The following is a 57,671-nucleotide window of genomic DNA, read 5'->3' on the forward strand; positions in this document are numbered from 1 at the left end:
CCCCGCACAGTCAAACGAAGACCACAGCGATATGCTAGAAATAAAAAATGCCAGCAAGCTTAACTTACTGGCATTACCCGAAAGGGGCTTTTTTGGACTTAAATTTTATATCCTCAATTGATTGAATAATATATTAGTGAATTTAACTTTTAAATCAGAAGCTTAATTTTTTTGGCAAGTTTGTGCCTATGCATTCATGTGGAGGGTAAAAGATAATTGAGAGCACTTCTTCGTTAGAATTGGAGTTGAGAAACCTAAATATATGCGTTTAACTTGTATTGGTTACTGTTGTTTTATACAGTGCTATTATTAGGCGATGATTTGATTAATCGTGTTGATTTAATAATGGAGATGACATGTGCGGGTCTAGTAATATTAAGGGGAAATGGGTTAATCATGGTGAATATTATGAAGAGGTTTTTGAGGGGGTAATCATAAGCCAACAGCATTTTTCAGGCATTCAGTTTGAGGGTTGTACGTTTAATGATTGTGATTTCAATGAGGCAGCGTTTAAAAACTGCAAATTTATTCATTGCCAATTCAACCGTTGTAATATGAGTGTCGTAAGGTGGCTATATACAGAGCTATTTGATATGAATTTTATTGAATGCAAGCTAATAGGTGTGGATTGGACCCAAGCGGATTGGCCGACATTTAGAAGGGATCCTGAGTTGACCTTTAAGCACTCTATGTTAAACGGTGCTTCTTTTTTTGGGCTTGTTTTACAGGGAGTGGTCTTTGATTCATGTCAGCTTCGAGATGTGGATTTTCGTGAAGGGGACTTTTCGAATGCTAAAATAACACATTGTGATTTATTTCAGAGTCTTTTCATGGGAACGCAATTAAGATCTGTTGATTTCACTGATTCCGTGCATTTTGATATCAATATTTTGAATAATACACTCACTCATGCCAAGTTTTCACGGTTTGAGGCGCTGAACCTGTTACAGAGCTTAGGTATTATATTAGTGGATTGATGTTTGGTAGTTGTATTGTTTGTGTTAGTGGTGTTAGTGGTGTTAGTGGTGTTAGTGGTGTTAGTGGTGTTAGTGGTGTTAGTGGTGTTAGTGGTGTTTTGTTGTTGGTATAATTTCGTGTCCTATTGGGCTTTTATATATTATAAGCTTAAGTGTTTTAATCGTTAAAGAAGTAGCGGGAATAAAAAGTAGCATGGAAATATCAATTGAGAAAGCAGTCGAAATAAAAATGGATAAACAAAATGGAGTAGCTGCCTCTATCGGGCTTGCTATTTGGGCTGTTCCATATTTATTATTGTGGATATTGGCTTTTTATAAATTACCTTATCTGGCTGCTATCATGATCCCCTTAACAGGAGCATGGACCGGACTTTTACTGCGATTTCATGGGCGTGGATTAGAGGGGAAATTCAATTATATTGCTTATACAAGTTTTATTCTAATAATGCTATTTGCAGCCTCTTTAGGGATCCTCATAGAAGGGCCTGTATTAATTATTGTGGTATTAGTATTGATGGTGGCAGGCCTTCTTTGTATTTCATATGTCAGCCAAATTAGTTTACCAAAAGAAGAGTATAAGATTTTTTCTAGAATGATGTATTCTGAAAATAGCTCGATGAAGAAACGATATCGAAATCATTTCTTTATTGTGTTACCGACAGTCATATTAAGCCACTTTGTATCCTTTGCGCTTGTACTGGTTTGTATTGGATTCTTGAATGAATATTTAAATATTGCGCTATTAGGGCTATGAGTTTTGATTGAGAATGATACTTAGGAATTAACAATTGTGAGTTTACCAGAAGAATTGGTGCACTCACATTTTAAATGTTTTGTTTACCTAAACACTACCTAACCTGAACTCGGGATAATGAGTGTCAAAAATGTGAGGTAACCCACTTAATATCAAAAAATTGAATGAAATTGGGTCATTCTTTATTTTCGAACTTGGCTTAATACTTTAATTTTTGTCGATATCAAGGCGTGATTTCGTATCTAATAGCAGGCTATTAGTAGAAAGCACAACATAGATAGCGGCAGAAATAGTGCTATTAAGCGGCGCTGCTTATCCCGAATTCAGGTTAACTATCAATATGCCCCATGTTCCTTTCAGGATCGAGTTGATCTCTGACTCGGCGTTTTAATATTTTTGCTTCAGGAAAGCCGCCATCTTGCTCTCGACACCAGATTAGCGTGTCGTTATAGTAAATTTTAAAGGTACCTTTGCTTGCTGGTGCTAATGAGACTGCTTTTAATTCGTCGCTAAAGGTGGATAGCAGTTCTTGTGCGAGCCAGCCACTTCTTAATAGCCATTGACAGAGAACACAGTAGTGAATGGTAATTTTAGGTTTCATGGGTGCTCCTTTGTGGATCCTTATGTTTGTTCTTAATGATGACGATATTATACGATTTTTTTGCTTGTTATTTCTGAACTTATTAGCGTTTGTGACTTGAATTATGGGCAATGAATAGCCATGTCTTTTATTTCTTGGTTAAATAGTGAGTAGATTTTGGGTAATCATCATAAAGCAATGAGTGGACGAGACGCGGAGACAGCTGAATCTAAAAAAAGTCACGCCAATCAAGCTCAAAATAGCCAAAACGTTAAGGTGAAAACCAATGCTTTTAGGAGTTTATTGCCGATATTGGCATTCCTCCGTCCTTATAAAATGATGGCATTTTTTGCCTTATTTGCCTTAATAATCACAGCGGTAGTGAGTCTCTCTTTAGGGCAAGGAGTGAAACTTATCCTTGATAATGGGTTTATTGCAGGTTCTATCGCGCAATTAAATCAGGCTATTTATGTCTTAGTGGGAATGATTAGTTTATTGGCTGTGGGCACCTTTACACGTTTCTATTTAATGTCTTGGTTGGGAGAGCGGATCAGTGCCGATATTCGAAAGGCGGTTTTTAATCGCGTCGTGACCTTACATCCTAGTTATTTTGAAGAAAATCGCAGCGGGGAAATTATGTCACGCCTCACGACCGATACTGTATTACTGCAATCGATTATTGGCTCGTCTTTTTCCATGGCTTTACGCAGTTTTTTTATCCTTGTAGGCGGGTTGGCCATGCTTCTTGTCACCAGTTTAAAACTGACTTTATTTGTCATTGTGTGTATTCCTCTTATCCTGTTTCCTATGATGGTTTTTGGCCGTAAAGTCAGGGCATTGTCGAGCAGTAGTCAGAATGCCATTGCCGATGTCGGGACTTATGCAGGTGAGATTATTCAAAATATCAAAGTGGTGCAAGGTTATACTTTTGAGCGCCTTGAACAATCGGCTTTTGGCTTGGAAGTTGAAAAAGCATTTGATGTCGCTAAACGCCGCGTGAAACAGCGCGCTTTTCTGATTGCTGTGGTGATTTTTGTGACTTTTACTGCCATCAGTATGATGCTTTGGGTGGGGGGAATGGATGTCTTATCTGGGCAGATGACGGGAGGGGAGCTAGGCGCCTTCATTTTTTATGCCATTATGGTGGCCATGTCAGTTGCCACGATTAGTGAAGTCTATGGGGAATTACAACGAGCAGCGGGCGCTGCAACACGGTTACTTGAGCTATTAAAAGTCAGTAGCAATATTCAAGAATCAAACACTCCTACATTGATTAAAGCGCCGCAAGAGACGGTGCTTGAGTTTAAAAATGGGGATTTTTATTATCCCTCACAGCCTGAGATAGCAGCGCTTAAGAATATTAATTTGCAAATACCACAAGGTAAAGTTGTGGCGTTTGTGGGCCCCTCTGGCGCGGGGAAAACGACCTTGTTTGAACTTTTTCAGCGTTTTTATGATCCCCAAAAGGGTCAAGTACTGTTTAATGGGGTTGACGTGACTCAGCTTAAATTGGAGACATTAAGGCAAGCCATGGGCATGGTGCCACAACAGCCTGTACTCTTTAGTACCGATGTTTGGCATAACATACGTTATGGTAAGCCTGATGCCACTGATGAGGAAGTGATGATGGCGGCTAAAAAGGCCCATGCTCATGAGTTTATTGAGCGATTACCTCAAGGCTATCAAAGTTTTTTAGGTGAGCAAGGTGTGCGACTATCGGGTGGGCAAAAACAGCGAATTGCCCTTGCGAGGGCCATTTTAAAAGATCCTCAAGTATTATTGCTTGATGAAGCAACTAGCGCATTAGATGCAGACAGTGAATTTCATGTTCAAGCTGCATTAAAAACCTTGATGCAGCACCGAACCACACTCATCATAGCTCATCGTTTATCGACCGTGATCCACGCCGATATTATCGTGGTGATGGATAAAGGAGAAATTTTGGCTACTGGGACGCATCAAATGTTATTGAAAAGCTCAGCGTTATATAAGCGTTTATGTGAATTACAGTTTGATAGCATAAAAGAACCTCACCACTGAGTATCTATGCTGTATGAATAAATTTAGTGCTTTTGGGGGCTGCATTATGTCAATGATCCTCGGTATGGTTGATTTGAAATGACTGCACAGCTTTCAGGCTGAATAATGATTCAACGATAGAGGATGGCTAATGACATTGAACAAGGGAATGATATTCGTTTTATTTTGTCTATCCAGTATGGCCGCACATGGCAAGATTAACGCTATAGAAGATAAATTGGAGCAAAAATTTGATTTATCTGGCCAATATGAATGCATCAGTACAAATAATAAAGACACCAAAGAAATTCATACCAATAAACAATTGACGATATCCTTAACCTTCGGAGACAGTCGTCGATACCAAACCTACGATATTAAATGGGTTTATAGTTTAAATGGTCAAGAGGTTAATGCTCAAGCTGTGGCCATTTTGCAGCATGAAACCTTGTCTTTATCTTACAATTTACATTTTCCCAATGCAAAAACGATTAATGGTGTGGAAGTGATCCGTTATCAACGGCTGGATAATCGTTGGTTTTTATACGGCAAATGGTTAAGAAATGACACGGTTCATAATACGGGATCGATTAGCTGCGTGATGTTGAGTTAGCTGTATTGAGTAAACAAGAATGCTGTTATTTGCTGATAAAACGATACAGTTGATGGCCATGGGGCGGTAGCACCAATAGCAAGATTATTCATCTAAGCACAAGGAGTCATTATGTTTATTATTAAGCTAGCCTTTTCTCATGAACAGAATTTAGATCATAGTGAAACGGAAAGCAAAGCGAAGCGTTTTATGCCGGCGCATCTCGATTGGTTACAGCAAGGCTATGATAATGGTGTGTTTTTGGTGTCCGGCAGTCTGCATTCTGAATTAGGTGGTGGGATTATCGCGCATGGCATTACGCGAGAGGCGTTAAATAAATTGCTTCAGGACGATCCTTTTGTCACCGAACAGATTGTTACACCTGAGATCATAGAAATCGTGCCCTCCAAAGCGGATGAAAGATTGGCTTTTTTGTTGTATTAAGTTCCCTATGAGAATAGCTAATATTTTTCATGTCATAAACTTTTACCGATATTGGCATTGAGTCTTGCTTCGTTGTATTAGGCATTGGCTCAACAACCCACTTTTGACATTGCCCTTCAATCAATGTCGTCGAAGGTAGTTATCGAAGGAAAGTGGGTCATTAGAATATGACTGAGTGGATTATGCTGTTAAAGTGCTCTATATCGCTACCTACATTCTAATCTGCGGTTTATTATAAATAAAAAAGCAGGATTAAATCGAAAGGTACACTTGAGGATAATGAGAGTTAAACATTACTGGGTCGCTCGACAATAAATAGTCTAGGGAAGTAGGTTTTATGTGAACTTAAGGTTTTTTTTTGTAAAAAAAAGTCAGATTTGATAGTTAAAACAACACTTGTTAATGAATATCAGCATAAGGTGAAAATCTCCCTTTGAGACGCGTCTGGACAATGTTATAACGTGTCTAGAAACTTAGGCCCTTTTTAATTATTCATTTGAGGAACATTGATATGATATTCTCCCTGGTTGAACACGCTGCTGCCGATCCGATTTTAGGCTTAACCGACGCCTTTAAAGCTGATGAGCGCGCAAACAAGGTCAACCTTGGGGTGGGGATCTACAAGGATGAGTCAGGTCAGACGCCCATTTTGAAATCGGTAAAAGCGGCTGAAGCAAAACTTCTTGCAGAAGAGAGCAGTAAAAGCTATTTAGGCATGGAAGGTGTGCAGACTTATAATAAGGCAGTTCAAGGCTTATTATTTGGTGACGATCACAGTGTTATCGCGAATAATCGTGTGTTTACCGCTCAAGCACCCGGTGGAACAGGCTCTTTACGGGTTGCTGCTGAGTTTGTGATGCGTCATACGTCTTCACGCACTATTTGGGTGAGTAATCCAACGTGGGCAAATCATCAAAACATTTTTGGTTCTGCTGGACTGGAAGTGAAACAATATCGTTATTATCAAGCCAATAGCCACGGTTTAGACTTTGAGGCAATGCTCGCGGATTTAGCGCTAGCGAGTGCAGGAGATTTGGTGTTATTGCATGGTTGTTGTCATAACCCAACGGGGATTGATTTAAACCTTGCCCAATGGCAACAAGTGGCTGATCTTTGTTTGAAGAAATCATTGGTGCCCTTATTTGATTTTGCCTATCAAGGCTTTGGTGAAGGTGTAGATGAAGACGCACAAGGCTTAAGACTGGTTGCCAATACAGTACCGGAATTAATGGTTGCTAATTCTTTTTCTAAAAACTTTGGTTTGTACAATGAACGCATTGGGGCGATGACTGTCGTTGGTAATGATGAAACCCAAGCCGCTAACAGTTTTAGTCAGATAAAAAGCACCATTCGTGCGCTATATTCCAATCCTCCGGCTCATGGCGGATTAATTGTGAGCACTATTCTTGCTGATAGCGAATTAAAAGCCTTATGGTTATCTGAGCTTAAGGAAATGCGTGAGCGTATTGCGCAGATGCGAGCATTGTTTGTTCAATCGTTAAAAGACTGTGGTGTTAGCCAAGATTTTGACTTTATTGCGAAGCAAAATGGAATGTTCAGCTTTTCTGGTTTGAATAAAACACAAGTGGCACGTTTAAAAGATGAATTTGGTATTTATATTGTGGGATCGGGCCGAATAAGCGTTGCGGGTATGACAAAGACGAATATGCCTGTTATTTGCAAGGCCATTGCCGCTGTTTTATAAAGGGTATTAGCGATTAAAAAAACCAGTCCTAAAGGACTGGTTTTTTATTGTTCGTAGTCGCTTCAAGTCAATATGCACCCTCGCAAAATGAAAGCTATGGATGCATTAGCGATTAAACACGCTTTTTGAATTCACCAGTGCGGCTATCGATCTCAATTTTATCGCCAGTCTTAACAAAGTCAGCCACACTCAAAGTATACTCAGTCCCCAATAATGTCGCAGGTTTCATGACTTTACCTGAAGTATCGCCACGGGCTGATGGTTCAGTGTAACCCACTTCACGAATAATGGTTGTGGGGAGTTCAACAGAAATGGCTTTACCTTCATAGAAGGTGACTTGGCAGATATCTTCCATGCCATCGACGATATAATGAATCACATCCCCTAAATTTTCAGCTTCTACGTCATATTGATTGAACTCTTCATCCATGAATACATACATAGGATCGGCAAAATAAGAATAGGTGCAATCTAAACGGTCCAGTTGAATGGCTTCTAATTTATCATCAGCTTTAAAGACTGTCTCTGTTCCAGAGCCAGAGAGTAAGTTTTTCAGTTTCATTTTGACGACAGCAGAACTACGTCCCGATTTGCTGAATTCCGATTTAAGCACAACCATAGGATCGTTTCCGACCATGATGACATTACCGACACGGGTTTCCTGAGCTGTTTTCATTATGTTTATTCCTATATTTACGAATATCTTCTTTAGGTAGAGATATTAGCTTTTTTTAACAAAGTTCACTAGTCTTGTGGCGAGATCGCCTGCATTTAATGCCTGTTTAGGCCATTTTTCAGCGTGTTTTTTGAGCGTTTGATTGTGTTGAACAAATGCTAGCCAAGCATCAACGCATGTTTGACTTTTGTCTTCATTAAAAGCCAAACAAAGCGCCTGCCAACACTGAGTTGCTTCAGAGTCTAATGATGCGCAATACTGTGTCATGAAAGCGGTTAACTTATCGATATGGACATTATCTTCTTGAGGATAGATATGCCAGATAAATGGCTTTTGTGCCCATTGCGCTCGCAGAAAAGAGTCTTCTCCTCGTACAATATTGAGATCACAATACCAGAGTAGCTTATCGAACTCTTCCTGTGATGTCATGGGAAGTACATGTACATGAAGATTACCCGCATGATAACTATTACCTGTTATGAAATGCGTTTCATGACTGCTCAGCATCCATTGAAGACTGTCTAAACTCTTTCCATGAGGTACCAATAAATGTATCGGTTTTGAGTCTTGTTGCCAGTGCTGACTGAGTGCCGTTAAGGCGGGCGTGGCATAGCTAAATACACTGATGTAAGTAGCATCGGCATTTTTTGTCGCTAAATGTGTAAAACCTAATTGCGTTAGCCAATCATGTTGGGCATGAGGGTTATTGAGCCAAGAGGTTTGTCGCTCAAATAAACCTTTTTCACATAAGAGTCCACCACTTTTGGGGCTAAAACCGGGAAAGAAAAAAAAGCGTTGCTGACCATCACTGAGTAATGAGGGGAGTCCATGGCAGTCATCAATCCAAGCTTCTGCCGTTAAATAGTCTAGATTAATCCAAAGAGGAGGATGAGCGAGCGTTTTTCGTTCATGTATGACACTATCAGGCAGCTCACAAGCAAAGGCTTCAATGAGCACTCGTCCGGGCTTCCACGTTTGCTTTAATGGCGTTTGCCAGTGTTCAATCGTGATCCCTTGATGTTCTTGTGTTGTCAGTTGAGCGTCGAGACTGGGTAAAATACATTGAAAGCTGTCAAGGCAATCGACCCAGAGAGTCACTTGAATACCAAAATCCGTAGAAAGTTGTTTTGCAAGGCGCCATGTAACACCAATATCGCCAAAATTGTCAATGACGGTACAAAAAATATCCCAGTGAGGTGATAACGAAGTGGAAGAGGGTGTCATGATATGATATTTCGTTAGCAAGCAATGCCAATATAATGGCTTAAAACATGAATGCACTCAATCACTGGAGGGCATTCATGTTTGAGTGAGAATTAATCTTCTAATTCGGCTAAGCACATCTCTTCATAAATTTGCTTAACCCACTGATCAACACGTTCTTCAGTCAATTCGGGCTGACGATCTTCATCTATGCCTAAACCAACAAAATGTTTGTCATCAGCCATGCCTTTTGATGCTTCGAAATCATAGCTGTCAGAGGGCCAGTGACCGATCACTATGCCACCACGACTTTCAACGATTTCATTGACCATACCCATGGCATCTAAGAAATACTCTGCATAATCTTCTTGATCGCCACAACCAAAGATGGCAATCAATTTATCTTGGAAATCAATTTGTTCAAGTTCAGGGAAGAAGTCATCCCAATCACACTGGGCTTCGCCATAATACCAAGTTGGGATCCCAAATATTAACAGATCATATTCAGCGATCTGCTCTTTAGTGCTTTTGGCAATATCTTTCACTTCCACCATTTTTTTACCCAGTTTTTTCTGGATCATCTTAGCGATGGCTTCGGTATTACCTGTATCAGATCCGAAAAAAAGACCTACTGTTGCCATTGTTGTTCCTTTCATTTTCTGTGCATGTTTATCAATGCGTCATTCAAGAGGGATTAATCGTTCAAATGTTTAAGCAGTATCGATTCGATTAATTGGCTGCGGCTCATATTACTGGTCATAGCTTGTTCATTCAAGGCATTATATACATCTTGTGAGACCTTAAGTTCAATGCGCTTCAAGCCTTTTTCTTTATCACGCAGCATTTGATTACGCTTATTCATTTTAAGTTGTTGATCTCGCGGCAAAGGATTGCTGCGAGGTCGGCCACGACGTTTTTCTGTTGCAAATAAGTCTATCGTGGTTCTATCAAAGGTTTCTTTAGCCATTGGATGAGCCTTTAACCTATTCCAGTGGTTTCCCAAGTCATTTGTATGATGCCTTTTGCAATGAAGCCTGAGCAGCCAAGAAACAAGACTAACCACACGATATATTGACCAAATTTCGGTACTTTACCTTGCTTGAGCACATCATGTATTGCCATGCCGATAAAGAAGAAAATTGAAGCAAAAAACAAATTCAACCCAAGTGCTTCAATTTGTTCCATATACTGCATTAGCATGTGATAGTCCTCATAAGGCAAAAAAAGAGCGCGAAATATAGCATATAAAAATAGGTGCTGCTAGGTTGTTTATCGAGACTTGTGAGTTAAATCAGTTTGGTTGCTTATCGAGGAAGTCTTTGACCAATCGATTAAAAAGGCTTGGCTTTTGTGCATGTAACCAATGTCCGGCGTCCAAGATGGTTCTGGCTTCTATTGCAGGAAACTGGCGAATAATATCTTGAGTGTATGCTTTTTTAACATAATCTGATTTTTCTCCGCGAATGCATAAACTGGGGCCTAAGTATTGTTTATCCTGATAGGGCCAGTCAATGATATCGCTATAAGAGCGTCTGAGCTGTTGAATATCCATTTTCCACATAAAATGATTGTTTTGCCGAATTAAACTCTTTAATAAAAATAAAGCGGTATGTTCATCGACGCCATTGTCCACCAGATAAGTTTGTGCCGTACGCCTATCAGTGATCTGCTCGAGCGGTAAGGATAATAGGGTATCTAATACATGCTGAGTATGTGAACTGGCATAAGCGACTGGCGCAATATCAGCAATAACTAGGCTTTTTACACGAGAGGGGTTATCTAATGCCATGGCCATGGCGATTTTTCCGCCCATAGAGTGCCCAACCAGGTGAACCTGACTGATTGCTTCATTATCCAATAAGTTGATGACCTTTTTGGCAAGAAGAGGGTAGCTCATGGCAAAGCCGTGTTCACTCTTACCATGATTGGGTACATCAATACGAATGACACGATAACGGGACTCTAAGCTTTTACCCAATGCTTTTAGATTATCGAGATCGCCAAATAAACCATGAATAAGCACCACAACTGGGCCTTGTGAGCTGGAAATAAAATGCATTATATTAAATCTTATTTAGCCAATGAGTGCTTAATTTTGCCTGTCGGCCAGTCTGTTGACAAGGTCAAGTTCACGATTGATACGATTTTCTGTCTTTTTTTTGGGCGTTTATTTGTGATTAATGTGTTTGATTGGTGATAATGAATACAAAATTGATTTATTGATGCTTTATCAAGAGTCTAAACCCCGTTACACTGGAGGCATATTTGATCTGATCTAGATCCGAAAGAGTGTATCTGATCACGTCATAATTTAGCTTAAGGAAGATTAAGATAATGAAATATATCGAGATTGATGAAGAACTTTACCGCTATATCGCTGGTAAAACGGAGAGGATCGGTGAGAGTGCTTCAGAGATCCTACGTCGATTACTTGGATTAAGTCTTGATAATACTAAGGTGGCAACACAATCATTGGCACCTAAGGCGATCAGTCAACCTAGTAATGAAAGCACCGACACCCTTACTCCAGTTCCTAAAGTTATTAAGCCTTTAAAGCCCGTTCCTTCCATTGAACATTTTGCTAAGCACATCGATAAGCGTGTATTAGCAGAGCAAAAAGGAGCCGTTGGGCGCTTTTTATTCTTATTAGAAACCTTATATGAACTGTCTCATGAGCAATTTGAGCAAGTTCTTCAGGTTCAAGGTCGAGGGCGCTTGTATTTTGCGACGTCAAAAGAAGCGTTATTGAAATCCAGTAAAACGGCTAACCCCAAAGAAATAGGCCAAAGTGGATACTGGGTGACAAGTAATAACAATACCGCTAAAAAAAGAACCATATTAACGGAAGTGTTAGAACAGTTTAATATTGATGATGCCGAAATAGAGCAAGTGATTGATACTATTTAATTATTAGGGATTGTTAAGCCGTGGAAAGGTGTTATTCACGTTTCTACGGAAATACGAAGAAAAACAGGGCATTGAGCCCGTTTATTTCATGTATTTTAAATAGTGCAAGATTTTAATATTAAACAATATTAAACAATATTAAACAATATTAAACAATATTAAGCTATTAGCTATATTTCAGCCGTAGTTAATTGAGACATACCCACGTTTTCACGGAAATACGGAGAAAAACAGGGCATTGAACCCGTCATTTTATTATTTTAAAATAGTATAAATTGTTGATGTTAAATGATATTGTTCTACTATTAAACGGTAGGTAAGTGCGACATATTCACTTTTTTACGGAAACAAACAGGGTATTGGACCCTTTATTTTATGGTTTAAAGGAGCAAACTTTGCCAATACATCCTCGTGCAGGAACCCTTGCGACACAAGCAGATTTAATTAATATTCCTAAGCTCATTAGCTTTTATTACCGTTGTAAGCCTAATATTGATGATGTTGCTCAAGGTGTTTCCTTTGGTACGTCAGGCCACAGAGGGACAGCACTTCATGGCAGTTTCAATGAAACCCATATTTTAGCTATTGCACAAGCTGTGGCGGATTATCGTCAGCATGCCGGAATAACAGGGCCTTTATATGTGGGAATAGACACACATGCATTATCGCAACCCGCGAGCATGAGTGTGATAGAAGTGATGACGGCGAATCAAGTTCAAGTGATTATTCAGCAAGAAGAAGGTTTTACACCGACTCCGGTTATCTCTCACGCCATTATTACCCATAATCATTCCAGTGATTTTAAAGCTAACGATCTGGCTGATGGCTTGATTATTACCCCTTCTCATAATCCGCCCCAAGATGGCGGTATTAAATATAATCCTCCTCATGGTGGACCTGCTGAAGGTGAAGTGACGGCATGGATTGAAGCTCGTGCCAATGCCTATTTGGCCGCACAATTGGAAGGAGTCAAACGTCTTAATTATTCCCTTGCAATGAAAACCTCTCTGGTGGCTGAAAAAGATCTTGTGACACCTTATGTCAGGGATCTTGGCAGTATCATAGATCTGCAAGCGATAAGTGATGCAAAAATCCGCATTGGAGTGGATCCTTTAGGGGGCGCGGGCATTCATTATTGGACGCCGATTGCTAAGCATTTTAATCTGGATATTCAAATTGTTAATGAGAGTATCGATCCTAGTTTTCGTTTTATGCCTTTAGATAAAGACGGTAAAATTCGAATGGATTGTTCTTCGCCTTTTGCCATGGCCGGTTTGTTGAAGCATCAAGATGAATTTGATGTGTGTGTGGGCAATGATGCGGATTACGATCGCCATGGCATTGTCTGTCCTGGTACTGGACTGATGGATCCAAATCATTTCTTAGTGGTAGCGATTGATTATTTATTGTCTCACCGCCCTGATTGGAGCAAAGACTTATCGATTGGTAAGACCTTAGTGTCCAGTGCAATGATAGATAAAGTGTGTGCTAAACATCACCGAGTTGTTAAAGAAGTGCCGGTAGGCTTTAAATGGTTTGTTGAAGGCTTGGCGAATGCCAGCTTAGCTTTTGGTGGTGAAGAAAGTGCAGGGGCGGCTTTTTTGAGGCGTGATGGTTCGACTTGGTGTACGGATAAAGATGGCTTTATTTTAGCGTTATTGGCTGCCGAAATTAGAGCGGTAACAGGAAAAACACCACAAGCCCTCTATGATGCATTGGAAGCAGAGTTTGGTCAAAGCTATTATCAGCGTCTAGATAGCCCTATTTCATTGAAGAAAAAAGCGAAGTTTGCCAATCTAACACCTGAATCGCTAAATGTGACCACATTGGCTGGTGAAGTGATTATTCAGGTGCTAACCCATGCTCCAGGTAACCAAGCGGCTATTGGTGGTGTGAAAGTGATAACCGAAAATGCTTGGTTTGCAGCTAGACCTTCAGGTACAGAAGCCTTATTTAAAATTTATGCAGAAAGTTTTGTCAGCCAAACGCATCTTGAACAAGTGTTAAGTGAAGCCAGTATGTTGATCAATAATGCATTAAAAGACTGATGTTCATTTTGTTTTATTATTAATTGACACCTTGTTGTTAACGCCATTGGGAGTCTCAATGGCGTTTGTATTTTTTGTTAAGGCAAGTTAAAGATGTCACATAGTAAAATTGAGTCTCTACTTCAAATAATCGGTTACATTTTTACAGAATAACTAGCGAACTAATATGTGCTAAATTTATTATATAATTTAGGGTTTGGAGGGTAGGTATAAGAAATGACTTCCGCACCTCTTTCAATAGATAAATTTAAAGAGCTAATAACTCTTGCTATGGAAGCACAAAATGAATATGAAAAATCTGCCATTTTTGCAGCAACAAAAGCCTTGTCGGATAATATTTTAAATAATAAAGACATACTAACGGGCTTGAATTTCAACTATTCCTCAGAATTTTTTGTCATTAAAATTCAATTAATTAGATATCATTTGGCTGCCTATCTAGAATATGAAGATAGTCATGGCTATAACTTACTACACCACTCGAAAATAGCGTTAGAAACTTTAAATGAACTAGAAAATTATATTGGATAAATATTCAGCCGCAAGATTGAATATAACTGGTTAATGACAGCCATTTTTTGCTCTAAGCGTCTGGAAGACCAAAGCCGAAAGGTATGACTGGTTTCATATTTTTTTATGTCCTGTCTTGCTTTTCGTGAATTGACTCTCTTGAATTAATTTATTGGTAATATTGTAAGTAGGCGGCTAAGGTTAAAATATGGGCATGATGATCCATACCCAAACCTTTCCTGTGATTTTGCCATTATCCGTGTTTAAATCCACCCGCTTCGGCTTCAGTGAGCGATGCGTTTAATGGATGTTTGTTTAAGTGGGCTAAAGCATCTTTATAATCTTGAATAAGCAATTCAGCTAAATCTTGACTAAAGCCTCTTTTGACTAAGATCCGCTGGATCACCAAATCTTGACGGTGCTTTGGCATAGCATAAGCGGGGACCAGCCAACCTTTTGTTCTGAGTCTATCGGCTAAATCAAATAAGTTAAAATCATGGGGCTTGTCATTGAGTTTCCAGCTGAGTGCTGGAATACCGTCAGTGCCATCGTAGATAATGTCAAAATGGCCTAGCTTAGCGATTTCTTTTGCGAGATAGATGGCAATTTGTTGGCAATGTTGATGTATTTGAGTGTAGCCTTCACGTCCTAGGCGGATGAAATGATAGTATTGTGCGATCACTTGTCCACTGGGTCTAGAAAAGTTCAGTGCGAAATCAGGCATATCACCACCTAGATAATTAACGTGAAAAACAAGATCGGGATGTAAATCTTCTTGCTCGTGCCAAATGATCCAACCTACACCTAATGGAGATAAACCAAACTTATGTCCGGATGCGTTAATAGAGCGGACTCTCGGTTGCCTAAAGTCCCATTTTAAATCTGTGTGTAAAAAAGGTGCTACAAAGCCGCCACTTGCGGCATCAACATGGACAGGAATATTCAAACCGCTTTGTCTTTCCAGTTCATCGAGTGCGAGACAGATACTTTCTACGGGCTCATATTGTCCCGTAAAGGTGACACCTAATGTGGCTACAACGCCAATGGTATTTTCATCACAGCGCTTGATCACTTCATCGCTATTCATGAGGTAACGATCGCCTTCCATGGGAATTTCTCTTAATTCAACTCCCCAGTAACGGGCAAATTTATGCCAACAAACTTGTACTGGTCCAGTGATGAGATTGGGTGATTGATCATTTTTTCCTTGTGCTTTTTGTCGGTCTCGCCATTTCCACAATAAGGCCATTCCACCTAACATTGCAGCTTCACTTGAGCCAGTGGTGGATGTGCCTATACTCTGTTTGGCTTGGGGAGCATTCCAGAGATCCGCAAGCATGTGAACACAGCGGCGCTCTATTTCTGCCGTTTGTGGGTATTCATCTTTGTCGACCATATTTTTATCGATGGCTAACGCCATAAGCTCAATCACTTCTGGTTCAAACCAGGTTTGACAGAAAGTGGCTAAATTTTGTCTTGAGTTACCATCCAGTAGTAATTCATCATGGATCAATTGCTTGATAACATCGCCTCTATGAGTGGTATCGGGCATGGCATATTTAGGCAAACTTTTTAGCGTATCATTCGATGTAAAAATACTTTTATCGGTACACTCTATTTCCGTCTTTTTAACATGTAACATAATGCTTCCTTGTTTATTCTTTATCTTATTTTGGCCTATAGAGTATAGTGTGCAACAAGAGTCATGGGAGATAAAAGTTTACGGTTTTACAGCGAGTGTTTCTGTGTAAAAAAGTCAAACAATGGGAAACTGAGACTGTTTAACTGTATTGATCATGCTCTCGAGTATAAAGGTGCTCATCTTATGGTTATACTTGTCGCCATAATAATATTTTTATCCATGCATATGGCTTTTTTAGTGATTGAGTACTTTGATGACTAGCCCCCTTAAAATAATACTATTAACCCATGAAAGAGAAGTTGATCGCCCATCCAATACCGGCGCCATTGCCTTAGAATATTATCCTGAGTACTGCCAACGCATTATTTGGTCTAGAGTTGCTCCCGATCCTCAAGTCGTTGATTTGTTAAATCAGGGACAAGGGGCGCTACTGTTTCCTGATGATCAGGAAACAATGCAACTAGACCTGAATGTGGGTAAGCAATTTGAGTCGCTTAATCATCAGCCTAGGGGCGGGGTGATTGAAGGGGATGAAATGAGTCAGTTTAATGTGCCTAATGTGGTTGTGATTTTGGATGCCACTTGGCAAGAAGCGAGAAAAATGTGCCGGCGCAGTGATTATTTAAAACAAGCGATGAAATATACATTACCTGAAACATTGATTGCTAAGCAGCGATCACAATTTAGATTACGACGTAACCAAGTCGAAGGGGGGTTCTGTACTATTGAATGTATTCAGTTTTTGTTTCACCTCAAAGGCATGCATACAGAAGCGGCTGTGTTAGAAAGTGCGTTTAAAAATTTTAATCAAAATGACGGTAAAATAACCTGACACACGTTTTACAAGGCCGATAAAGAAAATAACACTTGCTCAGAGGCGCGTAAATAGGTAATTTCTATGGCTTCATGTTTTGAGAATTTTATATGTCAAATCCTCTTTATTGGAAGAAGGTGCAAAATTAAGCAAGGTTGAAGGAGATACCCGTTTTTTCTCATAACGTTACCTTATTAGAGTGGGCTAAGTAGGCCGTTTCTGAACCATTAATGAACGATTTCATTTTATTGATGATTATCCCATGCCTATGGCTGACTCAAGTTTAATGATTAAAGGAGATAGACCTTGCTGAAAAAGCTAGGTGGAATACCGATCCAACCAGAAGCATTAAGCTGGTTATTAACACCCTGTGCTTTAAAAGAAAGTTTATTAGAGCGTATTGCTAATGCAGTACATTCAATTTACATTGCTGCACTTTATTTAGAAGATGATGAAGCGGGAGGAGAGATCCTGTCGGCATTAATGGCAGCAAAGGCACGTAACCCTCAACTTGACATTAAAGTTTTAGTTGATTTCCATCGTGCCCGTCGTGGTCTTATCGGCCAAAAGGGTGATAGCGGTAATTATTTGATGTATCGCAAAGTGATGCAAGAAGCTGAGCATGGCATCGACATTTTAGGGGTACCTGTTAAATCCCGAGAGTTCATGGGCGTATTACATCTCAAAGGATTCATTATTGATGATACTGTCATATTCAGTGGTGCAAGTATTAATAATATTTATTTGCATCAACATGATAAGTATCGATTTGACCGTTATCATCAAATTGAGTCACAAGCACTAGCTGACAGTATGCGGAACATGATCCAAGTGTATTTGGTTAATGATGAAGCGGTCAATTCGCTTTCTGATTGCAAAGATACAGAACGCTTACCGATAAAAAGTGAGATCACAAGCTTAAAACAAAGGTTGAGTAAAGCCAGTTACCAATTTGATAAAGTGACAAGCGGTAACCGAGTGACACCCATTGTAGGCTTAGGCCGCAAGAAAAATCAGCTAAATAAGACAGTGATCGCCTTAATTGAAGAATCGGAGGAGACGCTGTTTATTTGCACGCCGTATTTTAACCCTCCCTATATTCTATCGCGAGCCTTGTCGAAGCATTTACGTAAAGGCAAAAAAATTGATATTGTGGTGGGTGATAAAACCGCAAATGATTTTTATATTCCACCAGAAGAAACGTTTTCGACCATTGGTGCCTTACCTTATATGTATGAGCAGTCCCTTCGTAAATTTGCTAAGAGACAGCAATGGGCTATTGAAAAGGGCTTACTGAACATTCATTTATGGCGGCATGATAGAAACAGTTTTCATTTGAAGGGGATCAGTGCCGATGGAAAACGGCATTTAATTACAGGGAGTAATTTAAACCCAAGAGCTTTTGCGTTGGATCTTGAAAATGGCTTGTTATTGCAAGATGAAATAGGGGCGTGGACTGCACAGTTTGAACAAGAGCAAAAGCATATTTTGGAGCATACTGAGCGGCTTTATCATTACAGTCAGATCCAAACATTACAGCATTATCCACCTTCGGTGAAAAAAATAATGAAGAGAATAAAACGACTAAAAGCAGACTTTTTATTGAGACGCATTTTATAGTATTGTTTATATTCTGATGTCTGTTTGACTGAGTAGTCATAAAGCCGACTTTATTGAGTCGGCTTTTAATTTTTAAATTAAAATATTTTCAATAAGTTGGTGCCAAAACATCAAAATGTTGGAGATCATTTGCATAAGCGATAAAGATGTTTCAACCATTACATGCTGTACATCGGCTTTATCAATATCGAAAAGCCATCTCAACAAAAGCGTATAACGCAAGAGGCAAGAATGTTGTGCGTTGTCCGCAATGCTTACTTGCCGAGAGTCTGTGTACTTGCGCTGTGAGAAAACCTTTAGCGACGCAGACACAATTTTTATTGATCATGTATGATGATGAAGTGTTGAAACCCAGTAACAGTGGTCGGCTCATTGCTGATTTGATCCCTAACACTCATGCCTATATTTGGTCAAGAATACAAGCCAATCGAGCCATGCTTGCCTTGTTAAAGGATCCTAATTATCAGGCTTATGTTATTTTTCCAAGTCAATATGCGATGAAAAATCAGCCTGTTATTAATTCGTTATCAGACTCGGTGTCTTTACTGGAAAATAAAACGGGATTGCAAAAACAAAAAAAAACCTTATTTGTTATGCTTGACGGTAGCTGGCGAGAAGCCATTAAAATGTTTCGAAATAGTCCATATTTGCATCATTTGCCGTTATTATCATTTAGTGCAGAGCATACGGCTCACTATGCTTTGCGTAAAGGCAGTCGTGATTTTCAATTAGGGACAGCTGAGGTCGCTGCACTGGCTCTAGCGGTGAATGGAGAGCATGACAATGCCAATGCGTTGACAGCTTGGTTTGATTTATTTGTGAGTTCATCCCTTTATGGACGAAGTCAACAGTCTTCGCAAACATTAGTGCCTTTGTCCATTAAACGTGATGCTTTTGAACAGGCTTATCAACTTGCGGTAAAGTCAAAATAGCGGTTTTGATTTTATATGAAATTTCAAAAGCGTTTCATGCCAGACAAACCCTGTATTTTTACGTATTCTTGTATCTTTAAGTATCGCGGGGATACGAACAATATTTTGCTTTTATCGGTTATTTTGCGTTTCTTTTACGAATAAATCGATAAAGATATCAATGACAGTCTACACTTTATTCAAGTCAATACACAATCCATGATTAGGAAACGAGAGGAAGTGTGTAGCGCACCTTTTTATCAGTAACGAATTTCTGCCGTTAAAAAATTCAAGCCGTATTACTCGATGTGTCGTTTTAATATTTGTTCATTGATATTGGCAGGAAGCGTTAAATGGCATTTATTTTACCCAAGATAGCGATCCATCCTTCTTTTTTTATACAAAAAAGGAGCCTGCAACTTATTGCGTTCTTTTTCTTGATGATTATTCTGACAGCTTGTCATAAAAAAGAGCCTGCTTTTCAAGCCAAAGAAGTGGTGGTGGCCAATGTGGTTGAATCAACCGTGCCAATTTATGGTTACTATGTGGGGGTCACTGAAGCCTCCTTGAATGTAGAAGTCCGTGCTCGTATTGATGGATTTGTGGAAAAAAGAGCATTTGTAGAGGGCAGCGCAGTCAAAAAAGGGGATCTATTATATCAGATAGATAGCAAACCTTATACCGCGAAAGTCAATCAAGCGAAGGCGCAAGTTTCGTCACAACAAGCGGTTGTTGACAAAGCACGGCGAGATGTAGAGCGACTTCAACCTTTATACGATCAAGATGCGGCCAGTCAGTTAGATTTAGATACCGCCGTATCGAGTCTTTCTCAAGCTCAATCGAAACTTGCGGCCAGTCAGGCTGCATTGGAGTCCGCTGAGCTTGAATTGAGTTATACAAAAATTACCGCGACCATCGACGGACTCGTGAGTCAGACTCAAGTGGATGTGGGGGCATTGGTAGGCAGTAAAGGGCAATCCTTATTGACTAAAGTGCAGAAAGTGAATCCGATTTATGTCATGTTTAATATGTCTGCGTTGGATTATTTAAATGCGCGTAGGCGAATGGTAAGTCGATCCGAAGAAAAAGCCGCTGAAAATGAAGGAAAAGTATTTACTGGTTTTGTTCGAGTCACTTTACCCGATTACAGCGAATATGCCTACCCTGGAAAAGTGAGTTTTACCGAGCCATCCGTTAATCCTGAAACGGGAACCTTTGAGGTGAGAGCCGTATTACCTAATCCAGATAAAGAACTTTTACCTGGTCAGTATACTAATGTGCGGATTAAGTTAAGTGAACTTAACAATGCCATTGTTATTCCTCAAAAAGCTACTCAGGTGGATCAAGGAGGGGTTTATGTGATGGTGGTCTTACCTAATAACCGTGTTGAGCGTCGCTTTATCGTGATTGAACATCAGGGCAAAGAAGGCATGATACTGAAGAGCGGGTTAAAAGCGGGAGAGAGGGTGATCGTGGAAGGAATACATAGAGTTAATCATGGTGATTTAACCAAGCCTATAACAGAAGAAGAATATTTGAAGCTCGAAAGTACTAAACAAAAGCCTATTCAGCCTGAACCTGCTGTTTCGGGGCATTAATTATGGCGCAGTTTTTTGTTAATCGCCCTGTTTTTGCCAGTGTTATTTCCATCGTCATTGTATTGCTTGGCGTGGTCGCCATGTTTTTATTGCCCATAGATCAATATCCTTATATTACTCCTCCTCAGGTACAAATTTCAGCTTCTTATCCAGGCGCAACGTCAAATACCGCGGCGGATTCTGTGGCAACACCGATAGAAGAAGAAATCAATGGTGTGCCAAATATGATTTATATGGAGTCTAAGAGTACAAACTCGGGTAATGTGGTGATCAGTATTACCTTTGATGTGGGAACCAATCCTGACTTAGCGGCGGTAGATGTACAAAATGCGACGCAGCAAGCGATGATGAATTTGCCTATCGAAGTTCAAAACGAAGGCATCTCTGTTTCTAAAGAAGCGCCCATTCAATTATTAAAATTGGCATTAACGTCAAAAGATCCACGTTATGACGAAATTTATTTGAGTAATTATACCAGTATTAATATTGAATCGGCACTTAGACGTATTCCGGGAGTAGGAGGTACACGTAATACAGGATCTCGCAGTTATTCTATGCGTATTTGGTTGCGGCCAGATCAAATGGCAGGATATAAGTTAACCACTAATGACGTGATTAATGCTATTGAAGCGCAAAATAAAGAGTCGCCTGCAGGGACAATTGGCACTCAACCTAACTCTGATGCTGTTAGTGTGACTTTGCCTATAACGGCACCAGGAAGGCTTAGCAGTGTATATGAATTTAATGAAATTGTGGTACGTGCAGCAGCGGATGGTTCTCTTATTCGATTAAGGGATATTGCGCGAGTTGAATTAGGATCAGCGGCATATACGTTACAATCTGCGTTAAATGGTAATAGTGCAACGATTTTGCAAGTGTATATGTTACCGGGTGCTAATGCCCTTAACGTGACGAAATTAATTAAGCAAGAGATGATTGATTTATCCTCAAAGTTTCCACAAGGTGTGGATTGGGAAATATTTTATGATATGTCTATTTTTGTTGAGGAGTCGATAAAAGAAGTTGTATTGACGCTCATTGAATCATTAATTTTAGTCGTTTTTGTGGTGTTTATTTTTTTACAAAACTTTCGAGCGACAGTGATCCCAGCTATTGCGGTACCTGTATCCTTAATTGGCACATTGGCTGCATTATTGGCATTTGGTTTTACGTTAAATACCGTGAGCTTATTGGCATTAGTATTAGCGATAGGTATTGTGGTAGATGATGCGATTGTGGTGGTTGAAAATGTAGAACGTTTGATTAATGAAGAAGGGATGAAGCCTATTCCTGCTACACGTCGAGCGATGAAAGAGCTTTCGGGGGCGCTGGTTGCGACGAGTCTAGTATTGTGTGCTGTGTTTGTTCCAGTGTCTTTTTTACCGGGGATCACTGGGATCATGTATCGTGAATTTGCGATTTCCATTACCGTGTCTGTGTTGATTTCAACATTAGTTGCCTTAACCTTAAGTCCTGCTTTATGTGCAATGTTGTTAACCCCCACTCCAGTTGCTCATAAGGGATTCTTTCATTGGATGAATAAGAAGCTCGACTTGTATTCTAGGCGTTATGTATTAGGTGTTATTCTGGCAAAGCAGCATGCAAAGCGAAGCTATATTCTGTTTGGGATGATCATTGTTTTGGTTTACTTACTGATGACACATATTCCGAGTAGTTTCATGCCTGATGAAGATCAGGGGCAATTTTTTATCGATATTACCTTACCCAATGGTTCAACGGTGAATCGCACTCAAGCTGTACTTGAAAAAGCGGAAAAATACATTTTAGCCCATAAGGCAGTTGCTTATTGTTTTTCGCTGGCAGGAGAGAGTCAAAGTTTGGGATACAATCAAGCCAATGGTGAATTGGAAGTGATTTTAAAGCCTTGGGATCAACGTAAGCAAGATGGCGATACCGTTCAAAAAGTCATGAAGGAGTTAAGAGGAGAATTAGAGCATATATTAGAGGCAGAGTTTAACGCTTACCTTCCGCCAGCTGTGCCCGGTCTTGGTAATGGTGCTGGCGTTGAATTTGAATTGCAAGACAGCTCAGGAGCAAATTTCGATGGCTTATTAGTATCGGCAAATGAGTTTGTACAGAGGTTGAATGCGCGGCCAGAGGTAGCCAATGCGACCTTGGCATTGCAAGATGCCATTCCTCAATTAGCCTTGACTGTAGATAAAACCAAAGCCTTAGCATTGGGTGTAGAGCTTGCCGACATTAATAGTACCATTAAGACATTTACTGACTCGACCACAGTAAATGATTTTAATTTATTTGGTCGAGTTTACCGTGTGAGGTTGCAAGCTGAAGGTCAATATAGACGCTATCCAAATCAAATTGAAAATTACTATGTTCGTTCAAATACGGGGGCTATGGTGCCCATTAGTGTATTAGCGAAATATGATTATGCAGTTGGACCTGCTGCGGTATCACATTATAACTTATTTTCCAGTGCAGCCATTAGTGTGAGCCCAGCGGCGGGTTATGCAACGGGTGATGTTATTGCCGTGATTGAAGATTTGGCAGAAACAATATTACCCAATGAATTTAAATATGAGTGGACAGGGCTGACCTATCAAGAGGTCAAAGCTTCAGGGCAAACAGCCATTGCTATTGGTCTTGCTGTTGTGTTTGTATTTTTGTTTTTGGCTGCATTATATGAAAGTTGGACGACACCGATTGCGGTATTGCTTATTACGCCTATTGCCATGTTTGGTGCGTCGTTAGGCACATGGATGAGTGGTATGGACAGTAATTTGTTTTTTCAAATTGCCTTTATTGCACTCATTGGCATGGCGGCAAAAAATTCCATTTTGATTGTCGAGTTTGCTGTGCAGCAAAATAAGCAGGGACATAATTTATTGAACTCAGCGGTAAGGGCAGCCCAGATGCGTTTTCGTCCGATTTTGATGACCTCTTTTGCGTTTATATTGGGAGTATTACCTTTAGTGATCTCAAGTGGACCAGGAGCGGTCAGTCGCCAATCTATTTCCATTCCGATTTTTTATGGCATGATTTTAGCGACGACAGTAGGGATCACTTTTGTGCCGTTATTTTTTGTGACAGTAAAGAGTTGGGTGAAGCAGCTGCCTATCAATGTCAATAAATAATCAAGTGAGGTGCTACACTTTTTAAAAAGAGGATGCTTGTTACTATGGGGCGGGGATATTGCCAAGTATCATGGAAAATGGATAGTCAGGAAGCTAAAGGGTATGCAAGGAGGTGTAATGTGTTGGAGCGATCTAATTTGAAAAGTATTTTCAAATATAGAATCTTTCTATTGACAGTCTTGTTCTTTTTTGGACTGAGTGCGTGTGTCGTTGGCCCTGATTATGTTCGTCCTGAGCTAAGCCTTGCTCCTAATTATTTAAATGCCGATACCCTCTTTTCGTCAAAGGAGTTTAATCACCCTCATTCAATCAATTTATTTACTGAAGCTGAGTTGCAAATGAAGAGTCTGCCGCCCTATCTTGCCAATTTCAGGTGGGAAGATTTTTATCTTGATCCTTATTTACGTTTATTAATACAACATGCGATTGATAAAAATTTAACTGTTAAAAGTATGCAATCTCAGTTGCTTGAAGCGAGAGCAACCTTTATTTCAACCGATGCCGATCGCTATCCCACCTTTGAGATTGAGCTGTCAGTAGAGCCTGAACGGTTAAGTGGAATAACCAATTCTCCGCCATTGAATGAAAATTTGATTGATTTGTCTGGCGTATTAACTTGGGAATTGGACTTGTGGGGCGAATTTCAACGAGGTAGCGAGTCTGCGTTTGCCACCATGCTATCCGCTAAAGAATTACTGCATTATACTTACGTGAGCCTCATTGGTGATTTAGCGACAAATTATTATGAATGGCTTGATTCCCATCAAAGATACCTGATTTCTGAAAGTACCGTTGAATTACGTAAGAAGGCCTATGATTTAGCGATATTACGCCATAAAAATGGCGTAATATCGGGCTTAGAAGTGCAACAAGCAGAAGTGGAGTATCAAACGGCGTTAGCCACATTGCCTGATCTTGCTTTAGAGAAGAAGCTACTAGAGAGTCAATTGCGTATTTTGTTGGGGGAGTTTGATTTTCCTCTCGTTCCGCCTTTAGAGTTGGACAGTGTGGTCGATACCATAGCCAATGAAGCCTTGAATGACCCAATGCATGGAAAAAAGACTGCGAGTAAGTCAAAAAATGATAAACAGAGTATGATGAATGTTTCCAGTACGCAGTTATTGATGAATACTCAGCAATTTCCTAATTGGTTTGCGCTGGGGGTGCCTTCCCAGTTATTGAAGTTTCGCCCAGATGTTAAAGCCGCTGAACAAGCACTGATCGCCGCTAATGCTAACATTGGTCTCGCTGAATCGGCATTATTTCCCAGTTTTACCATAACGGGGACCTATGGTTTTGAGGCCCTTTCGTTTGCTGAATTATTGACTAGAAAAGGGGTTTTTTGGTCTTTATTATCAGATATTGTGGCGCCAATCTATAACGCGGGTAGCTTAGAAGCTGATGTGGAGGTCGCTAGACAAGAAGCCATTCAAGCACAATTAACCTATCGTAATACCCTGCTAACGGCTTATTTCGAAGTGAACGATGCGATTCAAAGCTATAAGCGTGCTGAAGCATCGATATTAGTGCAAACCACCTTAGTCGATGCGGCCGCCAAGTATACACATTTAGCACGCTTACGTTATATTAATGGTGTGGCCAGCTCGTTGGATTTTATGGATGCTCAGCGGAATTTATTCAGTGCCCAATTGTCATTAAGTCAAATTCAGCGAGATAAGTTATTGGCTATGGTGGAATTGTATCGTTCAGTTGGGGGAGGCGCGAGTCCAAATACTGAAAGATTGTCGATGTTAGACTCTATAGGTGATAGGCCTTAATACCTGTTGCCTGTTGATAGTACCCGTTGATAGTACCCGTTGATAGCTTTTTGATCATACACAGTGATGATAGCGAGTTCATGATGACTAACTATGCTTAATGATAGCCAAAGTAAAACGAATGGATGTAAAGGATAACAGATGGATAGTGTTGCTGTGATAAAAAGCGCTAATGTCTTAAGTCAAGTGTCGGCGTTATGGAAAAAAGAAATAGCACTGTTAAAACAAGGTCTAGAGGAAAAAAATGTCAGTGTTGAAGAGATTCATTGGGACAGAGACGATGGTATCAACTGGCAAGAATTTAAAGCGGCTTATATTGGAGAAATAGGACACCCCAGTGGTTATGCACAATATTGGAGAAATAGGACACCCCAGTGGTTATGCACAATTTAGGCGTTGGTGTGAGAAAGTTAAATCTGCCGGCGTTAAGTTGTTTAATGGCTTAGAAACGTTGAAGTTGTATACCGATAAAAAAAATATTTAACGACTTTAGCCTCTGTTGGGATCCCCGTTATTCCCACTCATTTTTCCAATGAACCCATTAAAGATCATGCCATGTTAGCTCAACTTGCGAAACAACATGCATTGGGGGATATGATAGTGGTTAAACCCACTTATGGAACATATGACGAACACCATTTTTTGGTAAATTTAATTGATGATGAGTTTGATCCATCAATCAAGCATATCAATCCGTGTATTACGGTACAAAAATTCATGCCGAATTTAAAAATAGAAGGGGAATACAGTTTTATTATTTATAATAATCACATTTCTCATTCAGTATTGAAATTGCCTTCAAGCTTGGCTCATAGTCTACATTCAATATATGGTAGGATATCTCAATTGGTCACCCCTTGTGATGAGGATATTTTGGCTGTTCAAAAAATACTGGACAGTATTTTACATTTGACGGGAGAAAAGGTACATAAATGTCGCATCGATATGATCCGTTGTGAAAAAACGCAAAAATTGCTCTTGTTTGAATTGGCGTTGGGTGATCCTATTCAATACTTACATTTGCTCAGTGATGAGCAACAAAAACGTGCGATCAATCACTTTATCGATTCGACCTTAATTCATTTATCGTAACGCTTTCACAATAGAGAACAGCAGGAGAAAGACTTGATCTCTATTGTGAACATAGGTTGATAGGTTTAAGATCAGCACTTCTTTAGCACTATGCTGCCAATAGAATAACCAGCACCAAAGCTGCTAATGACGCCTAGACTACCCCTTGGTAGATCAGTGTGATGCAAATGAAAAGCGATGATGGAACCAGCAGAACTGGTATTGGCGTAGCGGTCTAGGATCACTGGGGCTTCTAGTGTACTGGCTTCTCGGCCTAATACTCGTTTTGCAATCAAATGGTTCATGGTTAAATTAGCTTGGTGTAGCCATAATCGGTTGATGGTTTCGGGCTTGAGAGATAGCTTGTTTAAATGTGCCGTAATATGATCGGCCACCATAGGGCAGACTTCTTTAAAGACTTTTCGACCATTTTGAATAAAGAGTTTATCGGGTTGATTAAGACCTGAATCGTCACATCGATTTAAAAAGCCCGCATTATTACGAATATTATTTGAAAAAAGAGTGTGTAGCTTAGTGCCTAAGATCTCATATTGCGAATGACTGTTTGCTAGCTCTGCATCCTCTAGAATAACCGCTGTACAAGCATCACCAAAAATAAAATGGCTATCGCGATCTCGAAAATTTAAGTGGCTGCTGCAGATCTCGGGGTTGAGCATTAATACGCAGCGTGCGCTGCCTGTTTGAATGGCATTCATCGCAGCTTGAATGCCAAAGGTTGCTGAGCTGCAGGCGACATTCATGTCATAGGCAAAGCCTTGTATATCGAGTTGGTTTTGAATTTCAATGGCGATTGCTGGGTAGGCGCGTTGTAGGTTGGAACATGCCACAATGACCATATCCACATCTTGTACTTTTTTCCCAGCTTGCTTAAGGGCTTCTTTGGCCGCAATAATGGACATATCACATTGGAGTGAATTGGTTTCATTAGTCCGTTCAGGAATATAAGGTTTCATGCGATTAGGATCTAATATACCTGCTTTATCGATAACATATCGGCTTTTGACACCCGATGCCTTTTCAATAAAGGCGCTGCTACTTTCCATTAATGCTGATGTTTTTCCTGCTTGGATGTCTTGTTTATGTTTTTCGTTGAATTGGGCAACGTAGGTGTTAAAAGAGTTAACGAGCTCATCATTTGAGATGCTATGCTCAGGTGTATAGAGGCCTGTCCCGCTTATTACGACTTTTTTCACTGTATTTCCCTTAAAATAGATATAGCTTAAGCAACATTGACGCTTTTTTAGTTCGATTTTTAGGCTGTTTAAGCAAGTGATGCATATTATCGATTTAACATATATTGAAACTTTCATATAAACAAGTATTCGAAGTGATTCTTTGTGTTTTTATCTTCTAGCGAGTGTGTTTAAAACATGACAGCCTATTCGTTAAAATGAATAAATGGTTTTTTGAAAAAGACAAAGTTCATAATAATCGAAACGTGTACTGGCATAAGAAGATGGGCAATAAAAGGAAAATGAAGTCGTCAGTGTCATGCACTTCTTTTGTCGCTGTTTTTTTATTTATTGCTTAGCAAGCACTTCATGTAACCTTTTTGCCCATGTGCCTGATGGCGGTGTAATACCTAAATAAGCAGCGATAGTGGGGGCAATAGAATAAGGAGTGATGGCGCGGTTGACGGTTTTAGCTTGTAATTGCATTCCTGCAAAAATGACGGGGACATAAGTGTCATATTGCCAAGGAGAGCCATGCATGGATGCGACTTCCAGTCCATCGAGCTCATTGATGAAGGTTTGAGGAGAGAAAATAAGGTGAATATCTCCTGAACGGGAGTGGTGGTAGTTATTGCTAACAAGAGTTGAAATAGGATTTTGGGGTAATTGTCCCGTTGCGATTTGATGGCTAGGGATGGCATAGGCCACCCCTTTCAGTTTACGGATCGCCTTGGCAAAGGCATCTTGTACTTGTTGAAGCTTAAGTTTGTTTTTATTAATTTGGTCATAATTGAGATAAAGATAGGGATGCGCATAGCGTTGAATGAGTGTTTTACCTTGCCCTTGACCGAGATTAAGCTGTTTTTCAATGTTGGCAAAAAAGAGGGGGCTAGAGAGTTGTTCCATAGAAAAGTAATGGGCTTTTTGATTGCCTTTAGCATTGAGGTATAAAGGGATCTCGGGGGCACCATGATCAGCGGAGAGAATAATGAGCGTATTGTTAAATCCTATTTGTTTATCAATATATTGAAAGAGCTGAGCCAGTGTGTGATCAAGTTTAATTAAATTGTCTTCTGCTTCTTGGCTAGAAGGTCCAAATAAGTGCAATACATAGTCATTGGAAGAGAAACTAATAGATAAGTAATCGGTTGCCTTATCTTGCCCCAATTGTTCATTTTCTATCAGTGTTGTTGCAAATGATGCAGTTAAAGCATCCCCAGCAGGCCCAAGAGTGAGTTTGGTGGTGAAAGATTTATCATGGGCTGCGCCATAAGGGTGAGGGAAGCGAGTGCCAAAGTTGGCAACATTGGTCTTATAATGTGTGTTTGATTTGCTCATTTCTTCATTGGTATAGCGATATTGGTTTTCAGCGAGCTTACGTGTCCATTCTTGATTGTGATATTGTTCAATTGGGCGCAGATTATTCCATTCATTAACCCAATGAGGATAATTTTGATAGTAATAGTTGCTGGTCACAAAGGTACCACTTGCTTTAGAGAACCAAAATGCTTTTCCGTATTGGCCAGCAAGGGAGACTGCCCCTCTATCTTTGACGGAGACGGCAAAGATTTTCGAGTGAGGATCAGCCATTGCCATTTCATCACTGATGGTCGATGTGAGTATGGCTATAGGTGAGCGTCCTTGATTTTTGGCTGCTTTTTGTGTGGGATCAATTTCATTGGCTTGATCCACGCCACCGCCTTTTGTCAGTAAGGTATGATCAGCATCCTCGATGTTATATACGACTCGGCTTTGACTTCTGTCAAACCAAATATTGCCTATCATACCATGTATTGAGGGGGGCGCCCCTGTTGCTAAAGAAACATGGCCAACAATGGTTTCAGTATTGGCATGTTGGTAATGAGCATTAGTATAAACAATGCCATGATTGATTAAGTGCTTAAATCCATCATTTGTGAAGTGATGCTGATAGCGATTCAGTAAGTCTCCTCTTAAGGCGTCGACAGTAATTTGTAAGACAAGCTTAGGTTTTTTTATAGGTTGTTGGAAGCCATGGGAGCGTGCGTGCAGATGAAAAGGAGGTGTGGTGAGTAGGATTAAGGCATTAATGAAAAGGACAAGTCTGCTGGTGGGTCGTCTTGCCATAAGATTTCCTATTCCAAAGAGTTACAGTGAGCGTATATGACGTATATTGATTCATTGCAATTAAGCATAGTGAATGTAGTGGTTATTGCCATTATTTCTTTTTTGTCAATTTCTTTTTCAATGTTTTTGCAAGAGCCTGTTTTTGATTTCAACAAGCGCGGGATCGTTTGGTGTTTGTTGCGTGAGTGCGTTCAATTGAAGTAACGCTTCTTCTACACGTCCACCGGCTTCTAGTGCTAATAAATAAACAAAGGCAAATTGCCGGTTGTTAGGATCGCTTCGAATGGCACTTTTTAATGTACTAATAGCATTAGGCCAGTCTTTTTCAATCACATAAATCAGGCCCAAATTATACAGGGCTAAACTGTGTTGACTCTCAACATTCAATATGGTGCCAAGAAGTGCTTTTGCTTGCGTGTAATGCCCGGTTTCTCGGTACACGCTGGCTAAATTGAGCTTGGCGGGTAAAAAATGAGGTTGCAATGAGAGTGCATTTTCAAAATGTACTATGGCTTGTGGCAGATCACCCACATTATAGGCTAAGTCAGCTAACGATAGTTGTCCTGATAGACTATCTTGTTGAGTTTTGTAAGTATCGACGGCTTCTTTTAATACAGAATGGAGTTTGGTTTGTGCTTTGGTGGGGATGTCGGTTCTCAAAGCTGGAGAAAGTAATTTTATGGCCGCAAGTCTGACGTTTTTGTGAGGATCATAGAGTAAACCAAACCCTATCTGTAATTGTAAGGTGAAAGGGGCTGTCTCCAGCTTATGTAATACGCCAAGCTTAACTAAGGCTTCATCATCATTAGCGAGTGTGTTGAGCGTGTTAACATGACTGGAAAGTGATAAATCTAATAAATTGATCAATACTGCTCGTCGCATGGGGGCTTCATTGGGATCAAGCACCCATTTTTCAATAAGCTGGTGAGCCTGTTGAGGGGCTGTCTTAGTGAGTAACCTTGCTGCGCCGATATTTGAGTTATGGAGGAAGATGACTTCTTTTTTAGTAGCAAGAGCCTGTTGTGACCAAAGATGATTTTTGTCTTTATGACAGCTTAGGCAAACATTTGGGCTGTTAAGTGCTTCACTGACCCAAGGATTGGGAATGCGAAAACTATGATCTCGCCGTAAGTCAACGCCCATATAGGTTTGACTTGGCATGTGACAATCTATGCACAGAGGTGTATTGGGCTGGCTTTTCGTTAAGCTGCTTGCATTGGCGGTTGATGATACATGTAAAGTGTGTGAAGGAGTATCGAAACGACTGGCTCGATGACATTGTGCACATAGGTTATTGTCTTGGCTTTTTAATTTATTGCTATGGGCGTCATGACAATGACTGCATACTACACCAGCAGCGGCCATTTTACTTTGACTGTATGAGCCATAAACAAAGACTTCATCTTGAATTTGTCCATCTTCATGGTACAAGCGCGGCAGGGCGAGGCGTGGAAGCATTTCTTGATTAATTTCACCGCTGCCATGGCCTTCAACTAAAGGATGCCTTCGACTGTGGCAGAAAATACACAGGCTTGCTTGACCATTATTTAATGCGCTTTTTTGCTTTAAGGTGAGTGATTTACTGAATTTGGCTGTCGCCTCTTCAGGCAATAATGTAAAGTGAGGCGTTAGTTTTAGAGGCTGAGCAAACCCTGCATTTGAATGGGAAGAGGAAGGTTCATTATTTTGTATCTTGAGGTGTTGTATCGCTGAACCATGGCATGCTTCGCAACTAATGTTAGGTTGACGCCAACGGGTATCATAGCTATCCGTTTTAAGATCATATCCACGTGTTAATCCTGTTGAATGGCATTGAGCACAGCGGGTATTCCAGTTATTAAATTGTCCTTTCCAATAAAAAGGACTGTGAGTTTGATGGCTATCGTCATATAAGTCATACCATCTTTGTCCTCCTTGTTTTTTGGTTCGTGCATCCCAAGCGACGGTATATGCTTGTAATCGTCCACCTCCAATATCAACTAACAATTGCTGTAAAGGATAAAAACCAAAGACAAAAGGAACAGGATATCGTTTGCCAGTTTGATTGTTTAACCCTGTTTCAATATAAAAGCCTTTTGCATCTTGATTAAAGAGTGTCCAACTATCAGCGTTTTTATACATGAAATGGTTGAAATTACCCAATACCGTATTTTGATTAGCTTGTTGCATTGATTTTGCGTGATGTGATGCCTGCCATTGTGTGACTTGCTTTTCATGGCATTGAATGCAGGTTTTGGCTTCGATATTGTGCTCAGGACGTGTTGTTAAGTGATGAGTTGAGTGTTTAATGCTTGCTGTCGCCTGAGCAAGGGAATGAGAAAATAATATAATCAAAGTGCTAATACATATTACAGGGTGAATTAATTTGATGTATGTGGAGGTGCTTTGTTTGTTTTGGCTCATGATGTTATCGAAAGTTTAATCAAGGTGACTTTTTTAACATCCGTTATTTTTAGGCAAAAAGCTAGCAATTTATAAGCATAAAAAAGGCCATCTTAGTGATGGCCCTAATGCACCGCGAGTCATTAGTTTTGAGCTGGGTGTTCAAGTATGCTCATGACTTGTTCTAAATTAAAACTTGCAGCTTTTTGGCTCGGAGGAAATTCTTTAAACGTTTTCAAAAAGTTCGCCACGTAAGCCTGTGCTGGTACAAACAAATAGGCGCGATCAATCACCCAATCATAGTAAGTATTCGATGTTTGATCGGCAACTTCATAGGGATCCCTACGTAAGTTAAATAATTTAGGAAAACGTAATGTAACAAAAGGCTCAGCCCATATTTGCAATGTGCCAGTGATCCTTTGTTCCATGAACACCGCTTTCCAATCGTTATAACGTAATGCAGATAGGTCGCCATCATCGGTGAAGTAAAAGACTTCGTTTCGACGTCCTTTGTCTTCTTTTCCGGTAAGGTAAGGCAAAAAGTTATAACCGTCTAAATGGTTTTTAAAGGTTTTGCCATTGGCTTTATAGCCTTTGAGTAGTTGCTGTTTTATTTTATCGTTACCTGCAGCGGCGACAAAAGTAGGGAACCAGTCCATGTGATGCATGATTTCATTAGAAACTTGACCCGCTTTAATTTTTCCTGGCCATCTGACCATGGCAGGTACACGATAGGCGCCTTCCCAATTGGTATTTTTCTCACTTCTAAAAGGGGTTGTGGCGGCATCTGGCCAAGTATTTGCGTGGGGGCCATTATCGGTGGAATAAAATACTAGGGTGTTATCTTTTATGCCAAGTTGATCGACTTTATTCAATAGCTGTCCCACATGATTATCATGTTCAACCATACCATCGGCATAATTACTAATGCCTGATATGCCTTGATGTTCGGGTTTGACATGAGTGCGGAAATGCATTCGTGTCGCATTCCACCAGATAAAAAACGGCTTATTGGCCTTTACACTTTTTTCCATGAAAGTGATTGCAGCAGAGACCGTTTCATCATCAATGGTTTCCATGCGCTTTCTGGTTAAGGGGCCCGTATCGACAATATCACCATTAGCTGAGGATTTTATGACACCTCGTGGACCAAATTTTTTTCTAAATTTTGGATCTTTAGGGTAATCAACATTTTCAGGTTCTTCTTCTGCATTAAGGTGATATAAGTTACCGAAAAACTCATCAAAACCATGATTAGTCGGAAGAAACTCATCTTTATCACCTAAATGGTTTTTACCAAATTGCCCCGTTACATACCCTAAAGGTTTAAGGACTTCGGCAATAGTGGCATCTTTTGCTTGCAAGCCAATATCAGCGCCAGGTAAACCCACTTTACTGAGTCCTGTGCGCAACACTGTTTGTCCAGTAATAAAAGTGGAGCGCCCCGCTGTGCAAGATTGCTCTGCATAATAATCGGTGAACATCATGCCATCTTTAGCAATACTGTCTATGTTTGGGGTTTTATAACCGACTAGACCTAAACCATATGCACTGACATTTGTTTGGCCAATATCGTCTCCCCAGATCACGAGTATGTTGGGTTTGTCTGCTGCAAATAGCGATGTTGAAGCAAAACTCATTAAGATTAAGAGAGGGAAAGCACGCCATAGATAAAAGTGGGATCGCTTTGTGATCATGAATATATCCTTATTGGTTTCGAATGAGATAAGACGGCAAATTGATGTTGTATAGCACTTGAGTTCTATGAGTATAGAAATAAATTTAAGAATAAGTTTAAAGAAACAGAAACAAACCAGTGAAGGGAAATGAAATACTGGGTGATTTTTCGCTGAGCAATTGTAATTCATGTGTTTTCATGTGGATATTTAAATGTGGTTTTTTGGTTTTTTTTATGTTTTTTTTACAGGAGGGGTCAATAGATGGATTAATGTTGAGCAAAAGAAATTGAATATCAGTGTTTTTAACTTTACTTTCAAATCAATCCACATTTTTTTTATTCCTATAAGCGTGTTTAATAAAAAGGGTTGTCGATTATGAGTCATGTATTTCATCGAAATTTGCGTTCTCAATACCCAATTGCAGTAAAAGGTGAAGGTGTTTATCTCATCGATAGTGAAGGACAATATTACTTAGATGCCTGTGGTGGGGCGGCAGTTTCTTGCTTAGGGCATTCTGATCCTTCTGTTATTGCGGCATTAAAGTCACAGAGTGATAGTCTTTGTTATGCTCATAGTGGTTTTTTTACATCAGAGCCTATGGAGCAATTAGCAGACTTCCTAACCAAAAGAGCGCCAGAAGGCCTAGATTATGCGTATTTTGTTTCTGGTGGTTTTGAAGCGGTAGAAGCGGCCTTAAAACTTGCTCGTCAGTATTATATTGAAAAATTTTCAAGGCGTGAGAGAGATTTGTGATCGATATGGCATTTTGCTCATTTTAGGTGAGGTTATGTGCGGCATGGGGCGAACCGGAGAGTTATTTGCAGCAGAGCATGAGGGCATTAGCCCTGATTTATTGTGTATTGCAAAAGGTCTCGGGGCAGGGTATCAACCTATTGGTGCAACTCTTATTAGTGATACTATCTATCGCTGCATCGAACAAGGAAGCGGCTTTTTCCAACATGGTCATACTTATATCGGACATGCTATGGCTTGTGCAGGCGCATTAGCGGTACAAAAAACCATTGAGGAACGGCATTTGTTGGCACAAGTTCGTCGCCAAGGGGGGCGTTTATTTCAATCATTATTCCAGACATTTTTAGAACATCCCTATGTGGGAGATATACGAGGAAGAGGGCTTTTTATTGGAATGGAGCTGGTGGCAAATAAAGAATTGAAATTACCTTTCGATCCTCAATTAAAAATTCATGCTCGTATTAAACAGATTGCAATGCAAAATGGCTTAATGTGTTATCCCATGGGGGAACGGTTGATGGAAGAGTGGGGGATCACATTCTATTGGCGCCTCCTTTTATTATCGAAGAACAACATATTGATGAGATAACAAGGGTACTTAAAAATACATTATTTCAAGTGCTTAAAGAGTAGTTATTATTCATTATTTTGATAAAGTCAGCAATATCTCGTATGCAGTGAATAATAAGAATGACCATTTTTGTTTAAAGAATGATAAGAGGAATGGAATGAAGTCTCGATTAAGTATGCTAGAACAAGAAAACCTGAGTGCTGAACAATGTGCGATTTTACAGGATATTAAACGTGCAAGAGGGGATTTGAAAGGACCGTTTCTTGCTTGGATTCATAGTCCAGAGTTGGCTCAACACAGTCAAAAATTGGGGGCATTTTGTCGATATCATACAAAGCTTCCCCTACGCTTGTCAGAATTGGCTATTTTGGTCACTGCGGCTTGGTGGCAGTCACAAGCAGAGTGGCTTATTCATGCACCAATTGCGCTCGCAGAAGGATTAGATCCACAATTAGTAGAGGATATTAGGGTAGGAGCAATACCTTGCTTTAATACTGATGAAGAGCGACTTATTTATGAAGTGGGTCAATCTTTATACCAAAGAAAACGGATTGAACAGACATTGTATAAAGAAGCATCCGCTTATTTTGGCGAGTCAGTGCTTGTCGAACTTATTGGTATTTTCGGTTATTACAGTTATGTCGCAATGACGTTGAATTGTTTTGAAATGTTACCCTCTGATAGTGAACATATTGACTTACCTTTTTAAACTGTCTGAGCTTATCGCTGGTGGCCTAGCTTTATGTTAGATAGTATTTCTTTATTGGGTCATCAGCTTGAGAGAAATAACTTATTTTTGAAAAATATGTCAAAAAGTGAGCAATAAATCAATTCAGCTGAATGGTGCTTTATTGTCTATTCTTATGTCATTACACCATTTAAAGAATACCTAATTGCTAATGAATAACTATATTAAAATTCCTTATGCTAGCGCTATAGATGTTTTGGCGTTATTTGATCCCAGTGAAGAAATAATTGAATTAGCAGAAGCGCATCATGGCATTGATGATTTCGTTGAGCAAATGAGAGAGCGTCAATGGAATATAGAGTTGACTATGTTTTTTGCACATGCATTACCTTTAAGGGAGGCTATTTGGTGGGGATATCAATGCCTTTCTTCTCGTGATGATTGGGATCATGATGAGCATCATGCTATTTTATCGGCTAAATTGTGGGTTGAGAACCCCGATGAACATCACCGTCGACATGCAGAATTAATGATGAAAAATGTAGGGTTGGATGCAGCACCAGGCTGGATTGCACAAGCTGTTTTTTGGTCGGGGGGAAGTATTACTCCCAAAGGAGAGCCAAGTACTGAACCGCCATTATATTTGTATGCGAAAGCAGTTGCTGGAGCGGTTAATTTATGTGCGATATTGCCTGATGGTGAGCATAAAGAAGATCGTTTTGCTTACTACTGTAAAATGGCCTTAAATATTGCTCGAGGTGGAAATGGTATCGCGGAGGCGATAAAAGCCTAGAGAATAAACTGTAAGGGTCATATTACATTAAGACGGGCGTTACAAGCGGTATTAAAAATTTTATGACTCTATGAACAAGCAACAAAAACCACTGTATTTACATACAGTGGTTTTTGTTTTAATGTCTTTTGTTGTGTAAGCAAGCACAATAATGTTATTTCACTTCATACTTTACGTTAAACATAGTTTGTAAGTATCTGATTTTAATGTTTAATTTATTTTTATGAACATGGCTAACACCTTTGTATTTATGGTTATGAAGTTAAAGTGATCTTAAATATTGTATTAACACTTGTGTTATAAAATGGAATGAACAAAAACAACTGTATTTATATACAGTTGTTTTGTGTGGTGTAACCGAATTGCGGCTATTGCATTTAACGCCCCTCGTTTAGTACAAAATATCACTAGCAATAGCTCTTTGTACTAATGATTTAGGCGGTGAAATCAGGTTTTTTTGGGTTTATTTGCTCATAATATATTCTTAATGGTGGGGGGAGGTGTTTTATTTATAGTTCTTTTAGGTGTTAATCGAAATGGTGGTTTATACTCAAATGAGAATATGTGAAGTTGAGTAGTCAATTAAAAGGGAGTAGTTATGGCGATCTCTTTTCATGTCATTGTTGTACCAGATGCCGAAGCTTTAGGTAGCATGACTTTTATTCTTCCAGAAGAAGGAGGAAGCATAGGAAGAGGGCCGAGTAATAGTTTAATGCTGCCTGATGAGACAGAAACAATTTCATCCGTTCATGCATTAGTCCGTAAAGAAAATAATGAGTATATTTTGGAGGATATTAGCCAGTCTGGTGTTGTTATTAATGGTGCGGATAAACCTGTTGGTTATCAAAATGAAGCCCTCATAAGAGATGGTGACTTATTGGATCTTGGGGGGTATCGTTTATTAGTTTCTTGCTTTGATCCTCAATTAAGTGAAGCCAAACCTATTGAAAAAACCTTGGATCCTAAAGTTGAAGATCCTTTTAAAAATAAACTTGATGTTAAGGATAGACCTGTTGTTGACCGCTCAGATCTTCAGTCCTATAGGGATCCTTTTACTGAATTTGAAAAAGACAAGCTTGAAAAAGAGAAGTTTTCTACCAAAATTGTTAATGAAGAGCCTGAAGTTGGGATCATACATAATGAGGCTAATGATGTGGATCACAAAGTTCAAGTTGATCCTTTTATCGCACCCAATAAAAAACCTGTTTCAAATAACCGAAAAAGTGACATTGTGCCGCATTTCGATGAGATTGAAGCTGATCCTTTTAAAAGCCAGCTTGAATCGTCTGAATTTGTCTTTCAAGAAGATAATACCTATCAAGCGTTACATGGTATGGAAGTGATATCGACACAGGAGCTTATTCATGCTGCAGAGGAGAGTTCATTAACTGTAGGTAATCAAGTCCTTTCGTTTCCAAAGCCAACTGATAGTCAAATAAATTGTCAGCAAAATGGGGCTTATGTATCATCAACTCAAGCAGGAAATAATGAACAATTAAAAATGCAAATTGAGCGTGCTCTTGACCGTTTTATTGATGATTTTTCTCCGAATGCATTGGAGCGACTGTTTAATCATTACCATACTGGTGTATTTAAAGTAAAGAAACAAAATATGTGGACGCTATATCATAATTACTTCACCAGAATGCAGAATTCAAAAGAGTTCAGCGCTAAGTTTTGGGCTTACTTTCATGATAACTGATATATTGACTAAGCTTTGCCTGATAACAATGACTTGTTAACTTCGACCGTGGGATACAAGAAGCAGAAAATGATGATGACCATGCCTTTGAAGGTAATAGCGAGCAGATATGTAAACAGGCAAAGATCAGCTCGTTTTTTTTTGGTTAATATCACTACCTACATTCTAATTTGTTTTAAAAAAATAAAAGAAAAAGCCAGACATTGGAGAAAAGGTTATTTCTGTTTTTTTTGATAAAAGTGATAAAAGAAAGTCACTACTAGTAGCACTAATGCATTAATCATAAGTGTATAAGCGGGTATCAACACAGAGTTAAATGTACTGATTGCGCTGAGTAATAATAAAGGGGTCAATCCTCCAACGATCCCAATACCAATGTTATAGGCAAGTCCAATACCTGAATATCGAATATTAGTATTAAAGAGCTCAGACAAAATGACAGGGCTGTTACCCAAAGCTAAACCAACTAATAAGCTACTCATTAAAATAGCCAAAGGGAAAAGCTGTGTGTTGTCAATATAAATCATATAAATGGGGATAGGGAGCAATAAGCTTGCAGCGGCGAAAATAGCTAATACATAAAATCGATTCATTTTATCTGATATCCATCCCACTAAAAGGCAAGATAAGGAAGCCAATACTATTGAAATAGCATTCATCATGGAAGGGGCTGAATATAGGTTAGTCTTTTCGAGAATACTGGATAAATAGGTGGGTAAAAATATAAATAATATAGTAAGCGGCATCCCACTGCATGACATGAGAAGTACTGTGAAAATGAAAGTCCGTTTCTGTGTTTTGAATATCGCAATAAAGGGGAAACGCGTTTCTTGTAGCATAAAAGGTGAAAAGTTCGGAGTTTCTAGCAACTTTTTTCTTAGAAAATAGGCCATACACCCAAACACGCCACCGATAAAAAAAGGCAGCCTCCATGCCCAGTCTATGATAGTTTCTTGAGTATAAAAAACATGTAATCCTACTTGCATAAGCAGGCCAAGACTGATCCCTGAAAGTAAAAAGCAGAAAATCATTCCAACAGCTAAGCCTTTTTTCTGAGGTAAATATTCCGAGATATAGGTAATGGCGCCCGGTATTTCACCCCCAATTGATAATCCTTGTAATAAGCGAAGAAAAATGAGAAGAATGGGGGCTGCAATACCAATACTTTGATAGCTTGGCACAAAACCAATTAAAAAGGTCGACATTGCCATTATTAGAATAGAGGTAGTAAATGTACGTTTTCGTCCATATTTATCACCAAAATGCCCAAAGATGATCCCGCCCATCGGACGGGCTAAATAGCCAATGGCAAAAGTTGAGAAAGTTGCAAAGAGGGCGTTTATCTTGTTTTGATTTGGAAAAAAAATTTGTGCCAGCTCATTTGAAAATAATGCAAAAATCATGAAATCAAAAAACTCAAGTAATCCGCCTAAACTACACAATATTAAGACCTGAAAATGCGTGTTGTTCTTAGCCATATTAGCCATATGTTTCCCACTTATCTTTAAGTGTTCGTATACCAATTTTATTATATGAACATGATAAGTGTAGAGTATAGTCAACCAATCTATGGCATCTGGCATATATTGATATGAATAAAGTTGAGCAGTAGATAACAGCAGAACTTAAAAGGCGTTAAGTTCTGCTAATCGATAAAGCGGCGAGCTTGAGAGGTGGTATTATTTCGGTGTGTAAGTATTGACGATATCAATTCGCTCGCCAGCATATTGATCAAGATTAATGTGACCACTGTTGGATACATCGAGAAAATCAAAAGCTGGAAGCGAGGCTTCGGCAACATCACCTGATGCAACAACAGAATCATCTCGTTTTAGTGCAAGGAAATCGAATTGTTCTCTATCGATACCTTGTGATGGAGCAGTATTTTGCATGGCGGTAAAAATGGTTTCAATTCTGCCTGGATGATCTTTATCCCATTGCTTAAGCATATCTTTAACGGCTGCTCGTTTAAGGTTTTCTTGAGAGCCACATAGATTGCAAGGAATGATGGGAAAATCACTCAATTTAGCATACTCTGCGATGTCTTTTTCTCGGCAATAAGCTAAGGGGCGGATCACCATATTGGCTTTGTCATCAGATAATAGTTTAGGTGGCATAGCTTTCATTTTTCCGCCAAAAAACATATTTAAAAACAAAGTCTCAATAATATCGTCTCTGTGATGCCCAAGGGCAATTTTTGTGGCACCAATTTTTTGAGCAAAACCATATAAGGTGCCACGGCGTAAACGTGAGCATAAAGAGCAGGTTGTTTTACCTTCTGGAACTTTATCCATTACAATGGAATAGGTATCTTTTTCTAGAATATGGTAGGTGACGCCTAAAGTATCAAGGTACCGAGGCAACACCTCTTCAGGAAAGCCAGGTTGTTTTTGATCTAAATTGACTGCCACAATATTGAATTGGATGGGTGCTCGCTTTTGTAAATTCAGTAAAATGTCTAACATGGCATAACTGTCTTTTCCGCCTGACAGGCAGCACATAACCGTATCTCCGTCTTCAATCATAGCGTAATCGGCAATGGCATTACCCACTTCACGACGCAAACGCTTACGCAGTTTATTGATTCGAGTGATTTGCTTGGGGGATTTTTCTTCAGACATAAAACATACTTCATTACGGTCAATTTAAGGCGCATATTATTTCAGTTTACACCTTAAGGGTAAAGCGTAATGACTGCTTACTTTTGATTTTTCCTAAAGATGAGTAAGTTTATATAAAGTGAACTATTTTTAATTAGTGAAAAAGTCATTGTGCTTGTTTAAATCATGTTGTCGCGTTACTTTTTACCTCTTTTGATTATTAAGGTTTGTGTTTTGGTGTCTCAGTCTTGCTTTATTTTACCCCATATTCGGCCAAATGCCCGTTTGAGGCTATTTTGTTTTCCTTATGCCGGCGGCAGTGCTGCCATCTTTAAGCACTGGCAAAATGATTTACCCAATGATATCGAATTAGTGTATTTTCAGCCGCCTGGGCGATCGACACGTATTGATGAGCCACCAGCGGTGACAATGGAGCAGTTAATCAGTGAATTGATGAAAAATATGCATTTTATTACTGAAAAGCCTTATGCTTTTTTTGGTCATAGCTTAGGCAGTCGAGTGGCGTTTGAATTGGCTTTACAACTACAGGCACAGCGTCAACCTTTGCCTAAGGTGTTAATCGCCTCTGGCAGCCGAGCGCCTCATGTCTTGAGCCATAAACCCAATATCGCCCACCTTGAACAAGCTGAATTTGTGCATGAATTAAAGAAATTAAATGGTACTTCCAGTGCCGTGCTGCAGCATGAGGAGCTGATGTCATTCTTATATCCCATGCTTAAAGCCGATTTTTCGATTGCAGAATCTTATGTCGCTACTGGCGAAGCGATAAGGTGTCCAATACATGTTTTCAGTGGATGTGATGATGATATTAGTGAAGAGCAACTGCTTGCTTGGCAAGACTTAACAAGTAATAAGGCGACATTAACCTATCTTCAAGGCGATCATTTCTTTATTGATAAAGATCCACAAGCACTATTATCCCATGTAAACAAGATTATAATAGCATTACTTTGAATAGATGCTCATACATCTATATGCCACCAGCAATGAAAAAGCCCATTAAGAATGGGCTTTTCAACGTTATTGATTCCGTCAATAACGTCCATATTTATCTTAGTGGCTAATCATCCGCTAACGGTGAGCGGTAACCATCAGGCTTAATGGCTAATAAATCACAATTGAGGCTATCAATGACATGTTCTGCCGTATTACCAATCAGGGCTGCTGAAAAACCTGTTCGCCCAACTGTGCCTAATATGACTAATTCGGCATCAATTTGCTTAGCGATATCAGGGATCACATCTTCAGCTAACCCTTCCACAACATGACAACAATCCGTTGCGATGGCATGATGACTGGCAAGGGAGTGAATTCTTTGTTCATGTTGCATACGTAAGGTTTCTGTATAGGCGTAGCTGTCAAAATCAGGCAGTTCTATGGCAAGGTTGACGGGAGTGCCTGGATAGCCATTAACAAGATGAACTTGTGCATCAAATTGCGCAGCCAGTTGATTCGCATTTTCGATAATTTTATTGTTGAGTGCTTGGTGAGCATCATCTTCGGAGCCCACATTAACTGCGCATAAAATTTTCCCTTGGACTGGCCAATCATGATCTTTAACCAATAATACCGGAACAGGGGCCTTACGCATCAAATGCCAATCGGTAGGGGTGAAAATAACTGACTTGAATTTATCATGTTCATGAGTGCCTTTTACAATAAGATCATATTCTCCTTTGATGGCGTAAAGAATAATACTTTCAAAAGGACGATTATGCCAAACCACATTAGTGTTAATCGTGATGCCTTCTTTTTGATACTGAGTCAGTATGTTTTCCAACCAAGTTTTTCGCTGAGTTACTACTCCAGCCCTCATGGCTTCGCGCTCTTGATGAGAGACAATCGAAGTCATTTCGTATGAAAAATCATAAATAGAGAGAAATACAGTAATACTAGCTGAATTCGGGATAGCAAGTTCGACAGCTCTTGCCAGTGCGGCTTGATTATCCGTTTTGGGATCGATAACGACGAGAAGTTTTTTATATTCCGTCATGACATCATTCTCCTTATAAGCTGTGCCTTCATAGCGCGATTAAATAGGGTTTTAATGATATTACTGTAGATAAAGCAAAGCTTGATAGCCATTTTATTTATGCTTTATCTTATTTCTTGTCTATTTCTTGTCTTTTCCAGTCCAGCGAGTTTTTCGAGGGCATCAAAATCAACAATACTGATATCTTTTCCTTGCACTTGAAGTATATTGGCTTTTTGAAAGCGCCCTAGCAGTCGACTGATGGTTTCAACGGTTAATCCAAGGTAATTCCCAATATCACCTCTTGTCATCACCAAGCGATACGCTTTTTTAGAAAAACCACGCTCACTAAAACGTCTCGCCAGTTGATTTAAAAAAGTGGCCAAGCGTTCTTCGGCATTTTTCTTACTGAGCAATAAAATCATTTCTTGATCGCTTTGGATCTCATTACTCATTAAACGCATGACTTGTTGTCTCAGTTTAGGAAGCGTACCCGATAATGTATCTAAGGTTGAGTAGGGGATTTCACATATCATTGATGTTTCTAATGCCTGTGAAAAACTTTGATGAATGCCAGAATAAATGCTGTCGAAACCAATGACATCACCCGCAAGATGAAATCCTGTTATTTGTTCATCTCCTTGTTCTGTTATGGTATAACTTTTTAATGTACCTGAACGTAAGGCATATAAAGATTGTAATGGCTCTCCGGCTTTAATGATCTGTTCCCCTTTTTGAATGGGCTTTTTACGTTCAATAATATTATCAAGTAAATCGAGTTCTTGATGGTTTAAGCTAAAAGGAATACACAATTCTGCCATGCTACAGTCATGGCAATGTAGGGTTGAGGTCACTTTTCGGCAAGCTTGATTCGAGGCTATTTTCATTGACTAACATCCGTAAATTTCGTCTTTCGGCATTATCATCTCATATTAACCTACTTTTTATAAGGATAGTGTGATGTTGATCGCTTCAAAAATCAGCATGATAAAAAATAGCCCCCAAAGTTAAACAAAGATAGGCTCTTCAGTTACTTTAGGGAAATAAACTTTGATAGGCGTAAAGAATATGAAAGCAGGACAACTAATGAAGGTATTGTGCCAAAGCGATATATAAGGTTTGTGTACCAAATAAAATGAGGATAATACCGCTGAATTTGCGAACGGATTTTTTTTGAACCCAGAAACTGAGTTGTGTTGCGGCCATGCCCATGCTCAGTAAAGCGGGTAAGGTGCCGAGTCCAAAGGCTAACATAATGAGCCCACCTTCTAAGGCTGAGTTAGCTGCAACCGACCATGTTAATGTGCTGTACACTAATCCGCAGGGTAACCAGCCCCAAAGCAGTCCTGCCGCAATGGCTTGGCGAGGCGTCTCAACGGGAATAAATTTTTGTGCCATGGGGGCTAACCATCGCCAAACAAATTTGCCTATATGCTCAATTTGCATTACTCCAGCCCAAAACTGAGCAATATAAAGCCCAGTGGCAATCATCATAAAACCGGCGAGAACACGTAGAAATAGTAGGTAAGCGTCAATATTAAACAAGGTTCCTAAACCACTGGCAAAACCACCTACCATAGCGCCTGCAAGCGTATAGCTGCTTATTCGGCCGAGGTTATAATTGAGCACCAGTGATAATTGTTTGGCAAAGGGCATGTTCGGTTTGCGCTGTGCTAATCCTGTTATTGGGCGTGTGTCTTGTTGGCTAGATAGTGCACCGACAATCCCTGCACACATTCCAACACAATGTGCCGCACCCATGAGCCCGACAATGAAAGCACCCACTATGCCATACTCATTTATCAAGGGTTGTTCCTCTCAATATTGCCTGCTTTCCCTTGCTCTGAGTCTGCTTTAGTCGGTTCGTCATCAAATAATATCGATACGCTTTGCTTTTCGAGATCATCAAATTGATCGGAACGAACCGCCCAAAAGAAAACGCCTATTGCAATAATGACAAAAATAATTGCAATAGGGATTAACACATAAATAATACTCATACTTTAACCTTTAATAATCGCAAACTGTTAAAAACAACAATCAGAGAGCTGGCTGACATGCCAAGTGCTGCCACATAGGGGAGAAGGTGGCCCGATAAAGCAAGTGGAATAATGAGGACATTATAACCCAATGCCCAAAGTAAGTTTTGTTGAATAATGGCTTTGGTTTTTTTAGCCACCTTCATGGCGTCATTAAAGCGCGAAAGGTGATCGCCTAACAAAATCAAATCAGCATTGCTTTTGGTGATAGCGGCACCACTGCCCATCGCAATTGACATATTGGCGCCAGCTAATACGGGGGCATCATTGATCCCATCTCCAAACATGGCGACATGAGCGCCTTGCTGCAACTTGCGGATCAACTTTAATTTTTGCTCAGGCTTTAATCCCTGATGAACATTTGAAATATTTAATTTTTCTGCAAGTACCTTGACCTGTGGACCATTCGCGCCAGTGGCCATACTGACTTTACAACCAGAACGCTGTAATTGCTTGATGGTGTCGATGGCATCGACTCGAATGGTATCATTAAGAAGAATATTGGCTACAAGTTGGTTGTTTTCACTTAGCCAAATCATTTGTCCGGTTTTTAGGTTTTTTTCTTTCTGGCTAAACTCAGGACTGACCCCGATAAATTCAGCACTACCCAACCGATAATGTTTACCGTTAACAATACCAGAAATGCCTAGACCTACTTCATTTTGACATTGACTCGCGATAATGTTTTGTTGTTGAAAAGGCCTAAATGCTGAAGCAATTGGATGGAGTGAATGGGCTTCTAATGCCGCGGCTATGGTTAAAATATCTTCTTTGCTGTACAAGTTTTTAGTGTAAGAGGTTGTGGCTCCGTGCTCTTGATGCGCTAATTCTTGATTAACTAATGTCACTGAATCAATAGAAAAGGTACCACACGTTAAGGTGCCCGTTTTATCAAAGACAACATGTTCGATAAGCGGAAGTTTTTCCAATACATCATTTTGGCGACTAATGATCCCCATTCGTGTCAATATTGATGTGCTACAGGTAATCGCTGTTGGTGTGGCTAAAGCTAAGGCGCAAGGGCAGGTGGCCACCAATACAGAAAGCGTTATCCAAAACGCATCACTGGGTGAATAAAAATGCCAAAAAAAATAGCTCAGTCCAGCCAGTATTAATACAACTGCTGTGAAAGTATTTGAAAACTTGTCGGCATATAATGCGATTTTAGGCTTATTATGACTGGCCGCTTCTTGTAGACGAATAATATCGGCGACTAATTGGGCCTGGCCCACAGCGGTGACTTCAACATTTAAGGGGTGATCTATATTGATGGTACCGGCAAAAACAGTGCTCTGTTTTTTCTTGATAATAGGAAGGGGCTCACCCGTTAACATGGATTCGTTGACACTGCTGCTACCACTCAGTACTTTTCCATCTGCGGCAATCACTTCACCGGGTTTGACCAAAATAATATCACCTAGGGCTAATTTTTTTGCTGGAATTTCCGTAATCGTTTCACCGTTGACCTTATTGGCTGTCAGCGGGGTAAGTTTATGTAAATTACTGGCATTGACCGAGGCTTTTTGGCGAGCATTCTGTTCAAAGTATCGTCCAAGCAATAAGAAAAAAGTGAACATAGAAACGGATTCAAAATAGACTTCTCCGCTGCCATTGATGGTCTCAATACAACTGGCAATGTAAGCACCGCAGATGGCGATACTCACAGAAACATCCATATTGACTCGGCCCATGAGTAATGCGCGAATAGCACTGAAATAGAAAGGCTGAGCAGAATAAAAGACAACAGGGGCGGCAAATAGCATACTGACCCAGCGAAAATAGTCTCTAAATTCATGGTCTAAATCGGTAAAAAAGCCAGAGTAAAGGGCAAGGGCGAACATCATGACTTGCATAGTGGCAAAACCGGCTAGCCCTAAACGGAGTAAAAATTGCCGACTGTCTTTTTTGGTTTTGATTTCTTGCTCATCAATTTGAAAAGGATGGGCTTGATAACCAATATGGGTGATTTGGCTTAAAATATCACTTAATTTTAGCAGCTTCGGATCCCATACAATCAGTGCTCGCTCTGTGGTGGAATTGACTGAAACATTTTTAATACCAGGCAATTGTTTAAGTTTATGTTCGATAAGCCAAGTGCAGGCGGCACAAGTGATCCCCTCAATGGTTAAGGAGACTTGTTTAAATTGATTTTGTTGATAAACAAATTCTTCTTGTACTTCATTTAAATCATAAGCACTAAACTGAGTCAGTTCTGTTGGCACTAAGTGTTGCTGTGATGTACCCGACTGCGTTCTAAATTGATAATAATTTAACAGACCCGCATCAACAATGGCTTGGGATACCGCTTGGCAACCAAGACAGCACATGGCCTCATCGTTATTTTGTATACGGGTATATAACGGCTTACCTGATAATACGGCTTCACCACAGTGAAAACAGCGAGTCTGTGTCGTCATATTAATTCAACCAGTAGTCAGAATCATCAACTAAAGTTAAGCGTTTTTGAATGCGCCATGATTGATCATAACCTTCTAATCTCACTTCCCAGGGACCAGAAATATTTTGATTAAGTTCAATACGGTAGATGCCATTGGCGTCGGGAGTCACGATTTCACTGAAATCTTTTGAGGCGATAGTAGGGTGGAAAAAACCCACACTTAAGGCGGCTAAATATTCCTCGCCACCTTCTTGCTTAATTTCGACATATTCATCATCAAATCGAAGGGCATAATTCATTCCGAGTTGTTGAGCTTGCTTCATTTTACGTAAGTCTAAATTGATGGCTTTTCCTTCTTTATAATAATCATCCGACACTAAGGGATCTTTATTATCAATGGCAAGCATCAAGAGATTAATACTCGCGACAACGGCACATAAAGGTAAAATAATAAGAAACCAAGGCCAGAACTGCTTATACCAGGCTTGTGGTGATGACATGACACTATCCTTTTATAAATAACGTTAAAACAAAGATATAAATACTATAAATTCAAAATAAAATAACATATTGGAAATGAAGGCCGCTTAAAAAAAAGCCCTCAACGTTATGTCGAAGGCCTTATCCATTGGCGTCAATAGGACTGCGCTTTGATTACTCTTTATCGTCTTTATGTGACAAGCTGTAAACGTAAGCGGCGATCACATGCACCTTTTGCTTACCCAATACCTCTTTCCATGCTGGCATCACACCGGTTCGGCCGTGCTTGATGGTTTGTTCAATGGCACCTCGACTACCACCGTATAACCAAGCATTATCGGTCAGGTTAGGCGCTCCCATGAACTTATTACCAGAACCATCCATGCCGTGACAGGCAAAACAACCTTTCATGAATGAGCCTTGACCTTGTGCAGCCAATGCCGCGTCATGTTCACGACCCGATAGCTTCACCACATATTCAGTTAAGCCTTTAATTTCACTGTCTTCAATTGGCAGTCCACCTTTAGGGGGCATCATGCCATTTCGACCATTCATGATGCTGGTTTTAATCGTGGCTAAATCCCCACCATATAACCAAGAATCATCGGTCAAATTAGGAAAGCCTTTGCTGCCTCTGGCATCAGAACCGTGGCACATGGCACAGTTTTGTAAGAAAAGACGTCCACCGACTTTTAGCGCTTCTTTATTTTTGACTAACTCTTCAAGTGGCGTATCCGCATAAGCTTGAAAAATTGGGCCAAATTGTTCATCAGCATGCTTTACTTCTTGATCGTATTGTACCCAACGGCCTTCTTTTGCCGCTTGGATCACCGCCGCTTTTGACTCTTCAAGAGTGCGAACACTTTGGTTAGCGCTAGACCAGTTAAATAAGCCTTTATAATTTCCCATACCGGGATAAAGGATCAAATAAACAATACTGAATACAATCGTAATGTAGAACATATAACTCCACCATTTTGGTAGTGGATTATTAAGCTCTTCAATACCATCAAAAGAGTGGCCCATGGACTCACCTTCTTTCACGCCTGTAGTGTTTTTCGTACACACACGTAATAAGAAAATACAGCCTAAAATGACCACTGTTGTGAGTATAGATACCCACAAACTCCAGAAATTTGTCATTACATTCGCCATCACTTATGCTCCCCTGCATTTGTCGTTTGGCTGGGTTCACTTGTTGTTTCCTCATCAGAAAAAACAAGGTTAGCAGCATCGTCAAATGCCGCTTTTTGATGTGAACTGTATGCCCAAGCAAAGATGCCAACAAAGGTCAACAAAACAACCAGAGTAATTATCCCCTGTAATGTACCGTAATCCATTATTCGCTCCTTATTTCAATGCGTGTCCAAGGGATTGTAAATAAGCAACCAGAGCTTGTAGCTCTGTCTTACCTTCAACAGCTTGTTTTGCATTGGCAATTTCTTCATCGGTATACATATCATCGTTAGGGTGTAAGCTGCGTAAGATACTCATCTTCTTACCCGTTAATTCACCATCTAACGTATTTTCTGCAAGCCAAGGAAAGCCAGGCATATTTGACTGGGGTACCACAGCACGAGGATCGATTAAATGCACTTCATGCCATTTATCACTGTAACGACCTCCAACTCGAGCCAGATCGGGGCCTGTACGTTTAGAGCCCCATTGGAAAGGGTGATCCCAGACCGACTCTGCAGCAACAGAGTAATGTCCATAACGTTCAGTTTCAGCTCTAAGTGGACGGATCATTTGACTGTGGCAGTTATAACAACCTTCACGGACATAGATGTCACGACCTTCTATTTGCAAAGCAGTATAAGGGATTTGTCCGTCAAGCGGCTCAGTGGTATCTTTTTGAAATAACAGAGGTGTAATTTCGACCAGGCTACCAAAACTGATGGCTATCACAGTAAAAATACCTAATAAACCGATATTTTTCTCTACGAGTTCATGATTGAATTTCATCAAATCTCTCCTTAAACAGCTTTGGCTTCAGCCAAGGCGGGTAAAGAATCTTTAGGCGCCTTAACGGTTCGAATAACGTTATATGCCATGATGAGCATACCCGTTAAGAAGAAACAGCCGCCGATGAAACGCACGAAATAGAAGGGATAAGAAGCTTCTAAACTTTCAACAAAGCTGTAAGTGAGTGTGCCATCAGTATTTACTGCGCGCCACATTAAGCCTTGCATGACACCTGAAATCCACATGGAGACTATGTATAAAACGGTGCCAATAGTGGCTAACCAGAAATGCACATTGATTAAACTCGTGCTATACATACGGCCATGATTAAACAAAACAGGAATGAGGTGATAAAGCGAACCAATAGAGATCATTGCCACCCAACCTAATGCGCCAGAATGAACGTGTCCAATGGTCCAATCCGTATAATGCGATAGCGCGTTGACTGTTTTAATGGCCATCATCGGCCCTTCAAATGTCGACATGCCGTAGAAAGAGAGTGAAACGACTAAGAAACGAAGGATAGGATCGGTACGCAGCTTATGCCATGCACCTGACAAGGTCATGATACCGTTGATCATTCCTCCCCAAGAAGGGGCAAATAAAATCAGTGACATCACCATACCCAGTGACTGAGTCCAATCGGGTAGGGCGGTATAGTGAAGGTGATGCGGACCTGCCCAAATATACAAGGCAATTAATGCCCAAAAATGCACTATCGATAAACGATAAGAGTAAATGGGACGACCCGCTTGTTTAGGCACAAAATAATACATCATGCCTAAAAAGCCTGCTGTCAATAAGAAGCCAACGGCATTATGTCCATACCACCATTGTACCATGGCATCAACGGCACCACTGTATAAGGAATAGGATTTCCATAACGTTAGCGGCACTGCCATAGAGTTCACGATGTGAAGCACGGCAACCGTAATGATGAAGGCGCCAAAAAACCAGTTTGCAACATAAATATGCGAGGTTGTGCGTTTAACTACGGTGCCAAAGAAAACCGTCGCGTAGGCAATCCACACTATGGCGATGGCGATATCAATTGGCCATTCAAGTTCAGCATATTCTTTACCTTGAGTGAAACCCAAAGGTAAAGTGATGACTGCGGCGATAATGATTGCTTGCCATCCCCAAAACGTAAATGCAGCCAGTCTTGGCGCAAATAAGCGCGTTTGACAGGTACGTTGTACGATGTAGTAAGAGGTTGCAAATAACGCGGAGGTACCAAATGCAAAAATAACGGCATTGGTATGAAGTGGGCGGAGTCGACTATAAGTCAACCAAGGTGTTTCAAAGTTTAGCTGAGGCCAAATTAGCTGAGCTGCGATTAATACACCGACAGACATGCCAACAATTCCCCATAACACTGTGGTTAGGGCAAATTGTCTGACGACGGTGTAATTGTAATCAGCGCCTTTAGGCTGGGAATGGTTCATCATATTGCTTCCACTGCTTATTACTTATTATTTATTGTTAGAATAGAGACGAGCTCAATTCGGTAAAAAATGACAAAATTAACACTTAAAAGTTAATAAAAAGTTACAATTATGCCAGAGTGTAACCTAAGGTTTACAATTAGACCCTAGGGTGCGCTCATGATACTGTAGCCATGTTAAAAAAGATAGGAATTAGGGTGGTTTAAAAGTTGATCTGGATCAAGCTACTCAATAGAATGTTATTCATTTCGTCTATTGAGATGAAAAATAACAATTCAAGGTGTGAAATATTTTAATGAAGTTGGTTATTGTTACGGCAATTTGTGCTTTGTTATTGGCCTGTGGTCAAAAAGAAACCGATGTGGTGACCTACTCCCATGATCCTGATTTATGTCAATTTCATTCATCACCATGCCAAAAAAGTGTGGAGGATATTGCTTTAGCGGTTTCTTTGTCGCTAACTCGCCCAGATGCGCCCAGTGAAACGCCTTTTGCATTTCGAATATCTGCTAACAAAGCCGTTAAAAATATGACGATGCGTCTCGAAGGGAGAGATATGTTTATGGGTGTTATTCCCATAAGACTGAGCCAAATAAGTGATAAGCAGTACTCTGGTCAGTTATTATATGGAAGTTGCAGTAGTGGTTATATGGTTTGGAATGCTATTGTAACCTTTGATTATTTAGGTGAAAATCGTGAGCTTGTTTTTGCCATTTTAGCCGATAACACTGTTTGAGCCTCACTTATTGTGTTTGACTCCAATGACACAAGGTATCTTGAATATCTTCTAATTTATAAGGCTTAAATAAAATATCATCCATACCGGCTTGAAGACATTGTTCGCGCTCAGTGGATGTTGTTCCTGCGGTGAGGGCGATGATAGGTTTATTATAGCCTTGATGGCGTAGGGTTTCTGTTGCAGTAAAACCATCCATAACTGGCATGCGGCAATCCATTAAAATAATGTCAAAATTATTGAATTTAAGTTGCTCTAAAGCTTCCAGGCCATTATCGGCAAACTGAGGGGTGAGCTGAAGTTTTTTTAGCATCAAATTAATTATCATTTGATTTGTTTTGACATCTTCGACGACAAGAATTTTCATTCCTTTCAATGAGGTGTTTGTTGAACTTTTTTGATGATCTGCCTGCGCTTCTTTGCTAGCAGTTACTAAAGGGAGCTGGACACTAAAGGTGGATCCTTGACCGAACTGGCTTCTGACATGAATATCTCCCCCCATAAGTTGAGACAGCTTTTTGCAAATAGACAGTCCTAACCCTGTGCCTTCATGGGCTTTTTTACTGGATAAATCGATTTGGCTAAAAGGTTGAAATAATTTGTCGATATCACAGGCTTGAATGCCAGTCCCTGTATCAGTAACAGCAAAAATGAGCTGCTCTTCACGCCAATCAAATTCAACCTTAACACTGCCTTTTTCCGTGAACTTAATGGCGTTACCAATTAAATTGACACAGATCTGTTTGAGTCTATCGACGTCACCCATGAGATGAAGTGGAATGCTTTCACTACGATGGATAATAAATTTAAGTCCTTTATCTTCTGCGGAATGATTAAAAATGGTCAGCAAGAGATCGGCCACTTCTTGAACATTGAATACCCCTTCGATGAGTTCAAACATATTGGCATTCATTTTACTGTAGTCGAGCAAATCGTTAATAATATTCCTCAATAATTCACCTGAGCTGTTCAACGTTGTTAGTAGCTTTCTTTGATTATCTGCAAGTGAGGTGTCAGCCAATAACTCGGCGCTACCCAATAACCCATTTAATGGTGTTCTAAGCTCATGATTAATCATGGCTAAAAAGCTTTGTGTCGCTTTTTCTGATTCTTCAGCTTGTTTTCTTGCATTGACTTCTTCAATCAGCGTAATATGCCGAATAAAAACTGAGGTTAATAATTCACCAAATAGAGATAAATGTTTTTGTATTGGGTTAAGCCAGCTTTGATAAGTGATAGTGACACTGGGATCAATTTTTGCGGCAAAATAACAATTATCCAGGCCAGATAGAGAGACCCAAAATAAATTATTATGTTGATCCCAATAGCTATTATTTGAAGTCAATTCGTTAGGTAATGTCCACGTTTGAGTGCGTCCAGTCATATAAGTATGTTGAAAAAAAATGGTATCTTTATTCTGCAGTTTAATGTTGATGTGCATGCCACTAATGATGTCATGATCGGTCAGCTTATCAATAAATTCTTCGAGCAGTGTATTTGTGGGGGATTGCTTTAAAAAAAGTTGACTGAAATGTAACAACTGGCTATCCATTTTTGCTTTATAAGCCAGTAACATGGAGTCTTGATCTAATTTAGTTTGTACTGTATTTAATGATTCCTGTAACGCTAGATTAGCGTTATAGACTTCTAAACTTTTTGCTTCTAATAATTTTTCAGCCGCTTTTCTAGCGGCTTTTTCTCGAGCCAGTTTTTTAGTCAGTAATGCATTATTTTTTTCAAGATCCATGTTAATGCTTTATTGCCGAGTAATAGTAAAACGCACGTGAGAGCCAATGTCATCGACTGGAACCATATCGATATTAACGTCTTCATTAAAATGCGCAGCGCAGCCTTTCATTAGCCCTAAACAAACATGTCCCATGCACCTAGGAGAAAGATAATCCATGATCAATTGTTCAGGTGTAACAGAAACAAATTCAAAAGTGGGCAAGGTTGAGTCTGGATAGAGTTTTTTCACTTCGACATGAATGAAAGATTCTACATGTTGAATAAAATCAAGGGTGTTAGTGATATTGTCAGTGTCTATAGGCAGGCTCTCTTTTAAGGCTGAAAACGCTTTTTCACCAAAGACTTCCTGTAGGGTTTCAATGGGGACTTTGGTAAGCTTGCTTAAAATGACGATCATTTTGACTAACTTTTTATGATCATAGCTACCAACACTGGTATATATTCCGTCATCATCAGCCTGTTCTAGCATTTCTTCACAGATGTCAACACCAAATGCTTCTTCTACAACCTCAAAAAACTCTGTAAAAATGAGTCCTTTCATATTATCTTCCTTAACAAGGATGCTGAACGATAAACGCTTTAGCTAAGTATTGTTGGCAAAAGAAAAAACGTCAACACACAATGACTGAAAGGTGTACTAAGACCATTAAAGTTTAGTCAAGTTAAAACGGACGTGAGAGCCTGAATCATCCATTAACTGTAGGGTGATTTTGATTTTTTCCTCAAAATACTGGGCACATCCCTTTAATAAACCAAAGCAGATATACCCCATGCAGCGAGGCGAATGGTAATCCATGATGAGTTGATTTTCTGAGATAAAAATAAAATTAAAGGTAGGCATTGTGGAATTAGGATACAATTTCTGTGCTTCATGGTGAATGTAGGTTTCCACATGAATAACGAAATCAATGGTATTACTTATGCTACCAATTTTAATGGGAAGGCTGGTTAGCAGTGGTAAAAAGACCTGTTGACCTATGAGCTCTAATAAATCTTGAGAAGAAATCCTCGTGAGCCGACTCAGTGAGTTAATCATGTTGAATAACCTATGATGAGAATAGCTTCCGGTTTTAACAAATTGGCCATCTTCATTCGCCTCTTCTTTCATTGCCTCAAAGAGTTCAAGACCGAAATTGCTTTTAATGACGTTTATCAGTTCAATAAAAATAATGCCTGTCATATTGTCCTTTACCATCAATAGTCAATGTTTCCCCTTTGACTTCAGGGGAGTTTAAATAAGTATTATGCCTCTCATTGGGGAGATCAATAAATATATGCTTAGATGGTATTTTGTGCTGAAATTGACCTTCAATTGCTTGTTAGTTAACCTTCTGTTTTTTATATGGAAAAAACCTAGCGTAATGGATGGTAAAACTATGACTTTGTTGTTTTAAATTCTATAATACACGTTATTCTTTTTAAATTTAATGAGCAATACAGCCTATGGAATTACCACCTGTTATGCCTCTTTTCGATAGCCATGATTTTTTATTATTGGGTAACGCTATTGTTAATCAGCATATCACTCAAGTTTCTTTACACGACGTACAAGATGCGGGGATTTTAGTTGAACATGCCAGCGATTGGTTATATGAGCAGAAATATAATGAAAATAATTATAAGGCCTACCGCAGTGAATTAACCACCTATTTTCATTGGTGTTTTGATGTAATAAAACAATCCCCAACACTGATTGGGCGAAGAGAAATCAGTCAATATGTTGAATATTGTCAGCATCCGCCTGAAACCTTAATTGCTTATTATAATGTCGCACAATTTAAGGAGGCAGGGGAGAGGGGGCGTGTTCCTAATGCTCAATGGCGGCCTTTTTTAGGTAAGAAAAAAATGGGTGAAATTCAACCTTATCAGTTAAGTGATAATGCCTTAAAAACCAAATTAGCTGTTTTATCTTCATTTTATGGTTATTTAATGAGTGAAGATTATTGTGAACGTAATCCAGCACAAGCTTGGCTCAATAAAAGTCGATTTGCCTCAAAGAAGAAATATCAACGGGATCCAGAAGACATATCACAGTTAGCCTTTACAGAATTACAATGGTCCTATGTGATTTCAACAGTGGAAACATTGGCACTTGATAAACCTGAAATATACCAAAGAAGTTTGTTTTTAATCAAACTCATTTATTCTTGTTATTTACGTATTTCAGAAGTGGCCGCAAGGGCAGGGTATTCGCCGATGATGAGCCAGTTTCAACAAGATAGGCAAACAGGGATCTGGAGCTTTTTTATTCCTCAAAGTAAAGGGGGTAAACAAAGAAATGTCGCAATATCTCATGCATTATTAAATGCGCTAGTGAATTACCGTCAGTATTTGGGGTTAAGCGATTATCCCAGTCCCCGTGAAACGCACCCACTGTTTATTCGACATAAGGCGGCCGGAAGAGGGCGAGATAGCGGGGTGTTAAGTGCCAACCTAGGTATTCGGCACTTACGTGATGAAGTGCAACATATTATTAATTTGGCTGCCGATAAGGCTGAACGTGAAGGTTTTAATGATGATGCAGCCGATATGCGCACGTTAACTGTGCATAATATTCGCCATACTGGGATCACTCACGATATTAATTTAAATCATCGGCCTTTATCCCATGTACAGGCTGATGCGGGTCATGAAAGTATTGATACGACATCTCAATACTTACATACTTCTAAGACTGAACGTCATCAAAGTGCTGCAAATAAACCACTCAATCATTTAGAAGGTATTGAGTAAGATTCTGCCCATTTTAGCGTGATGTGTTAATGCCGATAATGATACTTATCGGCATTAAACTTTAAATTTGATTATTAACCAATATATCCGCTATTTTTTTGATACTTTCAATGCAAGTTAAAAAGATACTACATTAATGATTGGTGTTTTCCACAAAAAAGAGGACAATTTAATTTTCTATTTTTTAAGGATTTAAGAGTTTAAGGATGAAAATTAAGGAACGAATGCCGTCAATCTATCTATCTGATTATTAAGCAATATGATGTTGGCTGTTTTGCCGATTTAGACTAACCAATTAGACTCATAAACCCTTCAAACTCAGTTCATCTTCATCAATTAATCTTGAAGGTAATCCATGAATTATGGAGTTCTGTGAGTCTTAAAGATATTCTTAGCCGTTTTCGCATCAGTAGCATTGAAAAAACCATTATCTTTAAGTTGGTTAACTATATCTTTGAACATCCATTTTTCTTTCATTTAAACTTATTTTTTTTATCTTCAATAATGTGAGACTGTATTGCTTTTGGTAACGACATGTCATGATGAGTAATATAATAAATAACCAGTTGTCGTACGCATAATTCAAGTAATTCAAGTAATTCAAGTAATTCAAGTAATTCAAGGAAGCTGGTAGCTGAGATACCTAATGTAATACATGTCATTAATTCTCTGGTGTAATATCTTACCGTTCCAGAAGGATCATT

54 protein-coding genes (1 of these 54 running past the window's edge) are annotated in these 57,671 nt (G+C 39.6%); 26 read left to right on the forward strand and 28 right to left on the reverse strand.

Annotation, left to right across the window (positions count from 1 at the left end; translation table 11 throughout):
• Positions 1–356: 356 nt before the first annotated feature.
• From Q0791_RS09220 to Q0791_RS09230, 3 genes are read left to right on the forward strand one after another with little or no spacing between them, the layout of a single operon-like run.
• The gene (locus tag Q0791_RS09220) at positions 357–977 is read left to right on the forward strand and encodes a pentapeptide repeat-containing protein (RefSeq protein WP_299005171.1); all 621 of its coding nucleotides are present in this window, start codon (positions 357–359) and stop codon (positions 975–977) included.
• Positions 978–980: 3 nt separating this feature from the next.
• Positions 981–1,145: a hypothetical protein gene (locus Q0791_RS09225; RefSeq protein ID WP_299005174.1), complete on the forward strand. Its 165-nt coding sequence runs from the start codon at positions 981–983 to the stop codon at positions 1,143–1,145.
• A gap of 25 nt (positions 1,146–1,170) precedes the next feature.
• On the forward strand, positions 1,171–1,731 hold the full coding sequence (locus Q0791_RS09230) for a hypothetical protein (protein WP_299005177.1): 561 nt from the start codon (positions 1,171–1,173) through the stop codon (positions 1,729–1,731).
• A 328-nt stretch (positions 1,732–2,059) separates the two neighbouring features.
• Here Q0791_RS09230 and Q0791_RS09235 read toward each other — a convergent pair whose 3' ends face one another.
• A complete protein-coding gene (locus Q0791_RS09235) occupies positions 2,060–2,332 on the reverse strand; it encodes a SelT/SelW/SelH family protein (protein WP_299005180.1) in 273 nt (90 codons plus the stop codon).
• A gap of 156 nt (positions 2,333–2,488) precedes the next feature.
• Between Q0791_RS09235 and Q0791_RS09240 the strand changes: the two genes are divergently transcribed.
• The 4 genes from Q0791_RS09240 to Q0791_RS09255 all read left to right on the forward strand — a co-directional run bounded on the left by Q0791_RS09240 (position 2,489) and on the right by Q0791_RS09255 (position 7,071).
• Positions 2,489–4,351 (forward strand): ABC transporter transmembrane domain-containing protein, encoded by a 1,863-nt coding sequence (locus Q0791_RS09240; protein WP_299005183.1) that lies wholly within the window; start codon positions 2,489–2,491, stop codon positions 4,349–4,351.
• A 130-nt stretch (positions 4,352–4,481) separates the two neighbouring features.
• Positions 4,482–4,943 (forward strand): hypothetical protein, encoded by a 462-nt coding sequence (locus Q0791_RS09245; RefSeq protein ID WP_299005186.1) that lies wholly within the window; start codon positions 4,482–4,484, stop codon positions 4,941–4,943.
• Between the two features lie 111 nt (positions 4,944–5,054).
• Positions 5,055–5,366, forward strand: coding sequence for a YciI family protein (locus tag Q0791_RS09250; protein ID WP_299005189.1), 312 nt, complete (start codon positions 5,055–5,057; stop codon positions 5,364–5,366).
• A 511-nt stretch (positions 5,367–5,877) separates the two neighbouring features.
• The gene (locus Q0791_RS09255; RefSeq protein WP_299005192.1) at positions 5,878–7,071 is read left to right on the forward strand and encodes an amino acid aminotransferase; all 1,194 of its coding nucleotides are present in this window, start codon (positions 5,878–5,880) and stop codon (positions 7,069–7,071) included.
• A 112-nt stretch (positions 7,072–7,183) separates the two neighbouring features.
• Here the strand turns inward: Q0791_RS09255 and efp are convergent, their stop codons facing one another.
• The 6 genes from efp to Q0791_RS09285 all read right to left on the reverse strand — a co-directional run bounded on the left by efp (position 7,184) and on the right by Q0791_RS09285 (position 11,009).
• A complete protein-coding gene (gene efp, locus Q0791_RS09260; RefSeq protein ID WP_299005195.1) occupies positions 7,184–7,747 on the reverse strand; it encodes an elongation factor P in 564 nt (187 codons plus the stop codon).
• A 45-nt stretch (positions 7,748–7,792) separates the two neighbouring features.
• Complete coding sequence (gene earP, locus Q0791_RS09265; protein ID WP_299005198.1) at positions 7,793–8,971, reverse strand: elongation factor P maturation arginine rhamnosyltransferase EarP; 1,179 nt, start codon at positions 8,969–8,971, stop codon at positions 7,793–7,795.
• A 92-nt stretch (positions 8,972–9,063) separates the two neighbouring features.
• On the reverse strand, positions 9,064–9,591 hold the full coding sequence (gene fldA, locus Q0791_RS09270) for a flavodoxin FldA (RefSeq protein ID WP_299005201.1): 528 nt from the start codon (positions 9,589–9,591) through the stop codon (positions 9,064–9,066).
• 53 nt (positions 9,592–9,644) lie between these two features.
• Positions 9,645–9,917 carry a LexA regulated protein gene (ybfE, locus tag Q0791_RS09275; protein ID WP_299005204.1) on the reverse strand — a complete coding sequence of 91 codons (273 nt, stop codon included), beginning with the start codon at positions 9,915–9,917 and terminating at the stop codon, positions 9,645–9,647.
• Positions 9,918–9,928: 11 nt separating this feature from the next.
• Positions 9,929–10,150: a DUF2788 domain-containing protein gene (locus tag Q0791_RS09280; protein WP_298776563.1), complete on the reverse strand. Its 222-nt coding sequence runs from the start codon at positions 10,148–10,150 to the stop codon at positions 9,929–9,931.
• A 91-nt stretch (positions 10,151–10,241) separates the two neighbouring features.
• Positions 10,242–11,009, reverse strand: coding sequence for an alpha/beta fold hydrolase (locus Q0791_RS09285; RefSeq protein WP_299005206.1), 768 nt, complete (start codon positions 11,007–11,009; stop codon positions 10,242–10,244).
• A 275-nt stretch (positions 11,010–11,284) separates the two neighbouring features.
• Here Q0791_RS09285 and seqA point away from each other — a divergent pair, with 275 nt between their 5' ends.
• From seqA to Q0791_RS09300, 3 genes are all read left to right on the forward strand, one after another.
• Positions 11,285–11,857 (forward strand): replication initiation negative regulator SeqA, encoded by a 573-nt coding sequence (gene seqA, locus Q0791_RS09290; protein ID WP_299005208.1) that lies wholly within the window; start codon positions 11,285–11,287, stop codon positions 11,855–11,857.
• A 395-nt stretch (positions 11,858–12,252) separates the two neighbouring features.
• Positions 12,253–13,905 (forward strand): phosphoglucomutase (alpha-D-glucose-1,6-bisphosphate-dependent), encoded by a 1,653-nt coding sequence (gene pgm / locus Q0791_RS09295; RefSeq protein ID WP_299005210.1) that lies wholly within the window; start codon positions 12,253–12,255, stop codon positions 13,903–13,905.
• Positions 13,906–14,121: 216 nt separating this feature from the next.
• On the forward strand, positions 14,122–14,436 hold the full coding sequence (locus Q0791_RS09300; RefSeq protein WP_299005212.1) for a hypothetical protein: 315 nt from the start codon (positions 14,122–14,124) through the stop codon (positions 14,434–14,436).
• A gap of 232 nt (positions 14,437–14,668) precedes the next feature.
• Here Q0791_RS09300 and Q0791_RS09305 read toward each other — a convergent pair whose 3' ends face one another.
• The gene (locus Q0791_RS09305; protein WP_299005215.1) at positions 14,669–16,057 is read right to left on the reverse strand and encodes a glutamate decarboxylase; all 1,389 of its coding nucleotides are present in this window, start codon (positions 16,055–16,057) and stop codon (positions 14,669–14,671) included.
• A gap of 253 nt (positions 16,058–16,310) precedes the next feature.
• Between Q0791_RS09305 and Q0791_RS09310 the strand changes: the two genes are divergently transcribed.
• The 8 genes from Q0791_RS09310 to Q0791_RS09345 all read left to right on the forward strand — a co-directional run bounded on the left by Q0791_RS09310 (position 16,311) and on the right by Q0791_RS09345 (position 26,983).
• Positions 16,311–16,889 (forward strand): tRNA-uridine aminocarboxypropyltransferase, encoded by a 579-nt coding sequence (locus tag Q0791_RS09310; protein WP_299005217.1) that lies wholly within the window; start codon positions 16,311–16,313, stop codon positions 16,887–16,889.
• Between the two features lie 288 nt (positions 16,890–17,177).
• The gene (pssA, locus tag Q0791_RS09315) at positions 17,178–18,491 is read left to right on the forward strand and encodes a CDP-diacylglycerol--serine O-phosphatidyltransferase (protein WP_299005220.1); all 1,314 of its coding nucleotides are present in this window, start codon (positions 17,178–17,180) and stop codon (positions 18,489–18,491) included.
• Positions 18,492–18,637: 146 nt separating this feature from the next.
• Positions 18,638–19,423, forward strand: coding sequence for a DTW domain-containing protein (locus Q0791_RS09320; protein ID WP_299005223.1), 786 nt, complete (start codon positions 18,638–18,640; stop codon positions 19,421–19,423).
• A 332-nt stretch (positions 19,424–19,755) separates the two neighbouring features.
• Complete coding sequence (locus Q0791_RS09325) at positions 19,756–21,000, forward strand: efflux RND transporter periplasmic adaptor subunit (protein WP_299005225.1); 1,245 nt, start codon at positions 19,756–19,758, stop codon at positions 20,998–21,000.
• 2 nt (positions 21,001–21,002) lie between these two features.
• Positions 21,003–24,113 (forward strand): efflux RND transporter permease subunit, encoded by a 3,111-nt coding sequence (locus Q0791_RS09330; protein WP_299005228.1) that lies wholly within the window; start codon positions 21,003–21,005, stop codon positions 24,111–24,113.
• A 170-nt stretch (positions 24,114–24,283) separates the two neighbouring features.
• On the forward strand, positions 24,284–25,891 hold the full coding sequence (locus Q0791_RS09335) for a TolC family protein (protein ID WP_299005230.1): 1,608 nt from the start codon (positions 24,284–24,286) through the stop codon (positions 25,889–25,891).
• Positions 25,892–26,032: 141 nt separating this feature from the next.
• A complete protein-coding gene (locus Q0791_RS09340) occupies positions 26,033–26,284 on the forward strand; it encodes a hypothetical protein (RefSeq protein ID WP_299005233.1) in 252 nt (83 codons plus the stop codon).
• Between the two features lie 162 nt (positions 26,285–26,446).
• Complete coding sequence (locus Q0791_RS09345) at positions 26,447–26,983, forward strand: hypothetical protein (RefSeq protein ID WP_299005235.1); 537 nt, start codon at positions 26,447–26,449, stop codon at positions 26,981–26,983.
• A 71-nt stretch (positions 26,984–27,054) separates the two neighbouring features.
• Here Q0791_RS09345 and Q0791_RS09350 read toward each other — a convergent pair whose 3' ends face one another.
• From Q0791_RS09350 to Q0791_RS09365, 4 genes are all read right to left on the reverse strand, one after another.
• Positions 27,055–28,176, reverse strand: a complete 1,122-nt coding sequence (locus Q0791_RS09350) for a beta-ketoacyl-ACP synthase III (RefSeq protein ID WP_299005237.1) — start codon at positions 28,174–28,176, stop codon at positions 27,055–27,057.
• A 327-nt stretch (positions 28,177–28,503) separates the two neighbouring features.
• On the reverse strand, positions 28,504–30,261 hold the full coding sequence (locus Q0791_RS09355) for an alkaline phosphatase family protein (RefSeq protein WP_299005239.1): 1,758 nt from the start codon (positions 30,259–30,261) through the stop codon (positions 28,504–28,506).
• 117 nt (positions 30,262–30,378) lie between these two features.
• Positions 30,379–32,595 carry a tetratricopeptide repeat protein gene (locus Q0791_RS09360; RefSeq protein WP_299005241.1) on the reverse strand — a complete coding sequence of 739 codons (2,217 nt, stop codon included), beginning with the start codon at positions 32,593–32,595 and terminating at the stop codon, positions 30,379–30,381.
• Positions 32,596–32,786: 191 nt separating this feature from the next.
• The gene (locus Q0791_RS09365; RefSeq protein ID WP_299005303.1) at positions 32,787–34,283 is read right to left on the reverse strand and encodes an arylsulfatase; all 1,497 of its coding nucleotides are present in this window, start codon (positions 34,281–34,283) and stop codon (positions 32,787–32,789) included.
• 414 nt (positions 34,284–34,697) lie between these two features.
• Between Q0791_RS09365 and Q0791_RS09370 the strand changes: the two genes are divergently transcribed.
• The 5 genes from Q0791_RS09370 (at position 34,698) to Q0791_RS09390 (ending at position 38,829) form a co-directional block, all read left to right on the forward strand.
• The gene (locus Q0791_RS09370; protein ID WP_299005243.1) at positions 34,698–35,075 is read left to right on the forward strand and encodes an aminotransferase class III-fold pyridoxal phosphate-dependent enzyme; all 378 of its coding nucleotides are present in this window, start codon (positions 34,698–34,700) and stop codon (positions 35,073–35,075) included.
• On the forward strand, positions 35,041–35,664 hold the full coding sequence (locus tag Q0791_RS09375; RefSeq protein WP_299005245.1) for an aminotransferase class III-fold pyridoxal phosphate-dependent enzyme: 624 nt from the start codon (positions 35,041–35,043) through the stop codon (positions 35,662–35,664). Before Q0791_RS09370 ends, Q0791_RS09375 begins: the two co-directional genes overlap by 35 nt.
• A gap of 139 nt (positions 35,665–35,803) precedes the next feature.
• Complete coding sequence (locus Q0791_RS09380; RefSeq protein ID WP_299005247.1) at positions 35,804–36,355, forward strand: hypothetical protein; 552 nt, start codon at positions 35,804–35,806, stop codon at positions 36,353–36,355.
• A 190-nt stretch (positions 36,356–36,545) separates the two neighbouring features.
• On the forward strand, positions 36,546–37,127 hold the full coding sequence (locus Q0791_RS09385; protein WP_299005249.1) for a Twin-arginine translocation pathway signal: 582 nt from the start codon (positions 36,546–36,548) through the stop codon (positions 37,125–37,127).
• 598 nt (positions 37,128–37,725) lie between these two features.
• A complete protein-coding gene (locus tag Q0791_RS09390; RefSeq protein WP_299005252.1) occupies positions 37,726–38,829 on the forward strand; it encodes an FHA domain-containing protein in 1,104 nt (367 codons plus the stop codon).
• 215 nt (positions 38,830–39,044) lie between these two features.
• On the opposite strand, the gene Q0791_RS09395 is transcribed toward Q0791_RS09390, so the two are convergent.
• On the reverse strand, positions 39,045–40,316 hold the full coding sequence (locus Q0791_RS09395) for an MFS transporter (RefSeq protein WP_299005254.1): 1,272 nt from the start codon (positions 40,314–40,316) through the stop codon (positions 39,045–39,047).
• A gap of 192 nt (positions 40,317–40,508) precedes the next feature.
• Positions 40,509–41,450 carry a tRNA 2-thiocytidine(32) synthetase TtcA gene (ttcA, locus tag Q0791_RS09400; protein ID WP_299005256.1) on the reverse strand — a complete coding sequence of 314 codons (942 nt, stop codon included), beginning with the start codon at positions 41,448–41,450 and terminating at the stop codon, positions 40,509–40,511.
• A 216-nt stretch (positions 41,451–41,666) separates the two neighbouring features.
• On the opposite strand from ttcA, the gene Q0791_RS09405 reads away from it, so the two are divergent.
• Positions 41,667–42,404 carry a thioesterase domain-containing protein gene (locus Q0791_RS09405; RefSeq protein WP_299005259.1) on the forward strand — a complete coding sequence of 246 codons (738 nt, stop codon included), beginning with the start codon at positions 41,667–41,669 and terminating at the stop codon, positions 42,402–42,404.
• A gap of 106 nt (positions 42,405–42,510) precedes the next feature.
• On the opposite strand, the gene uspE is transcribed toward Q0791_RS09405, so the two are convergent.
• The 10 genes from uspE to ccoN form a co-directional block, all read right to left on the reverse strand.
• On the reverse strand, positions 42,511–43,443 hold the full coding sequence (gene uspE / locus Q0791_RS09410; RefSeq protein ID WP_299005262.1) for a universal stress protein UspE: 933 nt from the start codon (positions 43,441–43,443) through the stop codon (positions 42,511–42,513).
• Between the two features lie 104 nt (positions 43,444–43,547).
• Complete coding sequence (locus Q0791_RS09415; protein WP_299005264.1) at positions 43,548–44,309, reverse strand: FNR family transcription factor; 762 nt, start codon at positions 44,307–44,309, stop codon at positions 43,548–43,550.
• 196 nt (positions 44,310–44,505) lie between these two features.
• On the reverse strand, positions 44,506–45,225 hold the full coding sequence (locus Q0791_RS09420) for a sulfite exporter TauE/SafE family protein (protein ID WP_299005306.1): 720 nt from the start codon (positions 45,223–45,225) through the stop codon (positions 44,506–44,508).
• On the reverse strand, positions 45,225–45,422 hold the full coding sequence (gene ccoS, locus Q0791_RS09425) for a cbb3-type cytochrome oxidase assembly protein CcoS (protein WP_299005265.1): 198 nt from the start codon (positions 45,420–45,422) through the stop codon (positions 45,225–45,227). Before ccoS ends, Q0791_RS09420 begins: the two co-directional genes overlap by 1 nt.
• Complete coding sequence (locus Q0791_RS09430) at positions 45,419–47,878, reverse strand: heavy metal translocating P-type ATPase (RefSeq protein WP_299005268.1); 2,460 nt, start codon at positions 47,876–47,878, stop codon at positions 45,419–45,421. Before Q0791_RS09430 ends, ccoS begins: the two co-directional genes overlap by 4 nt.
• 1 nt (position 47,879) lies before the next feature.
• On the reverse strand, positions 47,880–48,359 hold the full coding sequence (locus Q0791_RS09435) for a FixH family protein (protein WP_299005271.1): 480 nt from the start codon (positions 48,357–48,359) through the stop codon (positions 47,880–47,882).
• Between the two features lie 154 nt (positions 48,360–48,513).
• On the reverse strand, positions 48,514–49,482 hold the full coding sequence (gene ccoP, locus Q0791_RS09440; RefSeq protein WP_299005274.1) for a cytochrome-c oxidase, cbb3-type subunit III: 969 nt from the start codon (positions 49,480–49,482) through the stop codon (positions 48,514–48,516).
• A gap of 11 nt (positions 49,483–49,493) precedes the next feature.
• Positions 49,494–49,679, reverse strand: coding sequence for a cbb3-type cytochrome c oxidase subunit 3 (locus Q0791_RS09445; protein ID WP_299005275.1), 186 nt, complete (start codon positions 49,677–49,679; stop codon positions 49,494–49,496).
• A gap of 10 nt (positions 49,680–49,689) precedes the next feature.
• Positions 49,690–50,304, reverse strand: a complete 615-nt coding sequence (gene ccoO / locus Q0791_RS09450; protein WP_299005279.1) for a cytochrome-c oxidase, cbb3-type subunit II — start codon at positions 50,302–50,304, stop codon at positions 49,690–49,692.
• An 11-nt stretch (positions 50,305–50,315) separates the two neighbouring features.
• Positions 50,316–51,752 carry a cytochrome-c oxidase, cbb3-type subunit I gene (gene ccoN / locus Q0791_RS09455; protein WP_299005281.1) on the reverse strand — a complete coding sequence of 479 codons (1,437 nt, stop codon included), beginning with the start codon at positions 51,750–51,752 and terminating at the stop codon, positions 50,316–50,318.
• Positions 51,753–52,044: 292 nt separating this feature from the next.
• Between ccoN and Q0791_RS09460 the strand changes: the two genes are divergently transcribed.
• On the forward strand, positions 52,045–52,485 hold the full coding sequence (locus Q0791_RS09460) for a hypothetical protein (protein WP_299005284.1): 441 nt from the start codon (positions 52,045–52,047) through the stop codon (positions 52,483–52,485).
• A 7-nt stretch (positions 52,486–52,492) separates the two neighbouring features.
• Here the strand turns inward: Q0791_RS09460 and Q0791_RS09465 are convergent, their stop codons facing one another.
• The 3 genes from Q0791_RS09465 to Q0791_RS09475 form a co-directional block, all read right to left on the reverse strand.
• Positions 52,493–54,232, reverse strand: a complete 1,740-nt coding sequence (locus tag Q0791_RS09465) for an ATP-binding protein (protein WP_299005289.1) — start codon at positions 54,230–54,232, stop codon at positions 52,493–52,495.
• A gap of 9 nt (positions 54,233–54,241) precedes the next feature.
• Positions 54,242–54,775, reverse strand: coding sequence for a heme NO-binding domain-containing protein (locus Q0791_RS09470; protein ID WP_299005292.1), 534 nt, complete (start codon positions 54,773–54,775; stop codon positions 54,242–54,244).
• 105 nt (positions 54,776–54,880) lie between these two features.
• Positions 54,881–55,414, reverse strand: a complete 534-nt coding sequence (locus Q0791_RS09475) for a heme NO-binding domain-containing protein (protein ID WP_299005295.1) — start codon at positions 55,412–55,414, stop codon at positions 54,881–54,883.
• A 263-nt stretch (positions 55,415–55,677) separates the two neighbouring features.
• On the opposite strand from Q0791_RS09475, the gene Q0791_RS09480 reads away from it, so the two are divergent.
• Entirely contained in the window at positions 55,678–56,967 is a 1,290-nt protein-coding gene (locus Q0791_RS09480; protein WP_299005298.1) for a site-specific integrase, read from the forward strand.
• Positions 56,968–57,440: 473 nt separating this feature from the next.
• Here the strand turns inward: Q0791_RS09480 and Q0791_RS09485 are convergent, their stop codons facing one another.
• A protein-coding gene (locus Q0791_RS09485; protein WP_299005300.1) for a hypothetical protein crosses the window boundary here: on the reverse strand, positions 57,441–57,671 show its 3' portion. Its footprint extends 81 nt past the window's final position; 231 of the gene's 312 nt are visible here — the last part of the coding sequence; its start codon lies off the right edge, out of view — the gene reads right to left on this strand; it ends in the stop codon at positions 57,441–57,443.

It is taken from the genome of uncultured Shewanella sp. (assembly GCF_947495455.1).
Taxonomy (GTDB): Bacteria; Pseudomonadota; Gammaproteobacteria; order Enterobacterales; family Shewanellaceae; genus Shewanella.

What these genes read in the sequence shown, in the direction of transcription:
- Q0791_RS09220 (WP_299005171.1), top strand. Translation starts at nt 357, where the DNA reads ATGTGCGGGTCTAGTAATATTAAGGGGAAATGGGTTAATCATGGTGAA.
- Q0791_RS09230 (WP_299005177.1), top strand. Translation starts at nt 1,171, where the DNA reads ATGGAAATATCAATTGAGAAAGCAGTCGAAATAAAAATGGATAAACAA.
- Q0791_RS09235 (WP_299005180.1), bottom strand. Translation starts at nt 2,332, where the DNA reads ATGAAACCTAAAATTACCATTCACTACTGTGTTCTCTGTCAATGGCTA.
- Q0791_RS09245 (WP_299005186.1), top strand. Translation starts at nt 4,482, where the DNA reads ATGACATTGAACAAGGGAATGATATTCGTTTTATTTTGTCTATCCAGT.
- Q0791_RS09250 (WP_299005189.1), top strand. Translation starts at nt 5,055, where the DNA reads ATGTTTATTATTAAGCTAGCCTTTTCTCATGAACAGAATTTAGATCAT.
- Q0791_RS09255 (WP_299005192.1), top strand. Translation starts at nt 5,878, where the DNA reads ATGATATTCTCCCTGGTTGAACACGCTGCTGCCGATCCGATTTTAGGC.
- efp (WP_299005195.1), bottom strand. Translation starts at nt 7,747, where the DNA reads ATGAAAACAGCTCAGGAAACCCGTGTCGGTAATGTCATCATGGTCGGA.
- earP (WP_299005198.1), bottom strand. Translation starts at nt 8,971, where the DNA reads ATGACACCCTCTTCCACTTCGTTATCACCTCACTGGGATATTTTTTGT.
- fldA (WP_299005201.1), bottom strand. Translation starts at nt 9,591, where the DNA reads ATGGCAACAGTAGGTCTTTTTTTCGGATCTGATACAGGTAATACCGAA.
- ybfE (WP_299005204.1), bottom strand. Translation starts at nt 9,917, where the DNA reads ATGGCTAAAGAAACCTTTGATAGAACCACGATAGACTTATTTGCAACA.
- Q0791_RS09280 (WP_298776563.1), bottom strand. Translation starts at nt 10,150, where the DNA reads ATGCTAATGCAGTATATGGAACAAATTGAAGCACTTGGGTTGAATTTG.
- Q0791_RS09285 (WP_299005206.1), bottom strand. Translation starts at nt 11,009, where the DNA reads ATGCATTTTATTTCCAGCTCACAAGGCCCAGTTGTGGTGCTTATTCAT.
- seqA (WP_299005208.1), top strand. Translation starts at nt 11,285, where the DNA reads ATGAAATATATCGAGATTGATGAAGAACTTTACCGCTATATCGCTGGT.
- Q0791_RS09300 (WP_299005212.1), top strand. Translation starts at nt 14,122, where the DNA reads ATGACTTCCGCACCTCTTTCAATAGATAAATTTAAAGAGCTAATAACT.
- Q0791_RS09305 (WP_299005215.1), bottom strand. Translation starts at nt 16,057, where the DNA reads ATGTTACATGTTAAAAAGACGGAAATAGAGTGTACCGATAAAAGTATT.
- Q0791_RS09310 (WP_299005217.1), top strand. Translation starts at nt 16,311, where the DNA reads ATGACTAGCCCCCTTAAAATAATACTATTAACCCATGAAAGAGAAGTT.
- Q0791_RS09320 (WP_299005223.1), top strand. Translation starts at nt 18,638, where the DNA reads ATGTTTCAACCATTACATGCTGTACATCGGCTTTATCAATATCGAAAA.
- Q0791_RS09325 (WP_299005225.1), top strand. Translation starts at nt 19,756, where the DNA reads ATGGCATTTATTTTACCCAAGATAGCGATCCATCCTTCTTTTTTTATA.
- Q0791_RS09330 (WP_299005228.1), top strand. Translation starts at nt 21,003, where the DNA reads ATGGCGCAGTTTTTTGTTAATCGCCCTGTTTTTGCCAGTGTTATTTCC.
- Q0791_RS09340 (WP_299005233.1), top strand. Translation starts at nt 26,033, where the DNA reads ATGGATAGTGTTGCTGTGATAAAAAGCGCTAATGTCTTAAGTCAAGTG.
- Q0791_RS09345 (WP_299005235.1), top strand. Translation starts at nt 26,447, where the DNA reads ATGTTAGCTCAACTTGCGAAACAACATGCATTGGGGGATATGATAGTG.
- Q0791_RS09355 (WP_299005239.1), bottom strand. Translation starts at nt 30,261, where the DNA reads ATGGCAAGACGACCCACCAGCAGACTTGTCCTTTTCATTAATGCCTTA.
- Q0791_RS09365 (WP_299005303.1), bottom strand. Translation starts at nt 34,283, where the DNA reads ATGAGTTTTGCTTCAACATCGCTATTTGCAGCAGACAAACCCAACATA.
- Q0791_RS09370 (WP_299005243.1), top strand. Translation starts at nt 34,698, where the DNA reads ATGAGTCATGTATTTCATCGAAATTTGCGTTCTCAATACCCAATTGCA.
- Q0791_RS09380 (WP_299005247.1), top strand. Translation starts at nt 35,804, where the DNA reads ATGAAGTCTCGATTAAGTATGCTAGAACAAGAAAACCTGAGTGCTGAA.
- Q0791_RS09385 (WP_299005249.1), top strand. Translation starts at nt 36,546, where the DNA reads ATGAATAACTATATTAAAATTCCTTATGCTAGCGCTATAGATGTTTTG.
- Q0791_RS09390 (WP_299005252.1), top strand. Translation starts at nt 37,726, where the DNA reads ATGGCGATCTCTTTTCATGTCATTGTTGTACCAGATGCCGAAGCTTTA.
- Q0791_RS09395 (WP_299005254.1), bottom strand. Translation starts at nt 40,316, where the DNA reads ATGGCTAATATGGCTAAGAACAACACGCATTTTCAGGTCTTAATATTG.
- ttcA (WP_299005256.1), bottom strand. Translation starts at nt 41,450, where the DNA reads ATGTCTGAAGAAAAATCCCCCAAGCAAATCACTCGAATCAATAAACTG.
- uspE (WP_299005262.1), bottom strand. Translation starts at nt 43,443, where the DNA reads ATGACGGAATATAAAAAACTTCTCGTCGTTATCGATCCCAAAACGGAT.
- Q0791_RS09415 (WP_299005264.1), bottom strand. Translation starts at nt 44,309, where the DNA reads ATGAAAATAGCCTCGAATCAAGCTTGCCGAAAAGTGACCTCAACCCTA.
- ccoS (WP_299005265.1), bottom strand. Translation starts at nt 45,422, where the DNA reads ATGAGTATTATTTATGTGTTAATCCCTATTGCAATTATTTTTGTCATT.
- Q0791_RS09430 (WP_299005268.1), bottom strand. Translation starts at nt 47,878, where the DNA reads ATGACGACACAGACTCGCTGTTTTCACTGTGGTGAAGCCGTATTATCA.
- Q0791_RS09435 (WP_299005271.1), bottom strand. Translation starts at nt 48,359, where the DNA reads ATGTCATCACCACAAGCCTGGTATAAGCAGTTCTGGCCTTGGTTTCTT.
- ccoP (WP_299005274.1), bottom strand. Translation starts at nt 49,482, where the DNA reads ATGACAAATTTCTGGAGTTTGTGGGTATCTATACTCACAACAGTGGTC.
- Q0791_RS09445 (WP_299005275.1), bottom strand. Translation starts at nt 49,679, where the DNA reads ATGGATTACGGTACATTACAGGGGATAATTACTCTGGTTGTTTTGTTG.
- ccoO (WP_299005279.1), bottom strand. Translation starts at nt 50,304, where the DNA reads ATGAAATTCAATCATGAACTCGTAGAGAAAAATATCGGTTTATTAGGT.
- ccoN (WP_299005281.1), bottom strand. Translation starts at nt 51,752, where the DNA reads ATGATGAACCATTCCCAGCCTAAAGGCGCTGATTACAATTACACCGTC.
- Q0791_RS09460 (WP_299005284.1), top strand. Translation starts at nt 52,045, where the DNA reads ATGAAGTTGGTTATTGTTACGGCAATTTGTGCTTTGTTATTGGCCTGT.
- Q0791_RS09465 (WP_299005289.1), bottom strand. Translation starts at nt 54,232, where the DNA reads ATGGATCTTGAAAAAAATAATGCATTACTGACTAAAAAACTGGCTCGA.
- Q0791_RS09470 (WP_299005292.1), bottom strand. Translation starts at nt 54,775, where the DNA reads ATGAAAGGACTCATTTTTACAGAGTTTTTTGAGGTTGTAGAAGAAGCA.
- Q0791_RS09475 (WP_299005295.1), bottom strand. Translation starts at nt 55,414, where the DNA reads ATGACAGGCATTATTTTTATTGAACTGATAAACGTCATTAAAAGCAAT.
- Q0791_RS09480 (WP_299005298.1), top strand. Translation starts at nt 55,678, where the DNA reads ATGGAATTACCACCTGTTATGCCTCTTTTCGATAGCCATGATTTTTTA.